This is a genomic window from Candidatus Epulonipiscium sp. (assembly GCA_012519205.1).
Classification (GTDB): Bacteria; Bacillota; Clostridia; order Lachnospirales; family Defluviitaleaceae; genus JAAYQR01.
In genome coordinates this window covers 57672-108215 of the sequence record JAAYQR010000019.1, presented here as the reverse complement: position 1 = coordinate 108215, position 50544 = coordinate 57672, and the positions used below count along the sequence as shown (strand labels likewise).

49 protein-coding genes and 1 pseudogene (1 of these 50 cut by a window edge) are annotated in these 50544 nt (G+C 33.0%); 5 read left to right on the top strand and 45 right to left on the bottom strand.

The window, feature by feature from the left end; translation table 11 throughout:
* Positions 1-160 precede the first annotated feature (160 nt).
* From GX308_06315 to GX308_06165, 31 genes and pseudogenes are all read right to left on the bottom strand, one after another.
* The gene (locus GX308_06315; protein ID NLK21687.1) at positions 161-430 is read right to left on the bottom strand and encodes an ACT domain-containing protein; all 270 of its coding nucleotides are present in this window, start codon (positions 428-430) and stop codon (positions 161-163) included.
* Between the two features lie 80 nt (positions 431-510).
* Positions 511-891: a hypothetical protein gene (locus tag GX308_06310; protein ID NLK21686.1), complete on the bottom strand. Its 381-nt coding sequence runs from the start codon at positions 889-891 to the stop codon at positions 511-513.
* 119 nt (positions 892-1010) lie between these two features.
* On the bottom strand, positions 1011-1895 hold the full coding sequence (locus GX308_06305) for a DNA-processing protein DprA (protein NLK21685.1): 885 nt from the start codon (positions 1893-1895) through the stop codon (positions 1011-1013).
* 101 nt (positions 1896-1996) lie between these two features.
* Positions 1997-3193: a tryptophan synthase subunit beta gene (gene trpB, locus GX308_06300; GenBank protein NLK21684.1), complete on the bottom strand. Its 1197-nt coding sequence runs from the start codon at positions 3191-3193 to the stop codon at positions 1997-1999.
* Between the two features lie 45 nt (positions 3194-3238).
* Entirely contained in the window at positions 3239-4909 is a 1671-nt protein-coding gene (locus GX308_06295) for a sensor domain-containing diguanylate cyclase (GenBank protein NLK21683.1), read from the bottom strand.
* Positions 4906-6882 (bottom strand): pilus assembly protein PilM, encoded by a 1977-nt coding sequence (locus GX308_06290; protein NLK21682.1) that lies wholly within the window; start codon positions 6880-6882, stop codon positions 4906-4908. The genes GX308_06295 and GX308_06290 overlap by 4 nt, the downstream gene beginning before the upstream one ends.
* A 248-nt stretch (positions 6883-7130) precedes the next feature.
* Positions 7131-8587 (bottom strand): annotated as a pseudogene (gene glgA, locus GX308_06285) (glycogen synthase GlgA).
* Positions 8588-8607: 20 nt separating this feature from the next.
* Positions 8608-9120, bottom strand: a complete 513-nt coding sequence (locus GX308_06280; protein NLK21681.1) for a hypothetical protein — start codon at positions 9118-9120, stop codon at positions 8608-8610.
* Positions 9069-9611, bottom strand: a complete 543-nt coding sequence (locus tag GX308_06275) for a DUF4931 domain-containing protein (GenBank protein NLK21680.1) — start codon at positions 9609-9611, stop codon at positions 9069-9071. Before GX308_06275 ends, GX308_06280 begins: the two co-directional genes overlap by 52 nt.
* A gap of 95 nt (positions 9612-9706) precedes the next feature.
* Positions 9707-10462 carry a hypothetical protein gene (locus tag GX308_06270; protein NLK21679.1) on the bottom strand — a complete coding sequence of 252 codons (756 nt, stop codon included), beginning with the start codon at positions 10460-10462 and terminating at the stop codon, positions 9707-9709.
* 239 nt (positions 10463-10701) lie between these two features.
* On the bottom strand, positions 10702-12381 hold the full coding sequence (locus tag GX308_06265) for a peptide ABC transporter substrate-binding protein (GenBank protein ID NLK21678.1): 1680 nt from the start codon (positions 12379-12381) through the stop codon (positions 10702-10704).
* A gap of 101 nt (positions 12382-12482) precedes the next feature.
* Entirely contained in the window at positions 12483-13043 is a 561-nt protein-coding gene (locus tag GX308_06260; protein ID NLK21677.1) for a lytic transglycosylase domain-containing protein, read from the bottom strand.
* 28 nt (positions 13044-13071) lie between these two features.
* The gene (locus GX308_06255) at positions 13072-13665 is read right to left on the bottom strand and encodes a dephospho-CoA kinase (GenBank protein NLK21676.1); all 594 of its coding nucleotides are present in this window, start codon (positions 13663-13665) and stop codon (positions 13072-13074) included.
* An 11-nt stretch (positions 13666-13676) separates the two neighbouring features.
* Entirely contained in the window at positions 13677-16352 is a 2676-nt protein-coding gene (gene polA / locus GX308_06250) for a DNA polymerase I (GenBank protein NLK21675.1), read from the bottom strand.
* 18 nt (positions 16353-16370) lie between these two features.
* Positions 16371-17231: a hypothetical protein gene (locus GX308_06245; GenBank protein ID NLK21674.1), complete on the bottom strand. Its 861-nt coding sequence runs from the start codon at positions 17229-17231 to the stop codon at positions 16371-16373.
* Positions 17232-17409: 178 nt separating this feature from the next.
* Positions 17410-18156 carry an SIMPL domain-containing protein gene (locus GX308_06240; GenBank protein ID NLK21673.1) on the bottom strand — a complete coding sequence of 249 codons (747 nt, stop codon included), beginning with the start codon at positions 18154-18156 and terminating at the stop codon, positions 17410-17412.
* Positions 18153-19427, bottom strand: coding sequence for a DUF4349 domain-containing protein (locus tag GX308_06235; protein ID NLK21672.1), 1275 nt, complete (start codon positions 19425-19427; stop codon positions 18153-18155). The genes GX308_06240 and GX308_06235 overlap by 4 nt, the downstream gene beginning before the upstream one ends.
* Positions 19427-20044 carry a sigma-70 family RNA polymerase sigma factor gene (locus GX308_06230; GenBank protein NLK21671.1) on the bottom strand — a complete coding sequence of 206 codons (618 nt, stop codon included), beginning with the start codon at positions 20042-20044 and terminating at the stop codon, positions 19427-19429. The genes GX308_06235 and GX308_06230 overlap by 1 nt, the downstream gene beginning before the upstream one ends.
* A 167-nt stretch (positions 20045-20211) precedes the next feature.
* Positions 20212-20664: an NUDIX hydrolase gene (locus tag GX308_06225; protein ID NLK21670.1), complete on the bottom strand. Its 453-nt coding sequence runs from the start codon at positions 20662-20664 to the stop codon at positions 20212-20214.
* Between the two features lie 150 nt (positions 20665-20814).
* Positions 20815-21483, bottom strand: coding sequence for a PrsW family intramembrane metalloprotease (locus GX308_06220; protein ID NLK21669.1), 669 nt, complete (start codon positions 21481-21483; stop codon positions 20815-20817).
* 14 nt (positions 21484-21497) lie between these two features.
* On the bottom strand, positions 21498-22895 hold the full coding sequence (locus tag GX308_06215) for a penicillin-binding protein 2 (GenBank protein NLK21668.1): 1398 nt from the start codon (positions 22893-22895) through the stop codon (positions 21498-21500).
* 1 nt (position 22896) lies between these two features.
* The gene (locus tag GX308_06210) at positions 22897-24249 is read right to left on the bottom strand and encodes an FtsW/RodA/SpoVE family cell cycle protein (protein NLK21667.1); all 1353 of its coding nucleotides are present in this window, start codon (positions 24247-24249) and stop codon (positions 22897-22899) included.
* A gap of 8 nt (positions 24250-24257) precedes the next feature.
* A complete protein-coding gene (locus GX308_06205; GenBank protein ID NLK21666.1) occupies positions 24258-26654 on the bottom strand; it encodes a U32 family peptidase in 2397 nt (798 codons plus the stop codon).
* A 103-nt stretch (positions 26655-26757) separates the two neighbouring features.
* Positions 26758-27210 (bottom strand): cell division protein ZapA, encoded by a 453-nt coding sequence (gene zapA, locus GX308_06200; protein ID NLK21665.1) that lies wholly within the window; start codon positions 27208-27210, stop codon positions 26758-26760.
* A 73-nt stretch (positions 27211-27283) separates the two neighbouring features.
* Entirely contained in the window at positions 27284-27877 is a 594-nt protein-coding gene (locus tag GX308_06195) for a DUF1836 domain-containing protein (GenBank protein NLK21664.1), read from the bottom strand.
* 151 nt (positions 27878-28028) lie between these two features.
* Positions 28029-29030, bottom strand: a complete 1002-nt coding sequence (gene ruvB / locus GX308_06190; GenBank protein ID NLK21663.1) for a Holliday junction branch migration DNA helicase RuvB — start codon at positions 29028-29030, stop codon at positions 28029-28031.
* Between the two features lie 17 nt (positions 29031-29047).
* On the bottom strand, positions 29048-29647 hold the full coding sequence (gene ruvA, locus GX308_06185) for a Holliday junction branch migration protein RuvA (GenBank protein NLK21662.1): 600 nt from the start codon (positions 29645-29647) through the stop codon (positions 29048-29050).
* 122 nt (positions 29648-29769) lie between these two features.
* Positions 29770-30336, bottom strand: coding sequence for a 5-formyltetrahydrofolate cyclo-ligase (locus GX308_06180; GenBank protein ID NLK21661.1), 567 nt, complete (start codon positions 30334-30336; stop codon positions 29770-29772).
* A 19-nt stretch (positions 30337-30355) separates the two neighbouring features.
* On the bottom strand, positions 30356-31006 hold the full coding sequence (locus tag GX308_06175) for a DUF2085 domain-containing protein (GenBank protein ID NLK21660.1): 651 nt from the start codon (positions 31004-31006) through the stop codon (positions 30356-30358).
* 31 nt (positions 31007-31037) lie between these two features.
* Positions 31038-31505, bottom strand: a complete 468-nt coding sequence (locus GX308_06170; protein ID NLK21659.1) for a hypothetical protein — start codon at positions 31503-31505, stop codon at positions 31038-31040.
* Positions 31506-31562: 57 nt separating this feature from the next.
* A complete protein-coding gene (locus GX308_06165) occupies positions 31563-31772 on the bottom strand; it encodes a DUF896 domain-containing protein (protein NLK21658.1) in 210 nt (69 codons plus the stop codon).
* A 179-nt stretch (positions 31773-31951) separates the two neighbouring features.
* Here GX308_06165 and GX308_06160 point away from each other — a divergent pair, with 179 nt between their 5' ends.
* Positions 31952-32461, top strand: coding sequence for a hypothetical protein (locus GX308_06160; GenBank protein ID NLK21657.1), 510 nt, complete (start codon positions 31952-31954; stop codon positions 32459-32461).
* A gap of 209 nt (positions 32462-32670) precedes the next feature.
* A complete protein-coding gene (locus GX308_06155) occupies positions 32671-32877 on the top strand; it encodes a hypothetical protein (protein ID NLK21656.1) in 207 nt (68 codons plus the stop codon).
* A 15-nt stretch (positions 32878-32892) separates the two neighbouring features.
* Here GX308_06155 and proB read toward each other — a convergent pair whose 3' ends face one another.
* The 4 genes from proB to GX308_06135 form a co-directional block, all read right to left on the bottom strand.
* Positions 32893-33699 (bottom strand): glutamate 5-kinase, encoded by an 807-nt coding sequence (proB, locus tag GX308_06150; protein NLK21655.1) that lies wholly within the window; start codon positions 33697-33699, stop codon positions 32893-32895.
* Positions 33700-33736: 37 nt separating this feature from the next.
* Positions 33737-34468, bottom strand: coding sequence for an HAD-IB family hydrolase (locus GX308_06145; GenBank protein ID NLK21654.1), 732 nt, complete (start codon positions 34466-34468; stop codon positions 33737-33739).
* A 126-nt stretch (positions 34469-34594) separates the two neighbouring features.
* Positions 34595-35458 carry a DegV family protein gene (locus tag GX308_06140; GenBank protein ID NLK21653.1) on the bottom strand — a complete coding sequence of 288 codons (864 nt, stop codon included), beginning with the start codon at positions 35456-35458 and terminating at the stop codon, positions 34595-34597.
* A 149-nt stretch (positions 35459-35607) separates the two neighbouring features.
* Complete coding sequence (locus GX308_06135) at positions 35608-36447, bottom strand: response regulator (protein ID NLK21652.1); 840 nt, start codon at positions 36445-36447, stop codon at positions 35608-35610.
* 264 nt (positions 36448-36711) lie between these two features.
* Here GX308_06135 and safA point away from each other — a divergent pair, with 264 nt between their 5' ends.
* The gene (safA, locus tag GX308_06130; protein ID NLK21651.1) at positions 36712-37326 is read left to right on the top strand and encodes a SafA/ExsA family spore coat assembly protein; all 615 of its coding nucleotides are present in this window, start codon (positions 36712-36714) and stop codon (positions 37324-37326) included.
* Between the two features lie 29 nt (positions 37327-37355).
* On the opposite strand, the gene GX308_06125 is transcribed toward safA, so the two are convergent.
* Positions 37356-37718 carry a DUF1292 domain-containing protein gene (locus GX308_06125; GenBank protein NLK21650.1) on the bottom strand — a complete coding sequence of 121 codons (363 nt, stop codon included), beginning with the start codon at positions 37716-37718 and terminating at the stop codon, positions 37356-37358.
* A 225-nt stretch (positions 37719-37943) separates the two neighbouring features.
* Here GX308_06125 and GX308_06120 point away from each other — a divergent pair, with 225 nt between their 5' ends.
* Positions 37944-38750: a histidinol-phosphatase HisJ family protein gene (locus GX308_06120; protein ID NLK21649.1), complete on the top strand. Its 807-nt coding sequence runs from the start codon at positions 37944-37946 to the stop codon at positions 38748-38750.
* Between the two features lie 50 nt (positions 38751-38800).
* On the opposite strand, the gene GX308_06115 is transcribed toward GX308_06120, so the two are convergent.
* From GX308_06115 to GX308_06105, 3 genes are read right to left on the bottom strand one after another with little or no spacing between them, the layout of a single operon-like run.
* Positions 38801-39358 (bottom strand): hypothetical protein, encoded by a 558-nt coding sequence (locus GX308_06115; protein NLK21648.1) that lies wholly within the window; start codon positions 39356-39358, stop codon positions 38801-38803.
* Entirely contained in the window at positions 39352-39642 is a 291-nt protein-coding gene (locus GX308_06110; protein ID NLK21647.1) for a hypothetical protein, read from the bottom strand. The genes GX308_06115 and GX308_06110 overlap by 7 nt, the downstream gene beginning before the upstream one ends.
* A 16-nt stretch (positions 39643-39658) precedes the next feature.
* Positions 39659-40522: a hypothetical protein gene (locus GX308_06105; GenBank protein ID NLK21646.1), complete on the bottom strand. Its 864-nt coding sequence runs from the start codon at positions 40520-40522 to the stop codon at positions 39659-39661.
* Between the two features lie 112 nt (positions 40523-40634).
* On the opposite strand from GX308_06105, the gene GX308_06100 reads away from it, so the two are divergent.
* The gene (locus GX308_06100; protein NLK21645.1) at positions 40635-40829 is read left to right on the top strand and encodes a carboxypeptidase M32; all 195 of its coding nucleotides are present in this window, start codon (positions 40635-40637) and stop codon (positions 40827-40829) included.
* On the opposite strand, the gene GX308_06095 is transcribed toward GX308_06100, so the two are convergent.
* The 6 genes from GX308_06095 to GX308_06070 all read right to left on the bottom strand — a co-directional run.
* On the bottom strand, positions 40754-41317 hold the full coding sequence (locus tag GX308_06095) for a DUF2179 domain-containing protein (GenBank protein NLK21644.1): 564 nt from the start codon (positions 41315-41317) through the stop codon (positions 40754-40756). The two genes, GX308_06100 and GX308_06095, sit on opposite strands and share 76 nt — an antisense overlap.
* A 47-nt stretch (positions 41318-41364) precedes the next feature.
* On the bottom strand, positions 41365-42603 hold the full coding sequence (locus tag GX308_06090) for an NAD(P)/FAD-dependent oxidoreductase (protein ID NLK21643.1): 1239 nt from the start codon (positions 42601-42603) through the stop codon (positions 41365-41367).
* 187 nt (positions 42604-42790) lie between these two features.
* Positions 42791-43420 carry a hypothetical protein gene (locus GX308_06085; protein ID NLK21642.1) on the bottom strand — a complete coding sequence of 210 codons (630 nt, stop codon included), beginning with the start codon at positions 43418-43420 and terminating at the stop codon, positions 42791-42793.
* Between the two features lie 79 nt (positions 43421-43499).
* Positions 43500-45116, bottom strand: coding sequence for a polysaccharide biosynthesis protein (locus GX308_06080; protein NLK21641.1), 1617 nt, complete (start codon positions 45114-45116; stop codon positions 43500-43502).
* A 22-nt stretch (positions 45117-45138) separates the two neighbouring features.
* Positions 45139-46965: a translational GTPase TypA gene (gene typA / locus GX308_06075; GenBank protein NLK21640.1), complete on the bottom strand. Its 1827-nt coding sequence runs from the start codon at positions 46963-46965 to the stop codon at positions 45139-45141.
* 95 nt (positions 46966-47060) lie between these two features.
* Positions 47061-50544, bottom strand: the 3' portion of a protein-coding gene (locus GX308_06070) for a CoA activase (protein NLK21639.1). 821 nt of this gene lie beyond the right edge of the window; only the last 3484 of its 4305 coding nucleotides appear in the window; its start codon lies off the right edge, out of view; its stop codon occupies positions 47061-47063.

Below are 50544 nucleotides of genomic sequence, written 5' to 3'. Positions count from 1 at the left end.
CTTGCACGTATCTTTTTTTCGTGTTATCTTACACATAGTCGTTTCCATTTGTAGGTTTTTTTCCTTTTTTAAACCTACCAGAGGCCTTTCAGATCTCATTTCTTTCATACTAAGTTAACAGAGCCAAAAATCACGTTTTGTAAACTTTTTAAAAGTCATCCTAGATTCTATGCATGCTATTAAAAATTTCTTCCCTTTGAAGTTTAATCACAACACCAATTGCATCTCCTAAATCTTTTAAATCATCTTCACATTTGCCAAAACCCTCTACAGAATTAGATAAATCCACAATCATCATCATATTAAAAAAATCTTGAACGATAGTTTGAGATATATCTAAAATGTTGATATTTTTTTCTGAAAGAAGGGTACATACTTTTGCGATAATTCCTACCCTATCCTTGCCAATTACTGTAATAATCCCTTTCATTTTATACCTCCATACATAAAAATGAGTTTTTATATCTTTTTTACACTTCTTCATAGTTTAGCACATTTCATCCGATGTAATCAATACTTCATATTTTTTATTTCTTTCGAAAGAACAATGTTTTGTTCTATCAATGTTTCTTCTATGTAATCTTCTAAATGTCTGCTAGGAGATTCATATAAAATATGTATCATTTTATATTTTTTGCATTCACTTTCATTTATCATCTGCTTTTTTATGACCTCCGGTATATCACAATGAATATGTTTCCACCTAGATACAGTATACCTTTTATCCTTTGGTCTTTTATATCTATGAATATGAAATTTATCAAGATCAATTATATTTTTTATACCTTTTTCTTTTATAAAAATTACAATTCTTGTCCCCGTATATTCTTGTGTTTGATTTTTGTATTGTTTAACAAAATGAATATGGGAGCGCCTCCTATTTGATGACATATTCTTCATTCCTTAATTCTATTTTTTAAATATATATTTCTAAATCTTCAATTCTATATTTGACAAGGTTTATAATCTTTAAAAATCTAAAAATAAAAAGTGGATTCAATTAAGATATTCTAGGCATTTATAAAGTAATCGATATCCCTGTAATTTTTAATAGGGATAGTGTATGTATCCTTTAATATTTTTTCATTTCCGCCTAGTTTTTTATACTTTTTAAATGAATCAGGATATTTTATACATCCTATTTTCTTGTTTTGTTTTAAGGCAAATTGAACTGTATGCATGGTTCCCCCTGTTTTTTCAGTCTCAATGACTATTAACCCTTGGCTTAGACCAGTTTGTATTCTATTTCTTTCAATAAAGGTATAGGGTTGGGGTATTTGTTTGGGGAGGTATTCGCTTATTATACATCCACCTGAGCTTATTATTTCCTCTGATAGCCTCTTATTTTCATAAGGGTATATCATATCAAGGCCATGGGCAAGTACTGCAGCAGTCTTTCCCTTTCCCTGCAAACATCCTATATGGGCTTTTGTATCACATCCTACTGCTAAACCGCTAACTACAGCCATCTTCTTTTGAGCCAAATATTCTCCAATCATTTTAGAGATATCCCTGCCATAGGATGTAGGCTGTCTTGTTCCTATTACTGCAATACAGGATTTTTCTTTATTAATAAATTTATAATCCCCGCGAATAAATAATAGAATAGGTGGGTTAGGAATCACCTTAAGGGCTGATGGAAATCTATCATCTTGGATGGTTAGTATATGTATATTTCTTTTTATAGTACTCTCTATGATTTGCTCGGCATATTCATAAGCTTTACTAATTTCTTTAAGGGATGGGAATATGGACCTTTCTGATAATATATCTTGTATACACCTGGGATTTAATTTATCCTTTGGATGTTGCTTTGATATTTTGTATATAGTTCTTCTTCCAACACCATCAATGCCAAATAGGGCAATTGTATCGATAATGTCTATAATTTGCACCACCTTTAAAATATTATCAAATTAATCCATTAAAAAAAGGCTACCTTTATATTTTAGCCTCTTTTTTAGAATTTATTAACTTGCATTGTCTTAATAAACAATTATTTTATGGTGTATTCTCCGCCCTCAACCATTTCTGCTACCTGTTGAACGTCCTTGTCTCCCCTACCTGATAAATTAACAATCATGATTTCCCCAGGATTGGTCTGTTTTGCAAGTTTCATTGCATATGCCACGGCATGGGAACTTTCTATAGCTGGAATAATTCCCTCTACTCTAGATAGTTCTACAAAGGCATCTAGGGCTTCTTTATCGGTAATGTACACATATTCCCCACGGCCACTGGCCTTATAAAAACTATGTTCAGGTCCTACCCCTGGATAATCCAACCCTGCAGCTACAGAGTGTACGGGGAGAGGTTCTCCATTTTCGTCACTTAAGGTATAACATTTAAAGCCATGGATAATTCCAGGTTTTCCAACAGATATCGAAGCCGCATGCATTCCCGTTTCAATTCCTTTTCCGGCAGGCTCAACCCCTATAATTTTTACATTTTCATCATTGTAGAAGGGTGTAAATAAGCCGATAGCATTACTTCCTCCCCCTACACAAGCAACAACATAATCAGGAAGTCTGTTTTCAATGTTTAAAATCTGATTCCTCGCTTCCCTACCGATTATACTTTGAAAATGCCTAACCATTAGTGGATACGGATGTGGACCTACTGCCGAACCTAGCATATAATAGGTGTTTTCATGATTCTTAACTAAATCCTCTAAAGCTACATCTACAGCATCTTTTAGAGTTTTTGTCCCCTTAGTTACGGACTCTACCTTTGCCCCTAAAAGTTCCATTCGAAATACATTAAGAGCCTGACGTTTTATGTCAATCTCCCCCATATAGATAATGCATTCCATGTCAAACAAGGCACAGGCTGTTGCTGTAGCTACCCCATGCTGTCCTGCCCCTGTTTCTGCAATGATCCTTTTTTTGCCCAACCTTTTTGCAAGTAAAACTTGACCTATGGCATTGTTGATTTTATGGGCCCCCGTATGATTTAAATCTTCTCTTTTTAAATAAATCTTTGCCCCACCCATTTTTTTAGTGAGTTTTTCACAATAATAAAGAGGATTAGGTCTTCCAATATATTCTGAAAAATAGTAATCCAGTTCTTTAACAAACTCAGGATTATCCTTATATTCCATAAATGCATTGGTTACTTCATCAAGAACCTTTTCTAGTTCTTTTGGTACAAATCTCCCCCCAAATTCTCCATAAAAACCATCTTCTGTGGGCATAAATTCTTTCGACATTATACTTCTCCTTTGCTCTTTTATTCTCTATTATTCATCATTCATACCAGTTGTTGCTACTGTTACACAATTTCTGCCATTATTCTTAGATAGATACATTGCATCATCTGCAGTCCTTATAAGTTCCCCAACACTAGAAGCTATTTCAGGGTATCCGCTAACACCAAAGCTTGCCGTAATTTTTGCTTTTTTGTTCCCTTTTTTCAGTTCAAATTCTTCTATTTCCCTTCGTAATTCCTCTATGATAGTTGCTGCCTTTTTTAGACTTATATTAGGGAAAATCATAATAAATTCTTCTCCACCATACCTAGCGATAATACCTCCATATATATTTACCTTGTTTTGCCCCAGCTTAGCAACCAACTTTATGACTTCATCTCCAAAAATATGACCGTAGGTATCATTAAATCTTTTAAAATGGTCAATATCGAATATTGATACTGCTATAGATTGTTTTTTGTTTTTTGCATCATCTAATAATTGGGGCATGATATTTTGTAAATACATTCTATTATAAATTTTTGTAAGCCCATCTTTTACAGCCATATCCTCCATTTGTTCATATAGCTTCGCATTTTCAATAGCTATTGCAACTTGCATGGATACGGCTTTAAAAAGATCAGTGCTACTAGTCGAAAAATAATTGTCCAAACTATGTTCTGCTAAAATAAGGCCATAGGATTTATTACCCTTATATAGGGGAACTGCTACGAAGGAGCCTACTTCTCTTCCTTCTAAAAATCCATATTTCTTTGTCTTTGAATGATTGTCAATTAGAATTTTCTTATCTTTTATCCTCTTTTGGAGGGAACTGCTCCACACATTTTCTTTGAACTTTTCTATAATTTCTTTGTTATATATACTCTTTATATGAAAATCTAAAGTATCATCTTTTTCATCATAAACAATAATGGAACAGGTATCCACCCCCATAATGCCCAATATCATGTCACAGACTACCTCTAAAAGCTGCCGTATTTCGAGAATTGAACCAATATATGTACTTGTTTCTCTTAGGATAAATAACTCAGCCACACTATTCCTAAAATTATCGCTGGTTATTTTCATCTCTTCTTTTTGTTTTTCTAATTCTTTATTAGCAATTTCTAAATGTTCTTTAACTTTTATTAACTCTTCATTCTTATTTCTAACACTTTCTAATAAATCTTTATCTTGTTTTATTACTTTTTCGATACCGTCAAGCATCCATTTAATACTATAAATTATTGCTATACTAACTACTATAATAAAAGTAGTTTTGACGATATTTTCGTAGGAAAAAAAATCTTTTCTAAGGATAAAGGCGCTCATTAGGATTAAAGGTATAAAATAACAAAGTATATCTTTAAATCGTATGCTTTTTAGGGCTTCATGAACAGAAATAATCTCTATAAGAAATAATAGGTATACCACTACTCCCATTACAGAAACCCTATCACTATAATAGACAAATCCAGCGGCGATCAATAGCTCTATTGCCTTAAATAAAACGTATAAATGATTTTTCTTTAAAATATCCTTTTCGAGGACATAAATCTTTATAATCATAGCTATTAATCCCGCAATTAAGAGAAAGAAGTTCATCCCAATATCTTTTGATATACCTATCCATTTACTTAATTCTAAATGGATTAACATAATCAATAAAAAGCCTATATGAATGTGAGTATATCGTTTCTCAAGAAATTCAAACCTATTCATATGTTCTCCATCCTATTCGACTTATTTGTTTTATCCCAATATATGTCTATATTATCCCCCTGGTTAATAACATCAGTAAATGCTGCTCTTCTTCCGTTTAGTTTCAAAACCACATTTCCTTGGGGATTTTTTAAATCAAAATCAATAAAGTTAAAGACATCTACAAAAATATATTCCTTTTTATTACCATTCATGACTACATCTTCATTATTAACCTTAACTCTAATAGTGTTCTTTGTATTTTCATTTTTTATTGCATCTAGAAAAAATGCTCTGTCCTCTTTTTCTACTTCAAACTCTATCCTATCACCGTCTTTTATAATATAAGCTGCATCTACTTCCACATCATTTGCAAAGATTATTTTATTTTCAAGGGAAATATCCGCATATTTAGCTAAATCTCTAATAGTATCTACTTCGAGTATTTCGACTTCATCATCATTATGTATTTGGGTATCTTTATCTACTACTTGCCCATTTAAAATACATGTAACCGGAAGCTCCATGTCCATTTCATTAACTTTAACTTGTTTAGGATTGATTTCACTTATATAATCCTTAATGAAGGCTATGGCCTTATTACCATTAACTGCAGCTTGTATCAATATATCGTCTCCAGAATGAATGAGAGTATCTAAACTAGCCTCTTTTCCATTAATATATAGCTCTGCCGGTATAGCCGACTCACCCCATACCTTTTTTCTTTGTCTGTTTAATCTAAAAATAATTGAATCGCCTTTTCTACCTAATAGATTGGTATGGTCAAAACCTTTTTGCAGACCTGCATCCATAAGGGTTAATTTCTTTGTATTAAGAAGTTTAACTACTTCCTTATTAACCTTTACCTCAATGAAATCATAACCCTTTTGTATAATAGATGTAACACAAATTCCTATGGGAGTAATAACATCGGGATACTCCAAAGGTTCGCATTCATAAACAACATTAATTAATGACTTTCCTCCTCGAACCGCTACTCTTTCCCTTGGTATTTTCAAATTATCAGCTATTTTCTCTGTAAGTCCATATGTTTGACTTCCACCACCTACACAGAAAACCGCATTAGGAGGTTTATTCCCATTAACTGCATAAATCTTTGTAGAGATTTCTTCTGCTAGACGGTTGACCGCCGGTTCAATAATCTCTAATACTTCATCACAGGAAACTGTGTGAGGCAATCCTAATATATCTAGAAATGAGATTTCTTTTTTATTTTCAGTTTGAAATTTTATTTTTTCAGCAGTCTGAAAATCAACTAAGTACTTGTGTATAATTTTTTCCGTTATCTCATCACCTGCAATAGGTATCATGCCGTATCCTATCACTGTTCCCTCTCTTGTAATGGCAATATCAGATGTCCCTGCTCCTATATCCACCAATGCCAAGTTTAACAACCTCAGGTTTTCAGGTATGGCAACATTTATAGCCGCAATTGGCTCTAGCGTTAGATTTGCTACCTCTAATCCAACCTTCTCCATAACTGCATAAAGGCTATCCACAACGATTTTGGGTAAAAATGTGGCTAATACATCGGCACCTATTTTTTTTGCTTTATGCCCTTCCAAATTAGTAATAATGTAATCATTAAGATAATAATTCACTACAGAATAACCCACACAGAAGTACTCTATGTCGGCATTGTTTAAGTCTTCTTTTAATTTTAATTGTGCATCATCTATTCCTTTGAGTTCCAAACCTTTAATTGTATCTTTTTGAATTTCTTTCTCTTCATCTAGGTCTTGCCATACCTTAGTTAAATATGTCTTTAAAACCCTTCCCGCAGCAGCAATAGCCACTTCCTTTAATTCTATTCCTACCTTCTTTTCTAGGGAATTTTTAACCTTTAAAACAGCATTAGCCACCTTAGATATGTCATGAACCTGTCCATCAATCATGGCCCTTGATTCATGTTCCACTGTTGCAGTAGCAATTACAACAAAGTCTGTGTTTTTCTGGAAACCCAAAATACCCATTACTGTTCTTGTACCAATATCTAGGCTAAAAACCAATTCATCTTCTTTTATATTATAATTTGAAATCACTTAATCCACTCCTTATTTATACCGTTTGGATGTGGTAATAACAAGAAACATTTTAGGAATATAAACATATAAATGTACATCCATAATAATGATTTTTATATATATTATCATAACACAAGTCATAAAAAAATCTAGATAAATTTTACTCATCTAGATAAAAAATATCATTATCTTATATCTTAAGCTAATTCATTATATAATTCGACATACTTTTTAGCAGATGCTGTCCAAGAGAAGTCTTGATTCATTGCCCTTTCAACCAATTTGTTCCAAGTTTCCTTATCCTTTTCATAAAGTGCTATGGCCTCGTTAAGAGCGAAAATCATTGACCTTTTACAATGCTCTTTAAATACAAATCCATTTCCTTTAAGATATTGATGATTGAAGGGCTCTACTGTATCTATCAATCCCCCCGTTTCCCGAACTAATGGTATAGCACCATATCTTAAGGCAATCATTTGATTTAAACCACAAGCCTCAAATTTAGAAGGCATCAAAAAAATATCCGTTGAAGCAAATATTTTTTTTGCTACTTCTAGATTATAAGTAATAATTGCTCTCATTTTATATGGAAACTTTTTTTCAATTGATCGAAGCAAATCTTCATAAATTGGATCCCCAGTCCCTAGGATAACCAGCTGGAGGTCCATTTTTATGATTTCCTCTATACTTTCCTCTATTAAATCGAAGCCTTTTTTGTCTGATAGGGGTGAAACCATCCCTACTAATGGAATGTCATCCCTTATTTCTAATCCTATTTCCTTTTGGAATTCTCGTTTATTTTCTTTTTTTCCTCCTATAAAATGGTGGGTGTACCTCTTATATATATCCATATCAGTCTCAGGATTATAAACTCTATAACTTATCCCATTTATTATACCGCGCAAATCCTTTTGTCTTTTTCTTATGACTCCATCTAAACCATGACCATATTCGGGCGTTCGTATTTCTTTTGCGTAGGTTGGGCTAACAGTTGTTAATAGGTCACTGTATAGAATACCTGCCTTCATATAATTAACACTCCCATAAAACTCCAAGCTATCAGGATTATAAAATTCTTCCCCCAAACCTAATATACTTAAGGTGTCTCTTGGAAAATTCCCTTGCCATTGCAAATTATGTATGGTAAAGACAGTTTTTATATCTTTGTAAAACTCCATAGATTTGTATTGTTCCCTTAATAAAATACATATAGGACCACACTCCCAGTCATTACAATGAATTATATCCGGTTTAAAGTCAATCTTTGGGAGCATTTCAAGTACCGCCCTACAAAAAAAGCAAATCTTTCGGCATCATCAGGGTTGCTATACATCTGTTCTCTATCAAAATAATAGGCATTATCGATAAAATAACTGGGAACCTCTGTTTTATTTTTATAATTCAAATCCAGTTTTCTAACTATAACTGTCTGTTTTCGCCAATCCAAATTAACAGGATAATCTGTTACATATTCCATAGAATTTATAAATTCATTCTTAATACTTCTATACTTTGGCATTACAATACGAATATCGCATCCTAGAGAAGCAATTTCAAGAGGCAATGTACCTCCAAAATCACCTAAACCGCCTGTTACAGCAAAAGGGGCCGCTTCTGAAATAACAAATAATATATTTAACCCTGATTTTTGCATATTATCCTCCAAAATATTATTTATCTTTTCTTAATTATTACCTTTTTTAATGTCTCCGCTGCCATTTCGGGGGGAGTAGGATTAATATAAGAGCCCGTGCTAAGTTCGAATCCCCCTAGATTCCCCAAACGTGGAATTACTTGCATATGCCAATGAAAATCTTTTTCTGTACTGGGTTCTTGGGATGGACCTAAAAAACAAACATTATAGGATATTCCCTCAAACACACTTTCATATCTTTGTATCAAATCTTTTAAAATGCGGGCTAGGTATTTTATATGTTCTTCTTTAAGCCCCCCAAAATCATATATATGCTGCTTTGGCATTATCCATGTTTCATAACAAAATCTAGATGCATAAGGAGCAAAGGAAACAAAATACTTATTATCTTGAATAATTCTCACTTTCGCACTTTGTTCATACCTAAGCATTTCACAATAAACACACTTTCCATGTTCTTGATAATATTTTTTACTTCCTTTTAAAACTTTTTTTGATATTCGGGAATTAATGGGACACCTATTATTTGCCAATGGGGATGCTGTAGGGATGCCCCTGCCTCTGCCCCCTGATTTTTAAAAACCTGAATGTATTTTATCTTTTCATCTAACCTAATGGCTTGGTGACGTTCCCCAATGGCTTTTAAGACTAGCTCCAATTGCTCATGGGACATACTACCAATAGTATCTTCATGTTTTGGTGAATCAATCAATACTTCATGAATACCATATCCCGTAACTGTTTCATAAAAACCTTTTATGGTTTCTATTGCCTTATACTCCTTTAATGCAGCATATTTATTAGGAACTACTCTTACTTTCCAATTTGAATTATTAGGCTCTCCCTGCTTGGTTCTATATGCCAGTACTTCTGGGGGAGTTTCCTCTTCATTTCCCACACAGAAAGGACAAACTTCATGATTTTTTATAACTGATTGCTTTTCAAAATCATAGGGTCTTTTACCTCTCTCTAGTGCTATTATTGTCCAGACTCCTGTAACAATGTCTTTTCTTATCTCTGACATCCTTCTACCCCCATGTATTATTTTATATATATCGGGTTATTGTATTTCTTTTGTAATATTTTACAGTAAAAATATATAGCAGTTTTTACTTCCAATCATATGTTAAACTTTCGTTTTATAGCAGGGATATGTTTTTTCATAGCGGTATATCCCCTCTCTATGGATTTATCAATTGCTGATAACTGGAGTAAAGAGATATCCCATATTTCCGGATTATAAATATAGATTTCGGGTTCGGGTTCTTTATATTCTTTCCTTGTAATCATATAAGACATAATTGCTACTGCCTGTTCCCCTATCTCTATAAAATTATCTATACTACTATCTACCCGTCCATTATATCCTAGATTAATTCCTATGACTATATCCGCTCCCATTTTTTGCAATATCCTAATGGGGATATTATCTATAATTCCGCCATCCATTAATGACACATACTCATTATTATATAATATTTTTTTAGGCTGGAATATCACCGGGAAAGAAATACTTGCTCTAATGGCCTCTCCCAAATTTATACTATCTATATATTTTATCTTTCTTTCATTAAGTAAGTTCATTTTATTGGATACAAAGTAAAAGCTATCCCCATTATCTACTCTTGTTGCGGACAGCACAACAGGAATTTTAGTATCCCTTATATCTTGATTATTGGTATAATACTTAAGGATTCTTTCTATTTTCTCGCCTTTTATAAGCCCACTTAATTCTTTTGTCTTGATTTGATAAAAATTTAGTAGGCTACAAATTATCTTATAATAATTCACATCGATAATATTTCCTAAATTGCCTTTCACGATTTTCTCAATCTCTATAGGATTGTATCCGCAACCATATAATCCAGCTACAATAGCTCCCGAACTAGCCCCCCTACCAAATCAGGTTTTATTCCACTTTCAATCAAAGCCCTAAGGGCCCCTATATGAGACATGCCTTTTGCCCCACCACCGGATAGGGCTAAACCAATCTTCATTCCTACCTCTCCCGTTCAGAATATAATCGATAGTATTATATTCACCTATTCAGAAGAAGGTTCAAAAAAATTCCTATATTGCTCTGATACAATCATGAATATAGGAATTCTAATGTCTTATTCGTTTATGGGTAGTTCCTTATCTTCAACTTCTTCCTTATTAGTATTGGGAGCCTCATAAATAAACCAATCCTTTATATTTCCGATGTAGAATTCCTTTTGCGGATTAATCTTACCCTGGATTCTTTCATTGGTAATAAGTGCTGCATTTCTAAAATATAAACTTATATAAGGTAATTCATCGGCAATAAATTTTTGGAGCTTATCATATTCCTCTTTCATTTTTTCTTCGCCTATCGCATTAAATGTCTGTGCTAGGAGATTATCCATCACGGCGCTTTTATATGAAATGTAATTGGTACCGTTTTCTATTTCTGAAGAATGAAAGGCAAAACTATAATTTGGAATCGGTGAAAGTTTCCAGCCCCCAAGGAAAACATCAAAGTTTTTAGAGTTTAATCTATTTAATAATTCCTCTTGATTTATTTCCTCTACTTGAATCTTTATTCCTACCTCTTCTAACATATTTTGAATCTCATATGCGACCTCTTTTCTTTCAGGGTTCTCCGAAGCAACAAGTAAATTAAAGCTAATACTTGTCTTAATCCCATTGACTTCTTTATCTAATATCCCATCCTGATCTAAGTCCTTCCATCCCGATTCTGCGAGAAGCCCTTTTGATTTTTCTATATTAAAATCATATCTTTCAGTCTCTTCAGTATAAAGCCAGGACTTGGGGTTTATCGGAACCTCTGTTATAATTCCATGGTTTAAATAATAATTTTCTAATAGCCTTTTTCTGTCAATTGCATAAGCTATAGCCTTTCTTAATTTTTTATCCTGAAACAAGGGTTTGTTAAAGTTAAACCCTATGAAATCATAATGAGAAGTTGTGTATTCATGAATTTGCGTGTTGTCTTTTTGTGCATATTTTTCCCAATCAACGATATCTGTCCCAATTAAATCTAGCTGCCCCTGGTCAAAGGAATAAAGATCTGTTTCTTCATCAGGAGTAACTACTACCTTTATTTTTTCAATGTATGGTTCACCTTTAAACCAGTCAGAATTTGCCCTTAAATTTAATTCTTTAGTCAATGAATATCCGTCCATCTGATATGCCCCTGTTCCCACAGGATTTACTTGATTCATTGTATCTACATTTTGCTCCCCATATACATGAGCAGGAATAATCGGAAAATACAAGGCATATATTGCTCCGCTAAAAGGCTGATTATAATTAATTTTAATAGAGTATTCGTCTATAGGTTTATATGAAATGACATTTTGCATACATCGTTTATAAGGGGAGGTGTCTAAGGAATTTTTAATGGTATCTAAAGAAAAAATAACATCTTCTGCGGTAAATCTAGTTCCATCATGCCATTTAACATCTTCCCTAAGTTTGATTGTAACTGTAACTCCATCATTAGAAAATTTCCAGTTTGAGGCTAAGTTTGGGATTGGTTTTTGCGTATCATCAAAATCAATTAAAGAGTCAAAAATAAGTTTAAGTGCTTGATCAACAGTATACTCTTCATTTAATAAAGGATTTAAGGTTTTAGGGGTTCGAATTGCCAGAACCATTTCTCCCCCCTTAGAAGGTTCCTTTGGTATTTCTTCTTGCACCTCATCCTCAGTTTTTGGGGGCTGGGTATCTTTAATGCCATCCTTAGCACAGCCCGTTATTAGAACTATTAAAGAAATAAAAATCAAAGTTAATTTTAGTCTTTTAAACACTTTTATCGCACCTTCCTAGACCATTTATGCCATTGTAATTATATTTTGGTTTATTGTATGTATTTCCTAAGAATCCTTATTCAATCAAATCCTATAATCCATTACTTGTAAAGGCGTTTGTATTGTATCCTAGCCTTTGATACCTTTTTTACATATTCTCTTGTTTCTTTAAATGGAATTATAATAAGATTTTCCCCGTCTTTACTATACTCTTCATTTTTTAGCCACTTAGATACATTGCCACTACCAGCATTGTATGCAGCCAAAGCAGTATCAACATTATTATACTGTATCAAAAGCCTTTTTATATACCAACAACCCATTTGGATATTAATTTCAGGATCATATAGCTTTTCACTAGAATAACCTTCTATCCCTATTTCCCTTGCAGCCCATTCCCCAGTTTTATCAGTAATTTGCATAAGACCTTTTGCATTTTTGGGGGATTGTGCCTTGGGATTAAATTTGCTTTCAGTTCTAATAATAGAAAAAACAAGGTGAGAATCCAATTCATATTGTTTAGAATACTTATTGACTAAGGTTTCATATTTTATAGGATAAAAAAATGCACGGATTAAGATTGAAAAAACAATATAGATTATAGCACAAAAAAGCACAATGAACATCAATAATTTAATTTTTCCCCTACGAAGATCTATTATATATGACATATATTATCTCCTCTAAAATTTATCTTTCTATAATATTTCTTAGCTGTTTTTTTGTAAGTTCCCTGTCTTTCCCATTATCAATGATTCTATCCGCATATTTTTTCATTTCTTTCCAAGGCATCTGGGAATGAATGCGGGTCTTAGCATCATTCCTGTTTAGCCCATCCCTTAGCATTATTCTTTGTATCCTAGTCTCTACATCAGCATAAACCGCCCATATTTCATCTGTTAATTCATACAATCCTGATTCAATCAAAAGAGCGGCATCAATTATGATGTAATCATAGAAATCTGGGGTCTTTTTAACTTGATTTATCTCCTTAATAATTTCCTCTTTTATTTTCGGGTGGGTAATTTGATTTAGGATATTTAAAAATAATTTATTAGAAAAGACGATTTCTCCAAGCTTTCTTCTATTAATCTCTCCATCTTCTTTTAAAATCGTTCTGTCAAAACTTCTAATAATTAAGTAATATGCTTCTTGACCCTTTAATATAATCTTATGACCTATTTTATCTGCATCAATTATATAAGTCTTTGTCATTTCCTTTAGCAACATTGAAATCGTGCTCTTTCCACTGCCACTTCCCCCTGTTAATCCAATAACCTTCATTATTCCCTCCATTATTTGGTTTCAAACCAGCTTTTTCCTAGGTGCATATCTATTTCCAAGGGCACATCTAATTCTACAGCATATTCCATTTCATGTCTAAGAATTTCCTTAACCTCTTCAATCTCATCTTTATGTACTTCAATTATAAGTTCATCATGAACTTGAAGTATCAATCTAGATTTTAATTTCCTTTCTTTTAGCCTATTAAATACCTTAATCATAGCAATTTTAATTATATCTGCAGCAGTTCCTTGAATGGGCGTATTCATGGCAACCCTTTCACCAAAAGAACGGCGCATAAAGTTTTTTGAATTGATATCAGCAACTTCCCTTCTTCTTCCAAAAAGGGTGGATACGTATCCTAGTTTTCTAGTCTCATTAATTGTTGCATCCATGTACTTTCGTACATTGGGATACTTTTCAAAATAACCTTCTATATACTTTTCTGCCTCTTTCCTAGAAATATTTAAGTCTTGGCTTAAGCTAAAGGCTCCTATCCCGTACACAATCCCAAAGTTCACAGCCTTAGCATCATTTCTTTGCCTTTGTGTTACTTCATCAAAAGGTACCTTAAATACCTGTGAGGCAGTAATTCTATGAATATCTTCCCCAGTTCGAAAAGCATTAATAAGGGTTTCGTCCTTAGCAATATGTCCCAAGACTCTAAGTTCAATTTGGGAGTAATCCGCATCTAATAATAAATACTCCTCATTGCTAGGAATAAATACCCTTCTAATTTTCCTTCCCATATCCAGCTTAATTGGTATATTTTGAAGATTGGGTTCTGTACTGCTTATTCTACCAGTGGCAGTTATAGTCTGATTAAAAGTAGAATGTATCTTATTGGTTTCTTTGTTAACAACAGCAAATAATCCGTCTCCATAGGTAGTTTTTAGCTTAACCAATTGTCTGTATTCTAATATTTTTTCCACAATAGTATGCTTGTTTTTTAATTTATCTAATACTTCTGCAGCAGTTGAATATCCTGTTTTTGTCTTCTTTTCCACAGGAAGTTTTAATTTTTCAAAAAGTATTATTCCTAATTGTTTTGGTGAATTAATATTAAATTCTTCTCCCGCTAATTCATATATTTCTTCCGTAAGAATACTAATTTTTCCTTCTAATTCATAAGTGTATTCTTTTAGCTTATTAATATCAACCTTAAACCCTTGGTCTTCCATTTTAAATAAAACTTCAATAAGAGGGTGTTCCACCTCATAATAAAGCATTTCTTGGTTATTTTCCTTTAATTTATCTTTCATTTTCTCTTCTGAATTAAAAATTATATACGCCTGATTGGCTGTAAATTGTGTCCTTACATCTTCTTCTAAATCCATAATGGATTTTTTGCTTTTCCCTTTACCCAAGACCTCTTCTTCACTAGGAATGACTTCTCCCAAAAATTCTTGGGCTAAATCATCGTATGCATATGTTTCCCTCGTCGGGTTTAATACATAGCCTGCGACCATCGTATCGAACACAAGATTGTTTAAAATAATATCAAATCTTTTTAAGATATGCATATCCTGTTTTGCTTGATGGGCTATTTTTCCAATATTATTAGACTCAAATAGAGGTTTTGATATTTTCATTATGTCTTCCATGGATAGATCTTTTGAAGGTTCTACCCATATTCCTTCGCATTTCTCATGACAAAAACTTATTCCTAAAACCTTATCTTTATCAGAAAAAATAATAAAAGAAGTTTTCTTTAAACCTAAGACCTTTTCTATAAAATCTTCGAACCCTTTCTTGGATTTTATGGCCTTATATTCTCTATTAACTACATTTTTATTTTCAAAACTATTATCAGGTTCCTTAGAAAAATTAAGTTTATCCAACAGACTTTTAAATTCTAGTTGCCTAAATAATTCATATGTTTTAGAGTTTATGAAGGATTTTATTTTTAGTCTTTCCCATTCTATTTCAACAGGTACTTCAGTACAGATAGTCGCCAAAAACTTACTTTTTCTTGCCTGCTCTTCATAAGTTTTTAGGTTTTTTGAAGCCCTATTAGGTTTAATCTCTTCTACATGGCTAATGGCATTTTCTATACTGTGATATTCTTGGATAACCTTTAAAGCAGTTTTTTCTCCTATACCTGGAACCCCTGGAATATTATCCGAAGAATCCCCCATTAAAGCCTTTACATCTATGTATTCGAGGGGGGTAACGCCTATTTTTCCAATCAAATCTTTGGCAAAATAATCCTCTACCTCTGTTCCACCCCTTTTGGTTTTAGGGATTCTAATTTTTATAATGTCAGTGGCCAATTGCAATAAATCTCTATCTCCAGATATTACAATCGGTTGCATTCCAGAGGCCTCTGCCTTTTTTGCAACAGTTCCTAAAATATCATCGGCTTCGTACCCTTCTTTTTCTAATCTAGTAATATCCATAGCATCTAAGATATCTTTTAATAATTGTATTTGTGGCCTTAATTCCTCTGGCATTCCTTTTCTATTTCCCTTATATTCTTTAAATACCTTATGCCTAAAAGTAGGTGCTTTTAAATCAAAAGCAACGGCTATATATTCCGGTTTATCTTCATCTAATAATTTAAATAGGATGTTCAAAAAACCAAATACACCGTTAGTATATACTCCCTGTGAATTTGTTAGTAATGGTATCCCGTAAAATGCCCTATTTATAATACTATTGCCATCAATTAACATAATCTTTTTCATATCTATTCTCCTTGTCTTTTACTGAATCCTAATATTCATCACTCGCTTTGTTGTCATTTTATACTTTTTCCTATCTTTATATAATATAATATCCCCTTCTTGGTAAATTGAAAAAAGATTTGTTTTAGGGTTCCATTCATAAATGGCTCTTAAATCCTTTTCCTTTACCTTTGTATTATCTCCAAATAAGATAGTTTTAGGATTTATTGAGTCTAGAAAATCTTTCGTTAATAAAGTTTCTTTTTCCGCTCCTGAAATTTTTAGTATTTCAGATTTTAATTCTTTTTTATTAAGCAATAAGTCCCTTTTATCCATATCTGTAATAGGAGGTAGGCATAAAATAGATAACTTTGAAGACTCAAGCTTAATTATTGCCTTTTTTTCTGATTGGGGAACTGTACTGTTTTTTGAGGGTCTTAAAAATGAAAGGGTTAAATCATCTATCTCCCATTTTTCTTTATCACTAATTTGATATATCAAAACACCTTTATCTTTAGCAGTATTTAAAAATTTATTTGCCGCTGTATCCAACTCACTTATATGAGGAACATATATTTTTTTAATTTTGTCTTTTTCTATTAGATTTATAAATCCTTCTATTTTTGTTTTCTTGGGAGAGGTTATTATTAATTCTATAACATTATCTGATTTTTGGTTTTCTAAATACTGAATAATATGTTTTGAATCCTTTTTTGCTGCCTCTCCAATTAAAATATCCTTTTCTTTTGTTTTAATAAGGGTGCAATCTCCTATTGGGAGTTCAAGAAAATGTATTTCTGTTTGGTGCTTTCCTATAACCGCATCATTCATATAAATATATGAAATAATAAAAACACCTATTAAAGCTAATAATACACATTTTATTTTCCAGCCTTGCATATTGCACCTCCATTTAGATACTTCCTTGAATATCCGTAAAATATAATCTTACAGGGTATAAATTAAATCCCTATATATGTTTATATTTCCTTTAGTATTATAGCATAAAAAAGTTCCGAATTTGATTCGGAACTTAAAAAATTATGATTTTATAGATTGTATTTTATTTAAAAGACTATTAGTATGAATAACTTACTTCCACTAGAGCACGAATATCCAATTCCCCAGTTTGAATAGGTGTTCGGTCCATTTCTTTTCGTACATTCATTTGTAAATCTTCAGCATATATAACACTTCTTCCTCCTACACTTTGTTCTGTAATTGAACTAGGAATTTTTATAGTGACCCCTATGGCCTCTCCAATGGCTGTTGCCTTACCTTTTGCATTATTTACTGCCTGTTTTAATGCTTCTTGATAATATTTTTCCGTATCTGCAATACTTAATTGTATTCCGCTTGAAACATTTGCTCCTTCTTCTACACCAATATCAAGAACATCCCCTACTTTTGTAATATCCCTAACAGTTATTTTAATGGTGTTTTCTACGGTATACCCAATTATCTTGCTTCCCCCTTTTGCTTCCCAGTCATATTGGGGATAGATTGAATAATTTGATGTTTGTATATCCTTATCGGCTATTCCCATTTTCTTTAGGGCAGCGATAACTTGGTCCATTTTTTCTGCATTCTTTGTTTGAGCGGTTCTTGCATCCTTGTTTTCTATGCGCACACCCATAGTAATATTTGCAATATCAGGTTTAACCTTTACAACACCCTCCCCAGTTGCGGTAATAGTATTTGTTTTATTTGTCCCAATGTTTGCCATCACTGGTTCTATCTTTAAGGTTTCTCTGGAGAAAACCCCCATAGTAAATACAAGAATAGCAATTAATGTTAAAGGTAAAATTTGATTTAGTTTTTTCATAATTTTTTATCCCTCCAATTTTTTATTTTTCTTATTATTATTTTAACAAGGGGTTTAAAGACTAAAAAAGCAATTGCCAATACAATTATCATCAAAATAAATGGAATTACCATATATGCCATGAGTATAGCGATTTCCTCAAATTCTCTTCTTATATCATTTAAAGATTTATTAAAACTGGATTTTATTTTTGTGCTTAAGTTAGGGCTAGTAATTTTTATAGGTTCTATCTCTTTTACCTCTCTTAAATCTATTGTAAAAGTAGAGAAGGAAATAAGCTGATCCCAGTTCTTGATTTTACTTTTATAAATCTCCAAATCCGTCCTAACCTGATTTAATCTTTCTTCTAATTTAATTAAATCCTCTACTTTATCTGCCCTACCCATAATCTCTAAAAGTCTATCCTGCTCTACCTCTAGCATACGAATCCGGCTTTCCGTTTCTATATATTCTTCTGTCACATTGGTACTAGTTTCTTCTTGATGGATTAAATGTCCCATGTTGCTTAATCGTGTTTGAATTTCTCCGTATTTATCTACTGGAATTCTAATAACTATACTGCCCTGTTTTAAATATATCTCCCTTTCAGGTTCGGAATGATAGATGTAACTAGAAGAATTTTCAACATATCCCCCACTTTGTTCAGCTATATCCCGAATCTGCCTTATAGCATTGTCAAATACTTCTACTTCCAAGGACATCATTGTGCTGTAAATAATTTTTCTATTTATAACTTCAGGTGATCTTACTTTGGTTATCCCCCTGCTACCTTCACTTTCTTTAACCAAATCAAGTTCAATATTCATCTGTGGAGTTTCTACTGCCATATCTTGAATTTCCATTTCTTCTTTCATAGTATCATCATTAGCCAATATACCATTGGTATGTCCGGCTGTACCTCTAGGAAATTCACTTTCTTTTCTTGCTTCGTCATATACTGTAATTCTTCCTAAACTTCCTGCGATCACAATCAAAAATATAAAAACCGCTGCAAGGCCAGAAAAAACTTTCCAATTACCATAAAATCTCTTTTTATTGAACTTATCTTCATTACTTTTATAAAGCTTTAACATTAAATCTCTATGATAATAATCCGGCAGTTTTTCTTCCGGCAGACCTTGGACTTCGTCTATTATAATTTTGAGCGCCTCAAACTCTTCTTTGCAATCGTGGCAGATTTTTAAATGGTCCTCAAACTCCATTTTTTCATCTCCAGCTATCATACCATCTATATAAGGAGACATTGCTTCCCTAAATTGTTCGCAGCTCATTATTTTCCCTCCTTTCTATTTTTTAGACGCTTATTATATTCAAAATGTTCCTGGTTGACAAGTATTTCTTTTAATTGCATCCTTCCCCTTGATATTCTAGATTTAACAGTGCCAAGAGAACATTGTAAGATTCCTGATATTTCATTATATCCAAAACCCTGAAAATCTCTTAAAATGATTGCATTTTTATGTTCTTCGGATAATTGATCCATCGCCAATTGAATTTGATGGGCTATTTCTTTATTAATAATCATTTCCTCAGGATTATGCTTTGTATCAGGATATTCTTTTTTTATACTTCCTCCTTCTGTTTCAATGCCTTCATCTACCGAATAGGTTTCTTTGTCTTTTCGTCTTCTTAGTTCGTCTATACATGAATTAGTAGCAATGCGGTATAGCCAAGTGGAAAAACGAGATTCTTTCTTGAATTTTTTTATATTTTCAAAAGCCTTTATAAATACTTCCTGTGATAAATCCTTTGCATCTTCTTCGTTATGGAACATTCTATAAGCTATATTATATATTTTAGTTTCATGCTCAATAACCAGTTCTTCAAAAGCAGCTATATTACCTTTTTGTGCGCTATTTATAAGCCTTAGTTCATCTTTTGCTTCCACACCATTCACTCCTTTCCTTAATTTAAAATTCTCTATAAAATTATACTATACTTTTTGACGTATTCAAAATAATAAAAGTTCCCCTTATTTGAATTTTTCAAATAAACTTAAGTATTTCCTCTTTATGCTAAAAAATTCAGCCTAGGGCTGAATTTTTATATCCGTATTTAAAATTTATATGTTCTTATCCACTGTTTATTCTTTCTTAATTCTACATATGCATAATAAGCCTTTTTCATCATTTGCCTTTCATCATTGAATTTCAGAAGGTGATATGCTTCATGAAATTTATAATATCCAGCATCTACAAAATGTTCTTCCCTTTGAGGCTTACAATAAAAACTACTTGCCCTCATTAAATACCAATGAACAGTTTTGTTAACAATGTCATCTCTTCCTTGAAATGTATATTGACTCTGCCCTATATATTTAATTATTTTTGCAGGAACGGAAGTCTCTTCCTCAACTTCTCTTAAAGCTGTATCTTTGTGGGTTTCCCCCAATTCTACGGTTCCTTTAGGAAGAACCCATCCCACATATTTGTGCTTGTAATTTTTATATAGTAATAAAATTTTACCCCTATGAATCACAACACCTCCGCAGCTCACCGCTTCTATCATTCTTATTCCTCCTGACGCATTCATATCTTTACTGGAAAGAAAGTAAATATAAACTTACAGCTTATATGTCTTGAAAGTCCATCAAAGTGCAAATTTATAAACATGGAATGAGTATAACTCTTTTTTCGATATTTTTCAACCTACCATTCATTATTCTTGGGGTTTAAAAGGTGAGCTTTGAATGTGTTTCTTTATTTTCCGCATCCCTTGTACCCATAGATAGAGCACAAATGGAATAAAAAAAAGCATAAGGGATGGAATCTTTGCAATTAATATAAAATCATATATCCCATGCAAAAGCCATGGCACGAAAAATGATTTTAAAAGTGTGTGTTTCTCAAACTTTGCTATGGAATAATAATACCCCATCGCCACGCCGAATAATGCATGACCGGGCACAGAAAATACAGCCCTTGCGATTGCAGTTTGATATCCCCCTAAATGAGGGTTAAACACATACAATATATTTTCAATTCCAGCAAATCCTAATGAAATAAAAACTGCATAGACTATTCCATCAAATTTTTCATTAAAGTTTTCATTTTTCCATATTAAAAAATATAAAACAATAAATTTAAAAACTTCTTCGGTACCGGAAGCTACAACAAATGATGTGTATGCTGCTTCTAAAACTCCCCCTGTTCCGGGAGTAAACATTGATAGAAATGCCTCTACCTCCATTATAGGGGCTGCTATAATTAATCCAAAAAGAATACCTAAAATAAGTAATTTTATAGGTTCCTTTTCATATTTATCCCTTATATAAATATATACTGAAGCTATTATAACGGGAGCTGTGGCTACTTGCAACAAATTCATATTTGTCACCTTCCTTAGTTGTTCAAGACTTGTTGAAGCAGTTTGCGGGCAATTGGTCCTGCACTACTTCCCCCCGATCCCCCATTTTCAATTATTACCACTACAACAGCCTCCGGCTTTTGTGAAGGGGCAAATCCTATAAACCAAGCGTGATCTTCACCAGAAGCATTTTGAGCGGTTCCTGTTTTTCCAGCTACAGAAATATTTGATATTTGGGCCTTCGTTCCTGTACCTTTATTCACCACGTCCACCATCATATTGGTTAATCTATTGGCATCTCCTGCATCAAAAAGAACTGCAAATTTTTCTGGAATTTTTTTATTCTTGGTTTTCCCATAGTTTGTTTCCATGTGGTCAATAATATACGGTTTCATTAAAATACCACCATTGGCAATGGCAGAAGTAATCATTCCCATATGAAGTGGTGATACCAGTGTCCTACCCTGCCCCATGGCTGTTTCAACTATTTCTTTATCTTCCGAATGCTTTGTTAACACAAACTGACTCCTATTATAATCCAATTCATAAGGAAGAGGTCGATTAAAAAGCAGTCTTTCTGATGTCTGTTTTAACCTCTCTCCTCCCACATCAGTTCCTAGTTTTGCAAAAGCGGTATTACAGGAAACATAAAATGCTTTGTTTAAATCTACTTCCCCATGAGGTTTAGAGTTATAGCAGCGTATTAAATTACCATCAAATATATCTTCACCCTTACAATTATAAAGAAAACCTTCTAAACCCTTCTCACTTTCTAGAGCTGATGCTGCTGTTATAACTTTAAATATAGAGCCCGGAGGGTATAACCCTTGTGTGGCCCTATTAATGAGGGGACTATTTTCCTCATCCTTGTTCAATTGCTCCCAATTTTGGCTTAGTTCATTAGGATTAAAATCTGGATTGGATACCATGGAAAGAATTTTCCCCGTAGATGGTTCCATAACTAGAATTGCTCCTTTTTTACCTTTTAATAACTCCCTTGAAGTGCGTTGTAGATTAGCATCCAAGGTAAGAACAACATGATTTCCTTTTAATTTGTCACCGGTAAAAACTTCTTTTACCCTTTGCACCATTTTATCATTTACCTCGAGAAGCATAAAATTTGCATATGCTTCTATTCCAGTTTTACCCTTTTGAACGGACCCGACCACATGGGCAAAATCTCTTCCCTGTGGATATTCTCTCATCCATCCGTCCTTATCCATTTTAGTCCTTGCCAAAACTACTCCCTTGTTATCTCTTATTTCCCCCCGAAGTATGCTTTTTTCTAAGGAATTTAACCTTGGATTATAAGGATTTATTATTACTATAGGGCTATCCAGGAATATAAATTTTAATAGATATCCTATTAATGCGCAAAACATCAATGAATATAGCCAAAATATTTTTTTTATGTCCTTTTTAACCTGCTTCAAGCTACTCCTCCACCTCTTCCCTTGTTTCATAAAAACTTTGTATCCATTGGAGTATCCCAATTATTAGGATGCTAGTGATAACAGAACTTCCTCCATAACTTATAAAGGGTAGGGTTACCCCTGTTAGTGGAATCATTTTTATCACTCCACCAATAATTAGAAATGCCTGTATAGCAATTAAATTAATTGCCCCTACGGCAAGGAGTGAGTAAAAGACTCTATTGCATTTTATAGCTATCATCACTCCACGAAGTATCATAAGTAAAAATATCAAAATAATTCCGATAGCAAATAGATTTCCAAATTCTTCACATATAGCTGCAAATATAAAATCTGTCTTTACAACAGGAATACTTTTAGGGTACCCCCTTGTAAGGCCACTACCCATCCATCCCCAGGTTCCTATCCCAAATAAGGATTGGGTTATTTGATATCCCTTGTAATCCATATCTTTCCATGGATTTAACCATGCTTCTACCCTAACTTGTACATGGCTATATAATTTATATGCCACCATAGAAGCTAAGCTTGCTCCCCCCAATCCCCCAAAAAACAAAAGTGAACTAGAAGTTCTAAGGTAAATCAATATAAGAAAAGTTAGAAAATAAATCAATGCTCCTCCTAAGTCCTTTTGAGCTACCAAAACTAAAATATATCCACCACTCATTATTGTTGGAATAATAATATCTTTTAATGAATTATATTTTCTAAGGGAGGCTGCTAAGTAAAATACAAATAAAAATTTTACGATTTCAGAGGGCTGAAAACTATATTTTCCTATGAAAATCCAGTTCCTAGCTCCAAATTGTTCCTCTCCTAATACAAAAGGCGAAAGCAGTAATATCCATCCGCTCATTAGGTAAACATATTCAAACTTTTCAAATCTAGGGATTATCATAAAAACTAAAGGTATAAAAAGCATAAGAATACTTCCTATCCCATACCATATAATCTGTCTGTTTGCAGCTTCTGGGTCTAATCTTTGCAACATAATTATACCTATATCCATTAAAAAGAGCATACTGTTCCAAAGAATAGCATCTGATTTTTTATATATAAGGGATGTAAGTATTATTGCGGCTATTATGAACACGAGGCTATAAATCCCTAATTTTGCTATTTCTTCTATCTCTTTAATATCGTTGGAACTTGCCATAAGAATAATGAAACTAAAAACATGTATAAATATAATGAAAATCCTTTGTTCAAAGACTTTGTTATTATACCCATGGATTTCATTTTTGCGTTCGTAAATAATACCCTTGTATCCTGCCCATAAAAATATGTAGATAAATATTACAAAAACATACCTAGAAACCAATATTAAAACCTCTATGATAGATTGTTTGGGCATCTTTTCACCTACTCTACTCCTCTAAAATAATGACCCTTCGTGTAATCTTGCTCCCTTAATATTTCTGCTTTTATATTTTTATCATTCCCATATCCCCTAATTATTTTTCTTATGTCTTCTTTCCTTTCAAATGTGAACTCTAGCCTCATTAAATCTATAGGAAGGGATAATATCTTTTCCAAATCTCTTAATAACAAAATAGGTTTCCCGTTATAAATAACTGCCGTACATAAAGAGCAGTCTTGTATAATGGGAAATGTCTCCCCTTTACGATCTATAAGCTTATAGTGTTCTTGATTATTACGATTGCTGCAAAATCCCTTAACTGATTTTTTATATAGGGTATTTCCTATAATACATTGTTTAGTTGTCATCAAAGGCAAATGCCCGTATCCTATAACTTCTATCCCATCTCCTTTAAAATCTTTTAACTCATCGTAGTTTAATTCAGGTGAAAGAGTAAAGCCCTCCACACCGTATTCCATCCAAAAATTAGCGGTTAATTGATTAAATATATTAAAGGTATAATCTAGTATAATCTTCTTTGTTGTCTTTTTCAATCTGAAAGCCTGTCCATAGGTTCTGATTAAAAACCCGTCTATGGAAGTATCTTCTAAATCATACCATATTCTTTCATTTTTGTAACTGACATCTATTCTAGGCAATGCTAAAAAGAATTCTGTATTGTTTTTATGGCAAATATTTGATACTTTTTCTATATCATCTTTTTTATATTCTCTAATTTCCAAGTATATTCTTTTTACCTTTGGATGAAAAACGTATTCGATATCATTTATATTACGAATTAGAACTGTAAATTGTTTATTGTCCCCTTTAATTATATTTTTATTTAAATTTGAAAAGTCAATATTAATATCCACAGCAGGCCTTTTATATTTTTCTATAATCGCATTTTGGAGCTCATCTATGGCTACTCTTCTTATATTGTTTAATTCCTTAATAGAAACATATCCATCATCATCCATATCTATAATTAGAGATTTAATATTAAAGGGGGTATTACCTGTTTTTAGAATCTGCTGTCTAATTCTTTCCTTTTCTAATCCATTAGTTATAGCTTTTTCCACAAGGGGACCATCGACCTGAACACTATTTCCTCTTTCATCCCAAAGTTTTAGATTAATTGCCTTATTTTTTTTGAAACTAATGGAGGCATGTATATCTAGTTTCCGACTATCTTTTTCATAAGTTTTTTGGATAGTTTCAAGAAGACTTTTATTTTTTGTCTTATAAACTCTATCTCCTTCCTTAACAAAATCCTTTATTGAAATGATAATTTTTTCTCCTGCCTTGCTCGTTTTTGATACACTAATGCCCGTATTTAATTTGCCCTTCCTCCAAATTTCTATTCCATCCCCCGGTTCTAGGGGTTCTACTGTATCTATTATGCATTTTTTAGTTGATGGATTATAATTTATCACTTTACCTAAATATATTCCCCAATGTTTAGGATTTTCAAAGCTCATCATATCTCTACCACTATGTTGATACAAATAACCATTTGAAAAACCACCCCTATTAAAAACCTGCGCCAAGTCTTTTATATCCCTATCTTCCACTGAGTATTTTTTTTGATTTTCCAGATAGGAATCTATATATTTTCTGTAAGTTTTAACAACTACCCCTACATATTCCGGACGTTTCATCCTCCCTTCTATTTTGAAGGAGCGTATTCCAGCCTCTATCATGTGGGGAATATAATTTATAGTTTGTATATCCTTTGGGCTTAGAAGGTATCCTGAAACTAATTCTTTCCCTCCATTATCAGCCAATGTATATGGGAGTCTGCAAGGCTGTGCGCACCTCCCCCTATTTCCACTCCTTCCCCCGAGCATGCTACTCATCAAACATTGTCCAGAATAACTAAAGCATAGGGCCCCATGCACAAATACCTCAATATCTAAATCCGTATTTTTAGCCACATGAATTATTTCTTCTAAGGACATTTCCCTGCTTAATACTATCCTTTGAAAATTAAGTTCTTCTAAGAATTTAACTCCATACAAATCATGGATTGTCATTTGGGTACTCCCATGGATTTCAATTTTAGGGAATAACCTTCTAATCCATATGGCAGTTCCAAGGTCTTGAGTAATCAGTGCATCTACCCCTATTGTATATAGTTCATTCAAAAATTTATATAGTTTAGCAACTTCACCTTGCTTATATAAAGTATTAACCGTTACATATACCCTAACGTCCCTAAGATGACAATAATCTGTAATCTCCCTTATTTCCTCCATAGAAAAGTTCATCGCCGATTGTCTTGCGCTAAAATCTTTTCCTCCTAAATATATAGCGTTACATCCATTGCTTACAGCAGCAATTACACTTTCCTTGTTTCCTGCTGGGGCAAGGAGCTCTATTTTTTTCGTATTTAACATAGCAACCTCCACTCATATATTGCGATATCCATTATCAATAAAAACACAAAAAGGGGATGTAATGAATTCTATTACTCCCCTTGGTTTTTATATTTTTTTAAATTTATTTATCTCCGGTAATATTGTTATTCTTTAAACTTGAATCGAATATATTAATGTATTCTTCTAATTCTAGCTCACTTTTTTTAATTTCTAATTGCAGCTCATGCAGCTTATTTTTAAGGGTTGTATTTTCCTGTTGTATTTCTCTTAGTTCTTTCTGATAAACCTGTAGCTGCTTGTCCTTTTCTTTTAGTTCATCTTCTAGTGCTTCCACTTTTATGTCTGAAGAGTTTATTTTTTCAATTAACTTAAATAAGTCATCGGCAACATTTATGGAAGTTAAAGTTGCAATCATACTTGTACTAAGTTTTCTAGAGGATTCAGCTTTTTTGATTTCGCTCATTTTTTTATCAATGTATAATGCCACTCTTTGTATATACTCCTCAGGTTCTTTACCTACAAGGGTATAGACTCTACCGCCAATAATGACTTCAATTTTATTCTTTTTTTCCATATAACCGCTCCTTAGTTAGTACAAAGAGTATTAGTATTATTATATCATATTACAAAAGATACACAATAACAAATTATTCTTCCTTGCCCGCTAAGTACTCGGCTGATATTAAATGAATTAATTTTTTAATAGCTATGGTTTCAGCCATTAGTGTTAATACAAGCATAAATGATGATGCTACATCTTTTTCCTTTTCATCTATATCGTATTTTTTTAATATTTTGTTGACTTCTTCTAATGTATCAGGAAGATATCTTTTCCAATCATCTAAGGCCTTTTTATGGAGTTCTATATAATCTTCATATAAATCGCCTACTTTTATAATATCATCTTCAAAGGTATCAGGATTTTTCAATATAGGATTAAGCACTGTTTTAATTTCATCTAGAGAATAGATTAACTTTAGATTATCTATCAGTGTTAGAAGTATTAAATGATTTTTCGTATAATATCTCCTGTCAACAGGCTGGGGCAGTACCCCTACCCTAACATAATTTTGAATCATGGTTTTCGTAAAATTTCTTCCCTGCTTATTAAAAAAGCGAACTACTTGTGAAATAGTCATTTCATCATTAAATGTGCTAAGTTGTATAAAATGATTCATACCGGATATTTCCTTAGCAATTTCTAATAAATGCTGCTTTGTAAAATCTTTCTTATCCTCCAAGCCAATTCTCCCTTCTCTTTAATATATAAACCCTAAGTTTCTATCTACACTGCATAGAGTGTCCCTCTACAATCATTGTAACATATTTATACCTTTTGTCAATTAAGAAAAGAACGGTTTATGGCCGTTCTTTGGTAACCCTGATACTAATTTAAAGTTTAAATTGTTCAATACCAAAGTGCTTATAACCTAGTGGAGTCACTACCCTTCCCCTCGGGGTCCTATTAATAAATCCTAATTGTATTAAAAAAGGTTCATACACATCCTCTATTGTATCGTTTTCTTCTCCTATAACCGCTGCTAAAGTATCTAGTCCCACAGGGCCTCCCCCAAACTTTTCAATCATCGAAATAAGCATTTTTCTATCGATTCTATCTAATCCCATTTTATCTACGTCCAAGGCCTCTAGGGCTAAGGAGGCAACTTTTTCATCTATATATCCTTCATATTTAACTTCCGCAAAGTCCCTAACTCTCTTAAGGAGTCTATTGGCAATTCTTGGGGTTCCCCTTGAACGCCTTGCAATTTCCTGGGACCCTTCTTCGGTAATTCCTATATCTAGTACCTTTGCAGAACGACTTACTATTTGGGATAGTTCGGAAGTATTATAGTATTCGAGCCTTTGGATAACCCCGAATCTATCCCTAAGTGGTGCTGTCAAAAGCCCTGCCCTAGTAGTAGCACCAATCAATGTAAACTTTGGAAGATCTAATCTGATAGATCTGGCACTGGGGCCTTTTCCTATGACTATGTCAATGACAAAATCCTCCATGGCAGGATATAATATCTCCTCTACATGACGATTCAAACGGTGAATTTCGTCTATAAACAAAAGATCCCTTTCACTTAAATTATTAAGAATAGCTGCCATATCTCCTGGTTTCTCGATAGCGGGACCCGATGTTATCTTTATATTTGCTTTCATTTCATTGGCAATTATATTTGCTAAGGTCGTTTTCCCTAACCCCGGTGGACCATAAAGGAGTACATGGTCTAGGGATTCGTTTCTATTATCAGCGGCTTGTACAAAAACCTTTAAATTTTCCTTTACCTTTTTTTGTCCAATGTAATCATCTAATGTCTTAGGCCGAATCCCGGATTCTATCTCTAAGTCTTCATTTCTTAAGTCAGCAGTGATAATACGGTTTTTCATTGGTTTCACCTATTTTCCTAAAATATTGCTAGTTTTTTCAAAGAGACCTTAATAATATCTTCTACCTTCATATCTTCCGTAATAACAGCGGATACTGCCTTAGACGCTTCTAACCTTGTATACCCTAAGGAAGTTAAAGCAGATATGGCTTCCTCTTCAATTCCATTTTGATTTAAAGGAAAGGAATCCATTTCACTTATTCCTACTGCTTCTATTGTATTTATTTTATCTTTCAAATCTAATATAATCCTCTGAGCCGTTTTCTTCCCTACTCCCGGTGCACTACTTAAGGTCTTTACATCTTCTGTTATAACTGCTAAATAAAAATCCCCCGGGGATAAGGTAGATAAGACACCTAAAGCTCCTTTAGGCCCTATGCCACTTACAGATATAAGCCTTTCAAACATATATTGTTCTTCCCGAGTAATAAAACCATATAGGGCCATTTCCATTTCCCTGACTTGGAGATAGGTGAATATCTTTATTTCCCTCCCAATAGATGGAAGCCTTCCCATAGCAGATGAAGACATCATTAGTTTATATCCTATGCCATTAACATCTATGATTATTTCAGTTTCATCTATGTATTCTAAAGTTCCTTTAACATATGATATCAATCTTTTCATCCTTTCTTATTGTCAGCAAGGGAACATCTGTTCTATAATTATATCTTACAGAGATAAAAATAACAAGTCATTTAAGAAATAAACTATTAAGTACTTCCATATCCTGTTTTTCTTTAATAAATCCAATTGTTCTCAGTTAATATTAAATTTAAGGGGATATCATAGGTATCCGTAGGGATTGCATCAATGACTTGAAAATCATAAGCAAGGCCAATCGTTTTCATTATAGATGTATGTTTACCAAGATAGCGGTCATAGTAGCCACCCCCATAACCAATTCTGTTTCTATTTTTGTCAAATACTGCTCCCGGCACAAGAACAAGGGTAGTCCTATCACTTTCCATTTTTTTAATAAGCTCTTTCTTAGGCTCTAATACCCCAAAATGTCCTATTTCTAATTCATCTAAGGTTTGTATCTGCGAAAAATACATTTCCCTTGTTCTAGGCTCCACCTTGGGAACCCCAATGATTTTCCCTTCTTTTAATCCTTTAGAAATTATTTTTTTGGTGTCTACTTCGTTTTTCATACTTACATATACAAAAATCTTTTTACATTTATTATAGACCTCTGAGTTAATAAGGCTTTCATATATTTTTTTATTCTTTTTACTTATTTCCTCTTTAGTCATCTTATCTCTATTTTCAAGAAATTTCTTCCTTAAATCTTGTTTTTTTGTCATAATTTTCTCCTGTGTGAGCCTATCTATATTTAGCCAGCAACAATTCATTCATTACCGATAAAATAATAATCACTGATGCCATAGTAGCTAAAGCTATATAATAAGCCCTTTTTTTGCTAATTGACTCAAGAATTTGCCTTATTATAATGTATGAAATTTGCATGTACACATACGAAATCGTTAATACAGTTATACCAGATACTATCCACCAAACAATATCATAATCCATGGTAATTATTATTATAGAGAAAAAGAAAAGTAAAACCATAAAAAGCAAATCTTTATATCCTTTAATTATGGGTATATTATTTTCTCCCTCTAAATCAAAATTCTTTAGTAACACAATAAAAACAGGTATAAATACCCCAAAAAGAAAACCTGTTAATAGCCTTGTTATATTGGTTGTTTCCCTAAAACCCATATAAGATGTTACCCCATCTAAAATCATAGGAATCCAACAAAGAATCATCCCTATTAAAAATTGAAAAGAAGGAGGGGTATTGCCTTTATTCCGCCTCCTAAAGTAAAGGTATAAAAACCCCAAAAACATTCCTAAATATATCCCTGTACATCTTGCACATAAGGGCATCTTCGTACCTTGAATAAAAAAAGAGCGTTCAGGAAATTGATGACACACTGAACGTCCCATAAAATAAATTAATTCTTTCATTATGTCCCCACCTATTTATCATATATAAACGTTATGAATACATTTCTGGAAGTGATGTTAGAAGTCCAAGCATCATGCAGCAAGCACAAATAATAACTAAGAATATAATACTAAAACTCAAAAGGGCATATCCAAATGTCTTTCTATCTTGGTCTTCATTTGTCATAAAAATGATAGAAGCAATAATTCCTGTAATTGAACCTAAACCTGGGAGTAAAGGTATTAAAAACGATAACAAAACCTTAATCCAATTGCTTAAAGGTTTTACAGGAGGTTTTTCTGTGTTTTTATAATCTATATGGTTATTATCCTCATAATTCACACAGCTAAATTGATTTTCTATAGCTGGTGACTCTTCATTTTGCTTTACTTCATCACTTATACTCCCTTCTCCTACCGTACTTTCAAGGTTAGTCATAATGTCTATTTTCGTCCCGCAAAAAGGGCACTCTTCTTTATCGCCTTCTAATATTTTCCCACACTCTCTACAATAATTCATTTTAACCTCCACTTTACCAGTTTATGGTATGACTTAATTCTTATTTTAGACTCCTTTTTACTTTGTATCATTCCTCTTAAGGGGCCTAATCGTTCCATCTTCATCTTGTACTTTAACAGTATTCATGGTTTGCCTAAAATTTCTTTTGAAGGATTCGATATATTCTCTCCTTAATTTTTGTTGTTCTTTTTCTTCATTTTCAGTAAGCCCAGTGGATTTTTGTTTATTATATAATTCATTAATCCGATTTATTTTACTATCTTCCATTTTATCCTCCTAACCTTTATTAACTATTTTTATATTATAATATATCTTCCACCAAATATCAAAGATTGCAAAGTATGAAATTTGTATTTTGTTTAGGTTTATAACAAATACTATAATAATAAAAACCTGTTTTGTTTCTAATTTACATCATAAAGCATAGAGTGGAGGTTACTGCTATCATGAAAAAATTTCTTTCGTCCTATATATTATTAGTATTATGTCTAATTTTAATTATGAGCGGATGCCAAAAAGGTGAGGAAAAACATAGTAAAGAATCCCCTGAAAACAATTCTCCTCCCAATTCTCTCGAGGATCTTCAAAAGTTATCTGAGGATGTTCTAACTTCCGTAAATAAAAAAGAATGGAATAGCTCCTTAAGCCAAATCAAATCCGTTCATTCAAAATGGAATGATTTTTTTGCAGAAGCAGAAAAAAAGGGGATATCTGTAGAAAAAACAGAAAAGTTCAATAAGGATTTAAACACACTTACTAATCTGATTATCTCGAAAGCTATGGAAGAAAATAAAGATAAGGCAGCCTTAAAATATAAAAAAGCTGAGTTAGAATTGGAAAATGAAATCGGATATAAAAATCTTCTGATGAAAATAATGATTCCTCAGAAGAGGAACCAGATTCTAAAAGTCAAGGAAATAAATCAGAAAAAGAAGAGGATACTAAGCAGGATTTAAAACTTCCCGAGGAAGTTCTTCCCGATTCTTATCCTCTTATGACTTCTAGCCCTTCCGAACTAGAAATAGCACATGCTGCCGTAAATCTTACAAAACATATTCCATATATGGCTGAGTTATTTAATGCCAAAGTCCCATCCGAAATCCTTATATTAAAATATCAGTTAAGAGATATAAAAATATCTTCGAAACAAGGCAAGTGGGGTTTAGTGGATAAAAGCCTAGCAGAATTTGACGAAATTTGGCCAAAGTTTCAACCAAAAATAATAGAAAAAAAAGATTCTCTAGCAATACAATTTAATCAAAGTATCCTTGAATTAAAAGAAGTGGTTAAACAAAAGGATTCGGCTTTAACTACAATCAAATCTGATATTGCTCTAGAAAATATTAAAAAGATGATCGAAATTTTTGAATGAATGCTAAATAAGCATTCATTCATTTTTTTTAAAAAGAGTTCCAATCTTTTCTCCTTCTAAGACCTTATTAATATTTATTAAATCTTCCCCGTTAGCAATCACCATATCTACCCCATGGTCATTAGCAATCCTAGCTGCGGAAATTTTTGTTACCATACCTCCAGTTCCTAAGCTGCTTCCTGCACCTCCAGCAAGTCCTTCTATTTCATCAGTAATACCATCCACCGTATCTATTAAAACTGCGTCACTAAAGTCCCTAGGGTTCTTATTATATAATCCATCAATATCAGAAAGAAGGATAAGTAAATCTGCTTCTATTAGCACTGAAACCATGGCAGACAAGGTATCATTATCTCCAAAAATACTTTCTTGGATTTCTTCTGTCGCAATAGTATCATTTTCATTGACAATGGGAATAACCCCCATCTTTAAAAGTGTATTAAAAGTATTTTGGGCATTAGTTTTTTTGATAGAATCTTCTAATACATCTTTGGTTAAAAGAACCTGAGCTATAATTTGATTATACTCTCCGAAAAACTTTTCATATATTTGCATTAATATTGCCTGTCCAACAGCTGCCGCCGCTTGTTTTACCTCTATTTGTCTTGGTCTTTCCTGACACCCTAGCCTCTCTGCACCAACGCCTATGGCTCCTGATGAAACTAGTACGACTTCTTTGCCTTCATTTTTTAAATCTGATAACACACGAGCTAAACATTCCATCTTTGCATAATGTAGAGTGCCATTTCTATGGGTCAAAGATGATGTTCCGATTTTTATAACTATTCTTTTACTGTCTTTTAAATTTTTTCTAGTATGCATCGAACTAAATCCCCTCTTATGAAAATTTAACTTTAATCTATCTTTCGTTATCTTTAAAGTAGTTGGCATCAAGATGATAAACCATGTCTTTTCTTTCTACAACTATTTTTACTTTATTTTTTATTTTCTTATTATCCATCAACAAGCCTATTAACTCCTGAGTCGGATTAATACAAAATGGATTTCCTACAGCCTCAAGCATTGATAAATCTCCAGCTGTATCCCCATATGCATAGCTTTTTTCTAAATCAATACCATACCTTTCAACCAATTCATCCATTGCCTTTTTTTTGCTATTGCTGTCCCACATAGGTACGACTTCTCCAGTATACTTCTTACCACTGCAAATATGAATACTTCCCCTATAATCATCCATATTATACCTTGATGACATTTCTTTTACCAACTCCATAGGGCTTCCCGATATAGTAATCACTTTGTGGCCTTTATCCTTGTGCCACCGGATTTTGTCTCGGGTAAAAGTATAAACCCTTCCACCTTTTTGTTCTACTACCTGCCTTGCAATGAATTCAACTAAAGCACAATCAAGACCTCTTATTGCCTTAATGTATATATCTGATATTTCAAGAAGATAATCATCATATTCACCAATCCTGTTATCCCATTTTATGAACTTAGGTTTAACTTCTTCATGCCACTTTTTTGTATCAATGATATCATATTTTATTAACTTCTTAAACATTTCTGTTATAAGTCCTTCACGATATAATGTTCCATCTATATCAAAAAAAGCTGCTGTATTTTTAATGTAGTTCACCCCGCTTTTATCTTGTTATTATTATATTATATTTTAAAAAAGCTATACACATTATATGATTTAAAAGGTTATTACTTATAGATAAGCTAAGTAAAAGGAACGGTTTCTATCCGTTCCTTATAAAGTCAGCTCTTTATTTAGAAAAAAAAGTGCAACCGTTCCGGGACCGGCATGGGCACCTACAACACACCCAATAGTAGTAATTATAAAATCCTTGCACCCTAAGGTTTCTATCATCATATCCCTTACCGTTTCCGCATCTGCGAGGGCATCTCCATGACTTATAGCAATTGTTTGTTCCGCTAGATTAATCCCTCTTTCTTGCGCAATTTCTACAAGGCGTTTTAGAGCTTTTTTTCTCCCCCTAACTTTTTCTAAAGGAACAAGTTTACCATCCTCCACATTTAAGATTGGCTTAATATTTAGGATTCCACCAATGAAAGCGGAGGTGCGGCTAACCCTTCCGCCCCTTAAGAGGTATTCGAGATTATCTACCGTAAAAACATGTTCCATATGATCTGAATAAAACTTAATTGCCCTAACAATTTCTTCTTGTGATTTCCCCTGCTCTAGTAATTTTACTGCCTTGTAAACTATTAGTCCAAAACCTAGGGAAGCGCATTTAGTGTCTATTATGTCTATATTAAAATTAGGGTATTCTTCTAGAACCTCCTCCTTGGCAATCTCTGAGGCCTGATATGTCCCTGACAACCCAGAAGAAAAAGCAATATATATGCAGTTTCTATTTTTCTTTGCATAATCTGTGAATACCTTTTTAAAGTTTTCTGGAGGCACTTGTCCTGTTTTGTAAACTGCCCCCTCACGCATATCTTTATATAATTTATCCGATTTCAGTGATTCTCCATCAAAAAGTTCTTCATTGTTTAAATAAACACAAAGAGGAACAACATGGATATTATATCTATCAATTATTTCTTTGGATAAATCCGCAGCACTATCGGTAATAATTGTAATTGGCATCTTATCATCTCCCATTTAGTTATTTGGGGCAGGCAATGTGAGATACTGTGTTTTATAATGGTATTATGAGTTATAATACACTGTCTTACTCATGAAATCAATCACTTTTATCCAAATTCTATCATACTTTTAGTATAAAATAATATTGCTTATAAGTAAATTTGTTTTTTATCTTCTAGGTATCTTTCAGCATTAAATAATAAATCTCTTACATTTTCTCCATCCTTAGGGTAGGAAGCTATACTATATATTATTTCCCAATCGTCCATATTATTATTTAATCCTACAACCTTTTCATGATAAACTTCTAAAACTTTTTCATAAACAATCTCTGCATTAAATCTTGTTGTGTAAGGCAGAAATGCTATGATATTACTTTCGTTATATCGTATAATGGTATCTGTTGCCCTAAGATTTTCTTTAACAAACAAGGCCAATTGATTTATTATGCCGACCCGCTCATTGGTGGATAAGGTTTTATCTATTTTTCTAGGTATCACTGTTAATATAAGTATAGCAAGTTCATAATCGCCCCTCTCTGCCCTCTTAATTTCACTATTAAAATATTGTTCAAAACTCATATCTACAGAGGTTTGGGGAATATATAAGTTCTTATTATCCTCACTATTTTCAAGGGTAATTTTTATAAATGAACATAATTCGTTAGTGGTGAAAGGAGGTACTATGTATTCTTGGGCCCCTATTGTTAGCCCCTTCATCACGTCTTCCCTTTTAGCAATAATAAAAATAGGAATATGCTTATATTTTTGTTTTGACTTAATATTTGTGATGCTATCTATTCCCCTTATTACATCCTTTTCCATATCAATTACTATTAGGTCGACTTGTCCGTTTTTGTCACCAAGGATACTTAAGACTTCAACATAATCTTCTGCAAAACTGATTTCAATGTTATCTTCTTCCATAACTTTTTTTATATCACTGTCACCACTAAAGTTTTTTTTCATAAATATAACCTGATTTCTCATAAAATATCCCCCCAGCGTCTATTTAATTTTATTAAAATATGCTTAATAATAATTAAATAATATCAAATATTCGTATAACAGTCAAAGATAATATGGAAAACTAATTTAAAAAATCTATTTAATAAATGGGACTAGAATCACCTTTTTAAAATATCACCATTATATCGCAAATCTTCTCCTTTATGGTACTTAGTTCCTAAATTGTAATAACATACAAGAGATAATTATTGTTTTTTATTTCAAACTATTAGTGGAGGTGTAAATATGAAAAGAAAATTTTTGTTCATATCATTATTGTTTTTCTTATTTTACGTACCTATTTTTGCCCAACCCATAACATATACTGTACAGCCTGGGGATAGTATGTGGAAAATTGCTGTTAAGCATCAAATAGGCCTTAATGAAATTATTTCTGCAAACTCCCAAATTAAAAATCCAGCTCTCATCTACCCAGGTCAAAAATTAACTATTCCTAATATTGATGATGTCAAATCCGTCGAAAATGAGGTCATCAAATTGGTAAATGCAGAAAGAGCTAAAAATGGGCTTCAACCTCTTAAAGCCAATTGGGAATTATCTAGGGTAGCAAGAATGAAATCTCAAGATATGATTAATAAAAATTATTTTGCCCACCAATCTCCTACTTACGGCTCCCCTTTCGATATGATACAAACCTTTGGAATAAGATTTACATCTGCCGGCGAAAACATCGCTAAAGGGCAGCAAACACCATCACAGGTTATGAATTCGTGGATGAATTCCCCTGGACATAAGAGTAATATTTTAGGTGCATCATATAGCGAAATTGGTGTAGGTTTAGCAACAAGTAAAAATGGGGTCAAATATTGGACACAAATGTTTATTCGTCCAACAAAATAAATAAAACGCCGAATATATCGGCGTTTTATTTATTCTTCTTCATCATCTTCAAAGTCTTCATCAAAGTCATAGTCTTCATCCATAGATTCAATTTCATCTGCAAATTCATCCATGAACACATCTGATACTTTATCGAATTCATCATCGTCATCGATATTTATAATACATATTTCATCTTTTTCTTCCTTATAACCGTACAGTAAAATCTGGTCCTCACCCTCAGGAAGAAGTGCAATGTAATCCTTATTATCCAATTCAAATGTCCCAATTATATTGCATTTTAATTCTGTATCATCATCCAGAGTTAAGTATATTATTTCCTCATCATGGTTATGGTCACAACCGCAATCATTGTGATTATGATTATTACATCCGCAATCATGTTCTGACATAGTATCATTCTCCTTTATCTTTTAGTGGGGAATACGTCCCTTGTTTATTATAACATTATTTTATAGATTTCAAACATATTTATCTATTTTTTATAATGATTTTTAATATTTTGTGTAGAATAAATTAAATTTTACAAGAAGACTTATATGGTGTAAAATATTTAGAGTCATTATATATTTTATAATTATAAAATATAAATATTTATTTGATATGGGGAGATTAAAATGTTTTATGCTGATTATCATGTACACACCTCTTTTTCTTCTGATTGCCATGAGGAAATGGAAAACCAAATTAAAAAAGGGATTGATTCAGGCCTAAAGGAAATTGCCCTTACAGATCATGTGGATTTTGATTATCCCGATACAGAGTTTCCCTTTATGATTGATTATGATGAATATATGAAAGCCTTTAGTTTTTTAAAAGATAAATACAAAAATAAAATTAATTTAATTTTAGGGGTGGAACTTGGCTTTCAGCCCCATATTATAAAAGACTTAGAAGAATTTATTAATAGATATCCTTTCGATTTTGTAATCTGTTCGATGCATGTTTGTGACAGATTAGATTTATATAATGGGGACTTTTTTAAGGGAAAAGAACAAAAAAATGCTTACCTACGTTATTTTGAATGTGTTCTTGACAATGTAAAAAACTTCACTAATTATGATGTATACGGGCATATTGATTATATTAATAGATATGGCAACTTTTCTAATAAGCATTTATCTCCCGAAGACTACATGGATATCATTGATACCATACTCAAGAATATTATAGCCTCAGAAAAAGGAATTGAATTAAATACTTCAGGATATAGATACGATTTAGGCCATGCTAATCCGCAGTTCCCCATTCTTAAAAGGTATAAAGAATTAGGGGGGAAAATTGTTACAATTGGTTCTGATGCCCATCATTCCCAAGATATTTGTTCTAATTTTACCCATGCATATGAGATTCTAAAAGAATCAGGTTTTACTGAATTTGCACTGTTTAGCAATAGAAAGCCACATTTTATGAAGCTGCAATAAGTCATAAAATCTAATATTTTCACTTAATAAAAATAGAGGGATTCATCCCTCTATTTTTCATATAATATATACTCTTTATTATCATCATTAAATGAACGTACTGCTAAAAAATGTAGCTTTATTTTATTTCTCTCTGTTAAAGTTACATTTTCTTTTAATTCTCCTATAAACTGCTCAAGGATATGATATCCCTCCCTGCAGGATAAGTTTTCTATTTTATTAGCTGGAATAATACCTCTCATTTTTAGTAAATCAACTTGCTTTAATTGTTCATATGTGAAAACCTGGAAGTCAAAAATATCCTTATTAGCTTCTATTTTGATATATAATTTATTTTCTCTTATACTTAGTTCCTTTATATTTAAACTCTTAATATCTGATTTATCCTCCTTTGATGTATATGTAATCTTATAGGATTCATCTAAAACACCAATAGGCAGTTCCATGTCTTTTTCAATTAAGATGTTTTCTTTTTTACCTTTTTTAATTAGCTTTATATTTTTAATATCAGATAGCTCTTCTAAACACATTATTGGCTCAAAATTCATTCTAATCAATGTGATGTTTTTATTCATTAATTCTTTAGGTATTCCTACCGACTTCAACATTTTATTTTTTTAATATCTTCCTTTTCTAGATGTCTAAAAATTATATTCCTAGATTTGCACAGATTATTATTAATATATAAGTTGCAAAATTCAATTCCTGAGTCTATATCTTTTATAAGTTGAATTACCCCATCCCTATAGGTTTTAGGAGTTGGTACCGAATCCATTTTATTTTCCGTAATCAAATCACAAAATACCCTAGTATTAGTAAATCCAATAGACAATATATAATATTTAACACTTTGAACATTGATAAAAGCATTAATCTTGAGTTCCTTATACAATCTTTTCCTCCCCCCTTTATCTTATATACGGCTGCATCCACTTGTCATATATTATTACCTTTTTTTCGACTTTTTTCTTAACATTGACAGAAAAGACTTCTAGAAGGAGTTCCTTATCATAAGAATCCGTCATGCCTATGTAATGATTCCTATATTGAAAACCTTCTCTTTTTGCCTTTTTTCTTGCGGGGGCCTCTATTGATTTTAATGGAATATTGCCTTGAGAATGTTTTTTGATGAATAGATTTGCCTTCTTAATGTCTTCTTCAACTTCTATCTCGGCAATAATAGGTATTTGATTGGATAATTCAACCCTTTTCTTAAGATAAGGGTACTTATTGATATCCACAGTATATAGATTATGGATATACAACTTTCTCCTCTTAGCCGATTGGTAATCTTCATAATCTATTTCGTATGGCACAGATGTTTTTCCTATAGATACTCTTAATTCTTCCTGAATTAAGATTGTTCTTTCTTTTGTTTGTTTTGCAAACTTAATTTGCATAATTTCTTCATCAATACAAAAGGGTTCAAATTCTTCCTCGATTAGGACCAATTCCTTATCTTTTAAGCATTTGGGTAATTTTATATCTTTTAGAATACCCTTTTCATATTCTGGCAATATGTATTGCATAAATCCTGATTGCCACTTCTGCTCATGACCATTTATATAAAGACAATATTCCTCAACCTTTCTATTAGAACTTCTCCAGTCTTGAATAATTATTCCCTTGGGAGACCTAAAACTAGAAGAATAAAACTGATTAGCTTCAGCAATAAATTCACACATTATACGATTTTCTGTAAAGTGTAACCCTAAAATAAAGTAATAATTATCGCCCAATTCGATAAGTTGATTAATATGTATTTCTTTCATTAGACCTTACCTGCCTTTAAATAAACTTATTATTTTATTATATCAAAGAATAACAAAAATACAATTGTAGAGAATTTTGATAATATAATCTCTTTAGATGTAGTTTTACAAAATCATAAGTTATTCTTATCCTTTGTTTATTCGTACTAAGGCAGATGGACTTACCTATCTTCTTCATATTGTAATAAGATATGAACTTGAAAAGATGTTGATAGGAAAAATACAATCTATTTATTTTTCTTTTTTCCTTAATTTTGTTTTTGGAAAAACCCCCTCGCTTACAGAGCGGATATCCTCAATTGTATAAAATGATTTGGGATTAAATTCATTTATACTTTCCATTACAATATTTAGATTTTTTCTTTTGATTATTGTAAGGATAATTTTTACCTTTCCATTAGCCCCAGCCGCATCTAGGATAGTAACACCATAGTTATGCTGTCTAAGATATTCTATTAATTCATTGGATTCTTTTTGTGTGATAATCCTAACCACTACAAGTCCTAAGGATATTTTGTTTTCAACCCATATTCCTACATAATTTCCTGTTGCAAATCCAATTGCATATGCAAGATAACAAAATATATTGCTAGCATTGTTCATTATCTCCCCGATAACGGTAATCCAGATAAAGACTTCAAAAAATCCCAAAATAGCAGCCCATAATCTGTACCCCTTAGAAACAAAAATAACTCTAACAGTTCCTAGACTAACATCTACAATCCTGCATAAAAAAATTATAAGAGGTAATATAATGTATAAAAATTGCGGATATTCATATAGACTAGCTAACATTGTGCACTCCCCTTTTAATATATTATTATGAACACAATTCCAAATGCCTATTTCGATGCATTTTCCCCCGCTATATGCCCAGAGGACCAAGCCCATTGAAGATTAAAACCTCCGCAATCTCCATCTACATCTACTATTTCCCCGGCAAAATAAAGACCTTTAATTAATTTTGATTCCATAGTATTAGGATTAATATCAGCAACATCTATTCCCCCGGCGGTTACCTGGGACTGCATCCATGACCTGGTTCCTTTAATGGGGATTTTCCAGTCTTTTAGTGTATTAATTATACTTTTTATTTCGGTACTGCTCATTTTAGAACAAGACCTTTTTGTATCTTCTATTTTAGCTTCTTTTAAAATAACAGGGATAAGACGTTTGTTAATCATTCCTACAAAACTAAATTCAATAGGTTTCTCAGGACAGCGCGAAAATCTAGCATAAATCATAGTATTGAGCTCGGCCTCTGATAAATCAGGATAGGAATCGATAGATAAATATGGATTTACTTTGCCATGCATAAGCAACTCTCCTACTTTTCGGCTAAGCTGTAAGATAGGAGGACCTGATATACCATATTCTGTGAAAAGGATTTCCCCATTTTCCATTTGTATAGTATCACTATTTTTAATCACCGACACCCTTCCTTCAAATTTTACCCCCTTAAGCCTTTTAAGGAACCAAGCATCTAATGTAAGTTGTACCAATGCCGGAAATGGGTGAATTATCCTATGTCCTAAAGAAATCGCAAGATCATATCCACTTCCATTAGAACCCAAGTTAGGAGCTGATTTCCCCCCTGTTGCTATTATTACCTTATCCCCAAATATTTTTCTTCCATCTTTAAGAAATAAAATAAATCCTTGATTATTTTTTTTAATCTCTATTACCTCTGCTTCACATATTTCTTCTACCCCTAATCTTTCAATTTCATATCTTAATACATCTAAGACGCTTGAAGCCTGTAAAGACATGGGGTATATCTTTCCTCCATCTTGTATTGTATATGAAATACCAATCTTTTCAAAAAACTGTAGTGTATGGTGAACATCAAAATGATTTAGTACCTCCGCCACAAATTTGGGGCAGGAAGTATGAAACCTATTTAAATTCATATCGCTATTGGTTAAATTGCATCTCCCATTGCCACTTGCTAATATTTTTTTACCCACTCTATCCATTCTTTCTAATATAACCACTTCCGAGCCGTTTCTTCTCGCCATGATGGCGGCAACAAGACCCGAGGCTCCCCCTCCAATAACTATAATTCTAGATTTCTTTCTCATATTAATCTCCCCTTCATTCCCTAAACTTAAACAAGATATAGATAATTTTAAAATACATATACCTATTTAGCAAGTTGTTTACTATAGATTCTTCGTTACAGTTCGAATGATGAGTAATCCCGAAACATCCTACGGGTATCAGCTAAGTGATGTAAAACTAAGAGCATGGGAATAGTTTTTCCCATGCTCAGCTAGTATAATCCTCTAGTATACGAATTAATTGGTCTTCCCCAAATACCTCAATGCCTCTTTGCAATTTTTCTTGTTCCCCCTGTGGTAGGGAAGTTATTGGCGTTTCAGTTGTTTCCTTCAATTGCGTTTCTCCTGAACTATTATTATAAAAAATAGCTATATATCCATGGTCTACACCCAATACATAGTTATTAGGTTCCTCCATCCGGATGCTCTTGCTCATTACAATTCTTTCAGGTGTAAAGGAATGTATTTGCCAATCCGAATACTTTTGCACCAGTTCTTCTTTCGTCAAACCAATAAGAAAATAGGGGGGGAGCGCACTTTCTTCTATAAATTGTCCCTCTGTCTCATAATAATACTGATATACCATTTCAGTTGAGGCAGAAACTTTAGGTGTTTTGCCCTCAGATACAGGTATATCCTTTAGATTTTTTATACTGGGCTTCAGTTTTATGGGATTACTTCTTTGGGGACGGTTTACATATTGTTCCACAATATGCTCAGGATTGGGTTCCTTAATACCTTCAAGAGAAAATAAATGCATATATAGTATGTAAAAACTTAAAGCACTAATAATAAAAATGGCAGAAGACAATACCCATATTCGTCTTCGAAAATACATAAAATTACCTCCATGCAATGATTTTGTATTATTATTTACCATCTCTTATGATTTTATACAAAATATTGAAGGAGGTTGATTATTTCTTAAATACTCCTATCTTAGTAAGTTTAGAAATTACTTTATTTCCCATAGGTAGTAATTTAATTTCTTCCTGCGTTATTCCCCCTATGGAAAATAAGATTCCAGAGTAAACTAAAACAGAAAGTATAATAGAGCCAAGGGTAGCAAATGCATTACTGGAAGTTCCCCATAGCAATATATTATAAAATAAAAACGAGAATATTCCCATCACTACTGCTGCACCAAGGGGTTTTATTATTGTATCTAATATCTGAATTTCGACTTTTGTTATCTTTTTCACCGCTTTAATGTCTAGATAACATACAACTACATAGCAGCCCACAGTACTCATAACAGCCCCCCTGATATTTATAAAGGGAATGGAAATAAGCAAGATATTTAATATGATTTTTACAAATGCCCCCACTCCTGCATTTATAGCTGGAATTCCAGCTCTTCCAACGCCCTGTAAAATAGCTGTTGATACTTGGACTAGGGATAAAAATATAATAGCTACAGCCCCTATTCTAAGAAGATCACCTCCAGCGGGATATCTTGGAAAAAGTGTTTTTAATACAGGATCTCCTAAAACAAATAGACCCACCGCTGAGGGTGCTGCCAATATCATTGTAACCCTCATAGCTAAATTAACCTTATTTATTACTGTTTTCTTTTCCTTTAAAGCCATGGAGGCTGCAATACTAGGAATGATAGCAGCTGCTAATGCTGTTGAAATAGAAACAGGAAGATTAGTTAATGTAACATATTTGCCCGTAAGCTGTCCATAAAGACCATTGGCTTCTAATTCCGTCATACCAAGAGATTTTTGAAGTATAGTCATAACCATTTTTACATCAATTAAATTGGTCACACTAAAAATAGTTGTTCCAATGATAATGGGTATTGATATTGATATTAAATCTTTTAATATATCCTTAAAAGATTCATCTATTTCATAAGCCTTTTGCCTATTGATTCTTTTTATCAATTTAGGATGCAACAATATGTATATAAATAAAAGGAATAAGAATCCCATTAGAGCTCCTATTCCGGTACCCATAGTTCCGCCAGCTGCCCCATACTCCACTCCCTTACCTATTAAAAGGGCTGCTAATACAATGCTAAATATAGCATTAAAAAGCTGTTCGATAATCTGAGAAATAGCCGTAGGAACCATAGTGTTCATACCTTGAAAATATCCTCTAAAGGATCCCATAAGTGCTACTATAAACAAGGTCGGTGCTAAAGCCCTCATACTGTATACAATACGGGTATTATTCATGAATTTTGCTATAGGGTATGCACCAAACCACAATAACATAGAACCAACGATTCCCATAGTTGCAGCCATTACCAACGAAGCTCGAAATACTTTATGGGCGCTTTTATACTGCCTTAATGCAATTCTCTCGGACACCATCTTGGAAATTGCAGCGGGGAGCCCCCCTGATGATAATATAAAAAACAAAAGATAAATATTAAATGCAGTACCATAAAGCCCATTACCATCGTCCCCTATCATATTAGTAAGGGGCCAACGGTAAATCAGCCCCATAACTCTTACGATCATACTGGCAACGGCTAAAATTGCTGCTTGTTTTACTAATGCTCCCCCAACATCTTTTTTAGACATAGGCCACACCTCTATACATTTACTATTTCCTTCTTCTTGCTCTTTGGCGCTCGCCACTGTTTAATATTCTTTTTCTAACCCTTAAATTTATAGGAGTAACTTCTAGAAGCTCATCCTCTTCAATGAATTCAAGGCACTCTTCTAAACTCATTATCTTAGGCGGAGATAACCTTAAAGCTTCATCGGAACCTGAAGCCCTCATATTACTTGCATGCTTTCTTTTGCATACATTTACTTCTATATCCTCCCCTTTAGGATTTTGACCTACTACCATACCCTCGTATACCTTTATACTTGGTCCAATAAATAAAATACCTCTTTCCTGTGCATTATATAAACCATAGGTTACCGCTTCTCCCGTTTCAAAAGCGATTAAAGAACCCTGTTGTCTTGTTTCAATTTGCCCCTTATATGGAGCATATCCATCAAATACGGTATTTAAAATACCATTTCCCTTAGTATCTGTCAAAAATTCTGATCTATATCCTATTAAACCTCTAGATGGAATAGCAAATTCCAAGCGGGTATATCCCCCTTTTGAGGCTGCCATATTGATTAATTCACCTTTTCTACTTCCTAGTTTTTCGATAACTGCCCCGACGAATTCCTCAGGAGCATCTATTGTTGCTGATTCCATCGGCTCATAACGTTTTCCATCTATATCCTTATACAAAACTTCGGGTTTTGAAACTTGAAATTCATACCCTTCCCTTCTCATCGTTTCGATTAATATGGAAAGATGAAGCTCTCCCCTTCCGGATACCTTAAAGGAATCTGCTGAATCTGTTTCTTCTACCTTAAGGCTCACATCTGTCTGAAGTTCCTTAAACAAACGATCCCTTATATTCCTGGAAGTAACATATTTACCTTCTAGACCAGCAAAGGGACTATCATTCACAGAAAAATTCATGGAAATTGTAGGTTCAGATATCTTAACAAAAGGTAAGGGTTCAGGATGTAGTATATCACATACCGTATCACCTATATTAATTCCTTCTATTCCTGATATAGCTACGATATCCCCAATAGCTGCACTTTCCACGGAAACTCTTTTTAACCCCTCAAACTGATAAATTTTTGTAATTTTTATTTTTTGCTTTTTATTTTCGTCTAGGGCATTTACAATAATACCATCCTTATTAATTCTTATAGTTCCTCTTTCTACCTTACCTACTCCTATCCTACCTACATACTCATTATAGTCGATGGTAGAAATAAGAACCTGGACTGGTTCCTCGCTACTACCTGCTGGTGCCGGTATATGACTTATAATGGTTTCAAACAGGGGTTCCATATCTCTTCCCTGTACAAGACTATCTAAAGATGCAATTCCATTTTTAGCTGAGGCAAATACAAAAGGACAATCTAGCTGACTTTCATCTGCTTCTAACTCTATAAATAAATCTAAAACCTCATCTATAACTTCATCTACCCTTGCCTCTGGCCTGTCCACCTTATTAATACATACTATGACTGGAAGTTCCAGGTCCAATGCTTTTTTAAGTACGAATTTAGTTTGGGGCATGGGGCCTTCAAAAGAATCAACTACCAGTATAACCCCATTCACCATCTTGAGCACCCGCTCTACTTCTCCCCCAAAGTCTGCATGCCCTGGGGTATCAATAATATTAATCTTAGTATCCTTGTAGAAAACTGCCGTATTTTTAGATAAAATAGTAATACCACGTTCTCTTTCCAAGTCATTTGAATCCATTACTCTATCTTGCACTTCCTGATTTGCCCTAAATATGCCACTTTGCTTTAAAAGTACATCTACTAATGTGGTTTTGCCATGGTCAACATGGGCAATAATAGCTATATTTCTTATATCTTCTCTTTTTGCACTCACTTTTTTTCCTACTTTCTGTTTTTGCAAAATTTTGTCTGAACTAAGCTATTGTATCATAAAATAGGTTAAAGAAAAAGATTTATTTAGAGTCATACTTATGATATTACTTCACCTTTAGTAGTCTGTATCGTATTGTGAAGTCTTTCTACTTGCAGACAAAAGGTCTCAAGCCTTGCTTCTATAATTTGCGGGAATACATTACCATCGGTTTCTATGGGTAGGAAGGGGAGAGACGGATGTTTTTCCATAACTTTCTGTGTTAGCATTAAATCATGAGATGTCGTCATTTTTTTATCATTTATCTTGCAACCAATTATTGCCTCTGCAATTCTGCTAGGCATGCATCCGAAAGGACCAATAGATATAACCCCCGAAACCTCATCCACCATTTCATCGATAGCCGAGGCAATCGTAAGAATAGCTTCTCCCGTTAAGGCAGGATAAATTATATCCGATACGTTTGATATCATTTTATCTACTTCGATTACCTTGTATTCATATAATCCCGATTTTGAGAATATTCCTTTGATTATCTTTTCGTATTGATTTTTAAAAAATCCTTGGACTTGAACGCTGATTCTATCTTTCAACGTTGAATTAAGGTTAAATCTATTTTTTTGTATATAATCGCAATAATAAATCCATTCGGCAATAGGTGCAATTTTTACTATTATATCTTTTTTAGCAAGTTTTTCTACTAACCTTTTTCTCGAGAAACGATCTCTTCTTACGTATATCTCTCCTATTAGGGCTATCTTTTTTGCTTCTTTTAAGGGAATCTTCGTCTTGATTGTTTTTAGCCTTCTCGCAGAATCCTCCAAAGTATCTTTTAGGCCTTTCCATGGATCCTTTTGAGCACTTCTAATTATATCTTTACATATTTCATTAAAAATCTTCATATCCTCTTCCTTATCTTTTGACAAGACTAATATAGCACTTCTGATTTCTTCTAAAATATCTGAAATAATTACCGAATGCCATGCTCTTAATACAAAATCCACCCCAAGACCTGCATACCCATTTTCAGAATTCAGGGAAAAAACAACAACATTTTCTAGTTTTAGCTTGGAAATTAAGTTTTTTATTAAAACACTGTATTGTCCAAACCGACAAGGACCGGAAGTATTAGGCATAAAATAAACTAATATTTCATTTGTATTATTTCTCTTTTGGAGATATTTTATCAAACTTCCTATTGTTAGCTGAAGAGGTAGACATTCTTTACAGGTGGAAAGACCACGACCTAGTTTTAGTTCTTCTTCCTTCGGTTCAGTAACAGCTGTCGCCCTAACCCCTACATGTCTAAAAGTAGCAGCTAGGAGTTCTGAGCCCATTTCTCCCATAGAAGGAATAAGTACATGAACATTTTTATCCTTTAATTTATGTCTATTACCTTTAGAATCTATAATCTCCAGCAAATTATTTTTCATCTCTATAAAAGCGGGACTAAAATCATTCCTTATATCTTGAGATTTTAGCTTTTCAATTTGCCTATAGCTCTTTACTACATCGATAAATGCCTCTATTCTTGTATCGATTCCTGCATCTGCTGTATGACTATCCAACTCGAGAATTAAGGAAGGTTTTTTACTCATTATGTCCCTAAAGTAATCTATCAAAAACGAATCCGGTCCACAGCTAAAATTGGTGATGTATACTCCAAATAATTTGGGATTCTTTTTTATTTTTCTTGCACCTTTTAAGATAAGCTGCCCCATAGCCCAATACATGTTTTCTCCGCTTTTTTCTTCATCAATTGGTAAAAAATCATATGGAATTAAAATATAATCCCTCGTGGCAAATTTATGGGGTATCCCCATATTCCCCCACTTAGTAAAGGCATTGTAAGGGCGTCCGAATAATACAAAACCCACCCTATCTTCATCCTCTTCTAGTTCTTGCAATACTTTTTTTCCTATTTTTTTGCATTCTTCGTGGAATGCCCTTTGAGCCTGTATGGCAAGTTCAAAAGACTTCCTAGCAATTCTCGCATCTATATTTAAAGATTTGGCAATCTTTATAAATACATCTCTAATATAATCGTATCCCCTAGCAAAGTCTAGTACCGGACTTAATACAATCTTACCATCTAGTTCATCAAAAGTCGATTTTATATAATAAGGTTCACCCTGTACAAAGGGGCAGGTCACACTGGCAGAAAGACCATTTTTAATTTCTAGGGATTTTACATGGGGTAAAAAATATATATCTGGATTTTTTTCAATTAAATTTTGAATAGAGCCATGGGATATTTCGGCTGGATAACAAAAGGCTGCAGATTTTCTTTCAGTTCCCTTTTCTTCTACCTTTTCACTACATATGATATCAAAACCCAAACCATAAAAAAATTGATAATATAAAGGAAAAAAAGTATTTGTTAATAATGATCTACTAATCCCTAGAGTCCAGTTTTGCCTAGAAGCAACCCTTATAGCTCTTTCTCTAGCATATTTCTCGAATATCATCTTTTCTCTTAGATCAACTAGATTTAGTTGTGATATCTCATTTTTATTTTTATGATAGACCATATTATAGTATTTGTTACAGGCCCCACCAAATGGGTAGACTTTGTTTTGTATTTCTATTCTTCTAATATTACACTTTCTGCCACACTTTTCTTTTCCTCCTGCACATACAAAAGATTCCTTATAACTTACCTCTCTATTTGATAACTCTTCTAAATCAAACTCCATAGGCTTTAGGAGATTGAGGCGTAACTTTTCCTTGATATTTAGAGCAACTCCAAAGGCTCCTATAAGCCCGGGCTCAGGGGGAATAATGATTTTTTTACCAGTTAGAGCTGCCATAGCTATGGGGACTGCCTTGTTATAACATACCCCTCCCTGCATAAATATCTTATTACCTACAGCCCTGTTTCCTTTCACCCTATTTATATAATTCATGCATATGGAATACACCAAACCTGCCGCAATATCATTTACACCAATGCCTTCTTGAATAGCGTTTTTAATATCACTGCTTATAAAGGCCGCACACTGATCATTGAAATTGGGGGGGTTGGAACTTTTTAGAGCTATATCTCCTATTTCAGTCGTACTAATGTATAAAGATTCCTTAGCAGCTTCCTCGAGAAAGGAACCTGTTCCTGCCGAACATGCTTCATTCATAGCATAATCAGAGGGAACACCATTGGTAATGTATGTGTATTTAGCATCCTGCCCTCCAATTTCAAAAATAGTATCTACTTCGGAATCAAAGTATACAGCACCATTGGCATGGGCAATAATTTCATTGACCACTCCTGGGGTAAGGGCATGAAGGGCTGCAATTTGCCTCCCTGAACCTGTCACTCCCAATCCAATGATTTTTATGGGGGAAGTTATATCTTTGCTAAGATTTCTATAACATTCTCTTGCAGCCCCAATAGGGTCTCCATTAGTTCTAAGATAGCAAGAAGAGAGCACTGCATCATCTTCTGTACGCAAAATTACAGCTTTTGTAGTAGTCGAACCTACATCTAAACCAATAATGCATCTGTCTTCTGCCCTCGCAGTTTTTCTATTAGCTGTTTTAAAAACTACCTGTTCTTTGAAGTCTTTTAATTGGGGGTGAAAAGAA

What these genes read in the sequence shown, in the direction of transcription:
- GX308_06315 (NLK21687.1), bottom strand. Translation starts at nt 430, where the DNA reads ATGAAAGGGATTATTACAGTAATTGGCAAGGATAGGGTAGGAATTATC.
- GX308_06310 (NLK21686.1), bottom strand. Translation starts at nt 891, where the DNA reads ATGTCATCAAATAGGAGGCGCTCCCATATTCATTTTGTTAAACAATAC.
- trpB (NLK21684.1), bottom strand. Translation starts at nt 3,193, where the DNA reads ATGCCCACAGAAGATGGTTTTTATGGAGAATTTGGGGGGAGATTTGTA.
- GX308_06295 (NLK21683.1), bottom strand. Translation starts at nt 4,909, where the DNA reads ATGAATAGGTTTGAATTTCTTGAGAAACGATATACTCACATTCATATA.
- GX308_06290 (NLK21682.1), bottom strand. Translation starts at nt 6,882, where the DNA reads ATGGGTATTTTGGGTTTCCAGAAAAACACAGACTTTGTTGTAATTGCT.
- GX308_06275 (NLK21680.1), bottom strand. Translation starts at nt 9,611, where the DNA reads ATGTCAGAGATAAGAAAAGACATTGTTACAGGAGTCTGGACAATAATA.
- GX308_06255 (NLK21676.1), bottom strand. Translation starts at nt 13,665, where the DNA reads ATGAAGGTTATTGGATTAACAGGGGGAAGTGGCAGTGGAAAGAGCACG.
- polA (NLK21675.1), bottom strand. Translation starts at nt 16,352, where the DNA reads ATGAAAAAGATTATGTTAATTGATGGCAATAGTATTATAAATAGGGCA.
- GX308_06245 (NLK21674.1), bottom strand. Translation starts at nt 17,231, where the DNA reads ATGCAAGGCTGGAAAATAAAATGTGTATTATTAGCTTTAATAGGTGTT.
- GX308_06240 (NLK21673.1), bottom strand. Translation starts at nt 18,156, where the DNA reads ATGAAAAAACTAAATCAAATTTTACCTTTAACATTAATTGCTATTCTT.
- GX308_06235 (NLK21672.1), bottom strand. Translation starts at nt 19,427, where the DNA reads ATGAGCTGCGAACAATTTAGGGAAGCAATGTCTCCTTATATAGATGGT.
- GX308_06225 (NLK21670.1), bottom strand. Translation starts at nt 20,664, where the DNA reads ATGATAGAAGCGGTGAGCTGCGGAGGTGTTGTGATTCATAGGGGTAAA.
- GX308_06220 (NLK21669.1), bottom strand. Translation starts at nt 21,483, where the DNA reads ATGAATTTGTTGCAAGTAGCCACAGCTCCCGTTATAATAGCTTCAGTA.
- GX308_06210 (NLK21667.1), bottom strand. Translation starts at nt 24,249, where the DNA reads ATGCCCAAACAATCTATCATAGAGGTTTTAATATTGGTTTCTAGGTAT.
- GX308_06205 (NLK21666.1), bottom strand. Translation starts at nt 26,654, where the DNA reads ATGTTAAATACGAAAAAAATAGAGCTCCTTGCCCCAGCAGGAAACAAG.
- zapA (NLK21665.1), bottom strand. Translation starts at nt 27,210, where the DNA reads ATGGAAAAAAAGAATAAAATTGAAGTCATTATTGGCGGTAGAGTCTAT.
- ruvB (NLK21663.1), bottom strand. Translation starts at nt 29,030, where the DNA reads ATGAAAAACCGTATTATCACTGCTGACTTAAGAAATGAAGACTTAGAG.
- GX308_06180 (NLK21661.1), bottom strand. Translation starts at nt 30,336, where the DNA reads ATGACAAAAAAACAAGATTTAAGGAAGAAATTTCTTGAAAATAGAGAT.
- GX308_06175 (NLK21660.1), bottom strand. Translation starts at nt 31,006, where the DNA reads ATGAAAGAATTAATTTATTTTATGGGACGTTCAGTGTGTCATCAATTT.
- GX308_06170 (NLK21659.1), bottom strand. Translation starts at nt 31,505, where the DNA reads ATGAATTATTGTAGAGAGTGTGGGAAAATATTAGAAGGCGATAAAGAA.
- GX308_06165 (NLK21658.1), bottom strand. Translation starts at nt 31,772, where the DNA reads ATGGAAGATAGTAAAATAAATCGGATTAATGAATTATATAATAAACAA.
- GX308_06160 (NLK21657.1), top strand. Translation starts at nt 31,952, where the DNA reads ATGAAAAAATTTCTTTCGTCCTATATATTATTAGTATTATGTCTAATT.
- proB (NLK21655.1), bottom strand. Translation starts at nt 33,699, where the DNA reads ATGCATACTAGAAAAAATTTAAAAGACAGTAAAAGAATAGTTATAAAA.
- GX308_06140 (NLK21653.1), bottom strand. Translation starts at nt 35,458, where the DNA reads ATGCCAATTACAATTATTACCGATAGTGCTGCGGATTTATCCAAAGAA.
- GX308_06135 (NLK21652.1), bottom strand. Translation starts at nt 36,447, where the DNA reads ATGAGAAATCAGGTTATATTTATGAAAAAAAACTTTAGTGGTGACAGT.
- safA (NLK21651.1), top strand. Translation starts at nt 36,712, where the DNA reads ATGAAAAGAAAATTTTTGTTCATATCATTATTGTTTTTCTTATTTTAC.
- GX308_06125 (NLK21650.1), bottom strand. Translation starts at nt 37,718, where the DNA reads ATGTCAGAACATGATTGCGGATGTAATAATCATAATCACAATGATTGC.
- GX308_06120 (NLK21649.1), top strand. Translation starts at nt 37,944, where the DNA reads ATGTTTTATGCTGATTATCATGTACACACCTCTTTTTCTTCTGATTGC.
- GX308_06115 (NLK21648.1), bottom strand. Translation starts at nt 39,358, where the DNA reads ATGTTGAAGTCGGTAGGAATACCTAAAGAATTAATGAATAAAAACATC.
- GX308_06105 (NLK21646.1), bottom strand. Translation starts at nt 40,522, where the DNA reads ATGAAAGAAATACATATTAATCAACTTATCGAATTGGGCGATAATTAT.
- GX308_06095 (NLK21644.1), bottom strand. Translation starts at nt 41,317, where the DNA reads ATGTTAGCTAGTCTATATGAATATCCGCAATTTTTATACATTATATTA.
- GX308_06090 (NLK21643.1), bottom strand. Translation starts at nt 42,603, where the DNA reads ATGAGAAAGAAATCTAGAATTATAGTTATTGGAGGGGGAGCCTCGGGT.
- GX308_06085 (NLK21642.1), bottom strand. Translation starts at nt 43,420, where the DNA reads ATGTATTTTCGAAGACGAATATGGGTATTGTCTTCTGCCATTTTTATT.
- GX308_06080 (NLK21641.1), bottom strand. Translation starts at nt 45,116, where the DNA reads ATGTCTAAAAAAGATGTTGGGGGAGCATTAGTAAAACAAGCAGCAATT.